At 32.5% G+C, this 57671-nt stretch carries 56 protein-coding genes, 2 tRNA genes and 2 pseudogenes (2 of these 60 cut by a window edge); 57 read left to right on the plus strand and 3 right to left on the minus strand.

The annotated features are described in order from the left end of the window. From KTC94_RS16810 to folK, 10 genes and pseudogenes are all read left to right on the plus strand, one after another. Positions 1-1934, plus strand: the 3' portion of a protein-coding gene (locus KTC94_RS16810) for an ABC transporter permease (RefSeq protein WP_220285990.1). The gene continues 385 nt to the left of window position 1, outside the view; the window shows 1934 of its 2319 coding nt (coding positions 386-2319); the start codon falls outside the window, past its left edge; its stop codon occupies positions 1932-1934. Between the two features lie 40 nt (positions 1935-1974). Further along, a pseudogene (locus tag KTC94_RS16815) lies at positions 1975-2663 on the plus strand (response regulator transcription factor). Next, positions 2647-4002 carry a HAMP domain-containing sensor histidine kinase gene (locus tag KTC94_RS16820; protein ID WP_220285988.1) on the plus strand — a complete coding sequence of 452 codons (1356 nt, stop codon included), beginning with the start codon at positions 2647-2649 and terminating at the stop codon, positions 4000-4002. The pseudogene KTC94_RS16815 and the gene KTC94_RS16820 overlap by 17 nt, the downstream one beginning before the upstream one ends. Positions 4003-4138: 136 nt before the next feature. Further along, positions 4139-4732, plus strand: coding sequence for an aminodeoxychorismate/anthranilate synthase component II (locus tag KTC94_RS16825; RefSeq protein WP_220285987.1), 594 nt, complete (start codon positions 4139-4141; stop codon positions 4730-4732). 9 nt (positions 4733-4741) lie between these two features. Further along, positions 4742-6091 carry an aminodeoxychorismate synthase component I gene (pabB, locus tag KTC94_RS16830; protein ID WP_220320158.1) on the plus strand — a complete coding sequence of 450 codons (1350 nt, stop codon included), beginning with the start codon at positions 4742-4744 and terminating at the stop codon, positions 6089-6091. Between the two features lie 73 nt (positions 6092-6164). Then, positions 6165-6938 carry an aminotransferase class IV gene (locus KTC94_RS16835; protein WP_220320159.1) on the plus strand — a complete coding sequence of 258 codons (774 nt, stop codon included), beginning with the start codon at positions 6165-6167 and terminating at the stop codon, positions 6936-6938. A gap of 12 nt (positions 6939-6950) precedes the next feature. Beyond that, positions 6951-7485 (plus strand): annotated as a pseudogene (locus KTC94_RS16840) (RNA-guided endonuclease InsQ/TnpB family protein); the annotation flags it as partial. A gap of 209 nt (positions 7486-7694) precedes the next feature. Then, entirely contained in the window at positions 7695-8177 is a 483-nt protein-coding gene (locus tag KTC94_RS16845) for an HD domain-containing protein (RefSeq protein WP_220320160.1), read from the plus strand. 41 nt (positions 8178-8218) lie between these two features. Then, positions 8219-9025 carry a dihydropteroate synthase gene (gene folP, locus KTC94_RS16850; protein ID WP_220320161.1) on the plus strand — a complete coding sequence of 269 codons (807 nt, stop codon included), beginning with the start codon at positions 8219-8221 and terminating at the stop codon, positions 9023-9025. Positions 9026-9058: 33 nt separating this feature from the next. Beyond that, on the plus strand, positions 9059-9874 hold the full coding sequence (gene folK, locus KTC94_RS16855) for a 2-amino-4-hydroxy-6-hydroxymethyldihydropteridine diphosphokinase (protein WP_220285984.1): 816 nt from the start codon (positions 9059-9061) through the stop codon (positions 9872-9874). Positions 9875-9895: 21 nt separating this feature from the next. Here the strand turns inward: folK and KTC94_RS16860 are convergent, their stop codons facing one another. Both KTC94_RS16860 and KTC94_RS16865 read right to left on the minus strand, forming a co-directional pair. Next, positions 9896-10381: a DUF4883 family protein gene (locus KTC94_RS16860; protein ID WP_258876434.1), complete on the minus strand. Its 486-nt coding sequence runs from the start codon at positions 10379-10381 to the stop codon at positions 9896-9898. A gap of 616 nt (positions 10382-10997) precedes the next feature. Then, entirely contained in the window at positions 10998-11885 is an 888-nt protein-coding gene (locus KTC94_RS16865) for a LysR family transcriptional regulator (RefSeq protein WP_165412853.1), read from the minus strand. Between the two features lie 453 nt (positions 11886-12338). On the opposite strand from KTC94_RS16865, the gene KTC94_RS16870 reads away from it, so the two are divergent. The 12 genes from KTC94_RS16870 (at position 12339) to KTC94_RS16925 (ending at position 24199) form a co-directional block, all read left to right on the plus strand. Further along, a complete protein-coding gene (locus KTC94_RS16870; RefSeq protein WP_216301751.1) occupies positions 12339-13127 on the plus strand; it encodes a CoB--CoM heterodisulfide reductase iron-sulfur subunit B family protein in 789 nt (262 codons plus the stop codon). A 19-nt stretch (positions 13128-13146) separates the two neighbouring features. Next, positions 13147-13557: a 4Fe-4S dicluster domain-containing protein gene (locus KTC94_RS16875; protein ID WP_216301752.1), complete on the plus strand. Its 411-nt coding sequence runs from the start codon at positions 13147-13149 to the stop codon at positions 13555-13557. A gap of 47 nt (positions 13558-13604) precedes the next feature. Then, on the plus strand, positions 13605-15590 hold the full coding sequence (locus KTC94_RS16880) for a CoB--CoM heterodisulfide reductase iron-sulfur subunit A family protein (protein ID WP_220320162.1): 1986 nt from the start codon (positions 13605-13607) through the stop codon (positions 15588-15590). Continuing rightward, on the plus strand, positions 15581-16045 hold the full coding sequence (locus tag KTC94_RS16885; RefSeq protein WP_165412857.1) for a hydrogenase iron-sulfur subunit: 465 nt from the start codon (positions 15581-15583) through the stop codon (positions 16043-16045). The genes KTC94_RS16880 and KTC94_RS16885 overlap by 10 nt, the downstream gene beginning before the upstream one ends. Further along, entirely contained in the window at positions 16033-17016 is a 984-nt protein-coding gene (locus KTC94_RS16890; RefSeq protein WP_220285981.1) for a 4Fe-4S dicluster domain-containing protein, read from the plus strand. Before KTC94_RS16885 ends, KTC94_RS16890 begins: the two co-directional genes overlap by 13 nt. After that, complete coding sequence (locus tag KTC94_RS16895; protein ID WP_253198054.1) at positions 17013-18065, plus strand: 4Fe-4S dicluster domain-containing protein; 1053 nt, start codon at positions 17013-17015, stop codon at positions 18063-18065. The genes KTC94_RS16890 and KTC94_RS16895 overlap by 4 nt, the downstream gene beginning before the upstream one ends. After that, positions 18049-18906: an FAD/NAD(P)-binding protein gene (locus KTC94_RS16900; protein ID WP_220285980.1), complete on the plus strand. Its 858-nt coding sequence runs from the start codon at positions 18049-18051 to the stop codon at positions 18904-18906. Before KTC94_RS16895 ends, KTC94_RS16900 begins: the two co-directional genes overlap by 17 nt. A gap of 61 nt (positions 18907-18967) precedes the next feature. Further along, the gene (locus KTC94_RS16905; RefSeq protein ID WP_216301756.1) at positions 18968-19648 is read left to right on the plus strand and encodes a 4Fe-4S dicluster domain-containing protein; all 681 of its coding nucleotides are present in this window, start codon (positions 18968-18970) and stop codon (positions 19646-19648) included. Positions 19649-19699: 51 nt separating this feature from the next. After that, positions 19700-21310: an FAD-dependent oxidoreductase gene (locus KTC94_RS16910; RefSeq protein WP_220285979.1), complete on the plus strand. Its 1611-nt coding sequence runs from the start codon at positions 19700-19702 to the stop codon at positions 21308-21310. Between the two features lie 235 nt (positions 21311-21545). Beyond that, positions 21546-22718, plus strand: a complete 1173-nt coding sequence (locus KTC94_RS16915) for an NADP-dependent malic enzyme (protein ID WP_220285978.1) — start codon at positions 21546-21548, stop codon at positions 22716-22718. Positions 22719-22792: 74 nt separating this feature from the next. Further along, the gene (locus KTC94_RS16920; RefSeq protein ID WP_220285977.1) at positions 22793-23635 is read left to right on the plus strand and encodes a fumarate hydratase; all 843 of its coding nucleotides are present in this window, start codon (positions 22793-22795) and stop codon (positions 23633-23635) included. 12 nt (positions 23636-23647) lie between these two features. After that, positions 23648-24199, plus strand: a complete 552-nt coding sequence (locus KTC94_RS16925) for a Fe-S-containing hydro-lyase (protein ID WP_220320163.1) — start codon at positions 23648-23650, stop codon at positions 24197-24199. Positions 24200-24380: 181 nt separating this feature from the next. Here the strand turns inward: KTC94_RS16925 and KTC94_RS16930 are convergent. Beyond that, positions 24381-24467 (minus strand) — tRNA-Leu (locus tag KTC94_RS16930). Between the two features lie 282 nt (positions 24468-24749). Here KTC94_RS16930 and KTC94_RS16935 point away from each other — a divergent pair. The 35 genes from KTC94_RS16935 to KTC94_RS17105 form a co-directional block, all read left to right on the plus strand. Next, positions 24750-28670 (plus strand): 5'-nucleotidase C-terminal domain-containing protein, encoded by a 3921-nt coding sequence (locus KTC94_RS16935; RefSeq protein WP_220320164.1) that lies wholly within the window; start codon positions 24750-24752, stop codon positions 28668-28670. Positions 28671-28797: 127 nt separating this feature from the next. Further along, positions 28798-31413 (plus strand): DNA polymerase I, encoded by a 2616-nt coding sequence (gene polA, locus KTC94_RS16940; protein WP_220320165.1) that lies wholly within the window; start codon positions 28798-28800, stop codon positions 31411-31413. Next, the gene (coaE, locus tag KTC94_RS16945; RefSeq protein WP_220285973.1) at positions 31414-32025 is read left to right on the plus strand and encodes a dephospho-CoA kinase; all 612 of its coding nucleotides are present in this window, start codon (positions 31414-31416) and stop codon (positions 32023-32025) included. It begins immediately after the preceding gene. Continuing rightward, entirely contained in the window at positions 32025-32585 is a 561-nt protein-coding gene (locus KTC94_RS16950) for a lytic transglycosylase domain-containing protein (RefSeq protein ID WP_216301763.1), read from the plus strand. Before coaE ends, KTC94_RS16950 begins: the two co-directional genes overlap by 1 nt. A 119-nt stretch (positions 32586-32704) precedes the next feature. Further along, positions 32705-32786 (plus strand) — tRNA-Leu (locus tag KTC94_RS16955). Positions 32787-32965: 179 nt separating this feature from the next. Then, positions 32966-33088, plus strand: coding sequence for a hypothetical protein (locus tag KTC94_RS16960; RefSeq protein ID WP_258280648.1), 123 nt, complete (start codon positions 32966-32968; stop codon positions 33086-33088). A 145-nt stretch (positions 33089-33233) separates the two neighbouring features. Beyond that, positions 33234-33755 carry a hypothetical protein gene (locus KTC94_RS16965; RefSeq protein WP_165412869.1) on the plus strand — a complete coding sequence of 174 codons (522 nt, stop codon included), beginning with the start codon at positions 33234-33236 and terminating at the stop codon, positions 33753-33755. 213 nt (positions 33756-33968) lie between these two features. Next, positions 33969-34481 carry a GNAT family N-acetyltransferase gene (locus tag KTC94_RS16970; protein ID WP_216301764.1) on the plus strand — a complete coding sequence of 171 codons (513 nt, stop codon included), beginning with the start codon at positions 33969-33971 and terminating at the stop codon, positions 34479-34481. Between the two features lie 138 nt (positions 34482-34619). Further along, positions 34620-35372, plus strand: coding sequence for an SPOR domain-containing protein (locus KTC94_RS16975; RefSeq protein ID WP_216301765.1), 753 nt, complete (start codon positions 34620-34622; stop codon positions 35370-35372). Between the two features lie 201 nt (positions 35373-35573). Next, positions 35574-35834, plus strand: a complete 261-nt coding sequence (locus tag KTC94_RS16980) for a DUF4321 domain-containing protein (protein ID WP_165412872.1) — start codon at positions 35574-35576, stop codon at positions 35832-35834. 10 nt (positions 35835-35844) lie between these two features. Next, on the plus strand, positions 35845-36420 hold the full coding sequence (locus KTC94_RS16985; protein WP_220320166.1) for a Maf-like protein: 576 nt from the start codon (positions 35845-35847) through the stop codon (positions 36418-36420). Positions 36421-36431: 11 nt separating this feature from the next. Beyond that, the gene (gene radC / locus KTC94_RS16990) at positions 36432-37118 is read left to right on the plus strand and encodes a DNA repair protein RadC (protein WP_220285970.1); all 687 of its coding nucleotides are present in this window, start codon (positions 36432-36434) and stop codon (positions 37116-37118) included. 20 nt (positions 37119-37138) lie between these two features. Further along, positions 37139-38146: a rod shape-determining protein gene (locus KTC94_RS16995; RefSeq protein ID WP_216301767.1), complete on the plus strand. Its 1008-nt coding sequence runs from the start codon at positions 37139-37141 to the stop codon at positions 38144-38146. Between the two features lie 2 nt (positions 38147-38148). Then, on the plus strand, positions 38149-39000 hold the full coding sequence (gene mreC, locus KTC94_RS17000) for a rod shape-determining protein MreC (protein WP_216301768.1): 852 nt from the start codon (positions 38149-38151) through the stop codon (positions 38998-39000). Positions 39001-39010: 10 nt separating this feature from the next. After that, positions 39011-39502, plus strand: a complete 492-nt coding sequence (mreD, locus tag KTC94_RS17005) for a rod shape-determining protein MreD (RefSeq protein WP_165412877.1) — start codon at positions 39011-39013, stop codon at positions 39500-39502. A gap of 40 nt (positions 39503-39542) precedes the next feature. Further along, positions 39543-42404 carry a penicillin-binding transpeptidase domain-containing protein gene (locus tag KTC94_RS17010; RefSeq protein ID WP_258280649.1) on the plus strand — a complete coding sequence of 954 codons (2862 nt, stop codon included), beginning with the start codon at positions 39543-39545 and terminating at the stop codon, positions 42402-42404. Between the two features lie 237 nt (positions 42405-42641). Further along, a complete protein-coding gene (gene minC, locus KTC94_RS17015) occupies positions 42642-43274 on the plus strand; it encodes a septum site-determining protein MinC (RefSeq protein WP_216301769.1) in 633 nt (210 codons plus the stop codon). 14 nt (positions 43275-43288) lie between these two features. Further along, positions 43289-44095, plus strand: coding sequence for a septum site-determining protein MinD (minD, locus tag KTC94_RS17020; RefSeq protein WP_165412880.1), 807 nt, complete (start codon positions 43289-43291; stop codon positions 44093-44095). A gap of 14 nt (positions 44096-44109) precedes the next feature. Continuing rightward, complete coding sequence (gene minE, locus KTC94_RS17025) at positions 44110-44373, plus strand: cell division topological specificity factor MinE (RefSeq protein ID WP_165412881.1); 264 nt, start codon at positions 44110-44112, stop codon at positions 44371-44373. Positions 44374-44471: 98 nt separating this feature from the next. Then, positions 44472-45581 (plus strand): rod shape-determining protein RodA, encoded by a 1110-nt coding sequence (gene rodA / locus KTC94_RS17030; RefSeq protein ID WP_369811907.1) that lies wholly within the window; start codon positions 44472-44474, stop codon positions 45579-45581. 32 nt (positions 45582-45613) lie between these two features. After that, positions 45614-45985 carry a methylglyoxal synthase gene (locus tag KTC94_RS17035; protein ID WP_165412883.1) on the plus strand — a complete coding sequence of 124 codons (372 nt, stop codon included), beginning with the start codon at positions 45614-45616 and terminating at the stop codon, positions 45983-45985. A gap of 147 nt (positions 45986-46132) precedes the next feature. Then, positions 46133-46519 carry a hypothetical protein gene (locus tag KTC94_RS17040; RefSeq protein WP_165412884.1) on the plus strand — a complete coding sequence of 129 codons (387 nt, stop codon included), beginning with the start codon at positions 46133-46135 and terminating at the stop codon, positions 46517-46519. Positions 46520-46690: 171 nt separating this feature from the next. Then, entirely contained in the window at positions 46691-47551 is an 861-nt protein-coding gene (locus tag KTC94_RS17045; RefSeq protein WP_220320167.1) for a M50 family metallopeptidase, read from the plus strand. Positions 47552-47724: 173 nt separating this feature from the next. After that, the gene (locus KTC94_RS17050) at positions 47725-49572 is read left to right on the plus strand and encodes a TIGR03960 family B12-binding radical SAM protein (RefSeq protein ID WP_165412886.1); all 1848 of its coding nucleotides are present in this window, start codon (positions 47725-47727) and stop codon (positions 49570-49572) included. After that, positions 49523-50260 (plus strand): TIGR03936 family radical SAM-associated protein, encoded by a 738-nt coding sequence (locus KTC94_RS17055; RefSeq protein ID WP_187351421.1) that lies wholly within the window; start codon positions 49523-49525, stop codon positions 50258-50260. The genes KTC94_RS17050 and KTC94_RS17055 overlap by 50 nt, the downstream gene beginning before the upstream one ends. Positions 50261-50280: 20 nt before the next feature. Next, on the plus strand, positions 50281-51723 hold the full coding sequence (locus KTC94_RS17060; protein WP_216301775.1) for an Rne/Rng family ribonuclease: 1443 nt from the start codon (positions 50281-50283) through the stop codon (positions 51721-51723). Between the two features lie 136 nt (positions 51724-51859). Then, the gene (rplU, locus tag KTC94_RS17065) at positions 51860-52171 is read left to right on the plus strand and encodes a 50S ribosomal protein L21 (RefSeq protein WP_165412889.1); all 312 of its coding nucleotides are present in this window, start codon (positions 51860-51862) and stop codon (positions 52169-52171) included. Positions 52172-52173: 2 nt separating this feature from the next. Then, on the plus strand, positions 52174-52506 hold the full coding sequence (locus KTC94_RS17070; protein WP_220320168.1) for a ribosomal-processing cysteine protease Prp: 333 nt from the start codon (positions 52174-52176) through the stop codon (positions 52504-52506). A gap of 4 nt (positions 52507-52510) precedes the next feature. Then, positions 52511-52813 carry a 50S ribosomal protein L27 gene (rpmA, locus tag KTC94_RS17075; protein WP_165412891.1) on the plus strand — a complete coding sequence of 101 codons (303 nt, stop codon included), beginning with the start codon at positions 52511-52513 and terminating at the stop codon, positions 52811-52813. Between the two features lie 53 nt (positions 52814-52866). Continuing rightward, positions 52867-53448 (plus strand): Spo0B domain-containing protein, encoded by a 582-nt coding sequence (locus KTC94_RS17080; protein WP_220320169.1) that lies wholly within the window; start codon positions 52867-52869, stop codon positions 53446-53448. 42 nt (positions 53449-53490) lie between these two features. Then, positions 53491-54774 (plus strand): GTPase ObgE, encoded by a 1284-nt coding sequence (gene obgE / locus KTC94_RS17085; RefSeq protein ID WP_220320170.1) that lies wholly within the window; start codon positions 53491-53493, stop codon positions 54772-54774. 52 nt (positions 54775-54826) lie between these two features. After that, the gene (locus tag KTC94_RS17090; protein ID WP_165412894.1) at positions 54827-55117 is read left to right on the plus strand and encodes a YhbY family RNA-binding protein; all 291 of its coding nucleotides are present in this window, start codon (positions 54827-54829) and stop codon (positions 55115-55117) included. Positions 55118-55161: 44 nt separating this feature from the next. Next, positions 55162-55815, plus strand: a complete 654-nt coding sequence (gene nadD, locus KTC94_RS17095; RefSeq protein WP_216301778.1) for a nicotinate-nucleotide adenylyltransferase — start codon at positions 55162-55164, stop codon at positions 55813-55815. Between the two features lie 10 nt (positions 55816-55825). Then, positions 55826-56398, plus strand: coding sequence for a bis(5'-nucleosyl)-tetraphosphatase (symmetrical) YqeK (gene yqeK, locus KTC94_RS17100; RefSeq protein ID WP_220320171.1), 573 nt, complete (start codon positions 55826-55828; stop codon positions 56396-56398). Between the two features lie 4 nt (positions 56399-56402). After that, positions 56403-57671: the 5' portion of an LCP family protein gene (locus KTC94_RS17105; protein ID WP_258876435.1), read on the plus strand. It continues 6 nt past the right edge of the window; the window shows 1269 of its 1275 coding nt (coding positions 1-1269); its start codon is at positions 56403-56405; the stop codon falls past the right edge of the window.

The raw sequence follows: 57671 nt of genomic DNA on the forward strand, positions 1-57671 counted from the left end.
AGAATCTTGCTGTTAAAATCGGAGATGAAATTAATATAAAAACTGATGGGGGAACAAAAGCCTATACGGTTAAAGAAATAGAAACAATTCCTAAAGGGGTAACTAATGATGAAACAATAATTGGTTACGGAAAAATAAGTGAAAGTGTCAGTGGAAGTGAGGGTAATTTAATTTATATCGGTGGAAATACTGATGGAGAAGAGTTGAAACAGCGTATAAAGTCTAAGGAAGATGGATATATGTATAGTTCAATAAAGGATAAAGAGCGAACGCTTAAAAGTGAGACAGATGTACAATTTGCTTCTTTTGGAATATTGACCACTATGGGGTATATACTATCTTCAATAGTAATAATAACGACCTCAATAATGCTCATAATAAGACGAAAAAGAGATATATCTATTATGAAGCTTTTATCCCTTAAAAATAAGGATATAAAAAATGCTCTAAGAATGGAATTATCTATTATAGTTTTATTGCCCGTAATCTTATCTGTTTTAACCACTATTTTAATATCCAATTTCATATTAAAAATGAATTATATTCCTCAAAGTATAAGTTTTATAGAAGAATTGCGGATATTTTCAAAAGGAATTATTATAAATACACTATTCTTCGAGATGTTTTCAAATATACCTTTATTAATAATAGATGATTTTAAAGGTTTATGGCTTCTAAGAGAAAATGAAGAAAAGAATGGGATAGTAAAAAAGCGTATATTTATCTACCTCATATTATTAATACCTGTAATGCTATTCGTATACTCGGTTTATATAGGAAGTTCTGTAAATTTTGCAACCTCATTAGGTATAATATGTATCATTTTAATATTTTTGATTGCAAGCGCAGTATTGATGAAGATTTTTTCTTCCATTCATTACAGAAGTCAATTATTAATGTATTCCTTTAAAAATATGAAGAAAAACTTTTTAACATTTATTTTGCTTACTGTAAGTTTTTCTATTACTCTAGTATTTATTATGATCACATTAAATCTAAACAACAATGTTAAAAATAGCATGAATAAATCTTTAGCTACAGCGCTGCCATATAACTATATTTTGCCTTCTAAAGAAAACCTAAATCTGGAAAATGTTCTTACAAAAGAAAATGGGGTTGAAGGGTATATTAAAAATTATAATTCAACAGGTAAAGTCCTAAACAATAATATTAAACTAAAATTAATTGCCTTTATAGAAATAAAAAAGGAAGATTACAAGCTGGAGTTTAAAATGGTGGAAGGTAAAAAACTTTTTGACGGAGAAGACGGGTGCTTGATTACTTCTGAGTACCAAAAGAAAAATAAGTTGAAGGTTGGAGATATACTTCACATATCTTATAAAGATAAAACAGTAAATATAAAAATAAAGGGCGTTTATGATAATTCGATTATAGATAGTATGTGCATTCTACTGCCTTATCGTGGATATAGCAATGATTCTAAATTTTACATTAAGGCTGACGGCACTAAATGGATGGATAAACTAGGGGACAGTCCTGTTATATCAATTGATATTCTAGGTAGCGCTATGTCAACATATATAGGGAAATTTCTTAATATATTTAAAGCACTTTCTTTTATGGTAGTGTTTGCATCATTAATTTTTAATATTAATCTTTTGAACATTACGTTTCTAGAAGAAAGAAAAGAAGAAACGGTAATAAGAGCTTTAGGCCTAGGAAAAGGGTTTATATCAAAAGTTTACATCTTTAAAGGAAGCATACTTATCATAGTGTCATGTGTTCTGTCTTATGGCTTCTATGTTTCGGTTTCAAAGTTGTTTTTTAAGCTACTAGGAATTAATGCAGTATATTCTTTATGGGACTTGATTGTATTATTACTTTGTAGCCTAACTCTCACTGTGGCTACCTTCATCTATCCGTTTATCACTATGATAAAATATAATTCTTATGAGTTTTTAAGAGAGAACTAAAATGGTATAATTAAGAAAAAACTTAAAGATAGGTGGTAAAATGCAGAAAAATATATTAATTGTGGATGATGATTTAGACATAAGAGAAATGTTAGGTATTTATTTTTCTAGAGAAGGTTATGAAATTGATTACGCCTGTGATGGAGAGGAAGGTTTAATAATTAGTAAAAATAAGGCCTTTTCACTGATATTATTAGATATTATGATGCCTAAAATGGATGGTTATAAAATGTTAGCCAAGATGAGGGAGTTTTGTGATACCCCTGTAATTCTGTTAACTGCTAAAGGTGAACAAATGGACAAAATAAAGGGATTACTAAGGGATGCGATGACTATGTAGTTAAGCCCTTTGACTTTACAGAATTATCATTAAGAGTTCTTTCAATATTAAAAAGAACATCAGATAGTAATGTGGCTATAGATAGTATTTTAAAAATAAAGGACTTAGAAATAAATCTTTTAGAACATACAGTACAAAGATTTGGGGAAGAAATCATGTTAACCCCTAAGGAATTTGAGATTTTAAGCACCTTAGCTTCAAATAAGGGACGAGTATATTCAACCAAAGTGCTGTATGAGCAAATATGGAAGGATACATTTTTAGAAAATGATAACAGCGTTATTGTACACATGAGAAACCTTAGGGATAAATTAGGTGATAAGGTTAAAGTGGGTAAGTATATAAAAACTATTTGGGGAATGGGGTATAAAGTTGAAAAGGATTGTTAAGCTTAAGGGTGAGTTAGTTATTATAGCATTAATTGCTTTTGTGATTTCATTTTTGAGTTCCGCAATGATAAAAGATAAAGGAGTGGGAATTTATAATAAAAATCCTACACTTAGAATAAATAATATTTATGATAAGTGTATACCGAACTTAGAGAAGGAATTGAAAAACAGTAATCTTAGTAATAATATAGCGCTAAAGCAACTTATAAATGATAAATATTCATATAATCAAGGGTACAGTTTCTATATAGTAGATCAGAGGGGTAATGTTATAGTTCAAAATAGTAAAGGAGTACAAGTCATAGACAAGAATGAGCTAAAAGATGGCAAAAGAGAATATTCTGTGCCAAGCAAATATAAAAAGGATTTCAGAGTATCTGGCTGTGAATATTTAAAGGATGGATATTTCTTATATTACGTTTACCTTGGATATGGAAATGGTGACAGCATGATGATGCTCTGGGCCTTAATAGGATTTGTAATAATCTTTTTTATATTAGTTTGGGGGAGGGTATCCTATATTTCAAAAATGAAATTCTCAGTGCAAATTATAGCCAAAGGGAACTTATCTCACAGAGTACCCATTCACTATAACAACGAATTAAGAGAGCTTGCAGAAGGTATTAACTTTATGGCATCTGAACTTGAAAAAGAAGATAGAAAAAGAAGCGAATTTCTCACCAATATTTCACATGATTTACGAACTCCTCTGACAACAATACTTGGATATATTGATATTCTTAAGAAGGACAAATACAATTCTAAGGAAGAGCTAAGTAAGTATATAAGCATCATAGAACGTAAGGGTGTATATCTTAGAACTATGCTGGAGGACTTTTTTCAATATTCAAAACTAACATCAAAGGATATAATATTAAATTTTGAAAACTTAGAGCTAAATGAATTGGGAAGACAGATATTCGAGGATGAAGCAAGTGGATTTGATGAGAACTCATTAAAACTAGAAGTGGAGCTATCAAAGGAGCCTGTTTACATAAATGGTGATCCTGATTTGATTGGTAGGGCAGTTAATAATATCATAAGTAATGCTTTAAAATACTCTAAAATAAATACTGTAGTGAAAATTAAAATTTTCAAAGAAGAACTAAATAGCATAAGCTATGGAGTTTTTTGCGTGAGTAATGTTCCTAGAGAGACAGTTTCAGAAGCAGAAGTGGATAGTTTTTTTGAAAGATTATATAAAAAGGACAAGTCTAGGCATGAGGAGGGTAGTGGTTTAGGGTTGTCTATTGTAAAGGATATTGTAAAGCTTCATGAAGGAATTATAAAAGGTTTTAAAGAAAAGGAAGAGGTAGTATTTAAATTATTTATAAAATAATAGCAAGTGAAAGCTTTCAGTTTTAACTGCGAGCTAAAATATAATAACAGAAAATGAAAGTTGATTTTAATCCTAATGATTTTACGCAAACTATTTGATATAATATAAGTAATTATAAGAGAATAGGAGATAGTTTATGTTTTTGATGATAGACAATTATGATTCATTTGTATACAACCTAGTTAGATACTTTGAAGAGCTAGGTGAGGAAATATTAGTATATAGAAACGATAAAATTTCCTTTGCGGATATTGAGAAAATTAAACCCGAAGGAATAATCATTTCACCTGGTCCAAAATCTCCTGAATATGCGGGGATTTGCATGGAAATAGTAGAAAACTTTAAAGGCAGCATACCTATTTTGGGAATATGTTTAGGGCATCAGATTATTGGTAAGGTGTTTGGTGCTAAAATTATTAAGGGAAATGAACCAGTGCATGGGAAAGTATTTGAAATAAAGCATAGTGGAAAATATGTGTTTAAAAATATTGTGAGTCCAATGAAGGTTACGAGATACCATTCCTTAATAATAGAGAGAGAATCCTTGCCAGAGGTATTAGAAATAACTAGTGAAACAGAGGATGGTGTTATAATGGGTATAAGACATAAGCAATATCACATTGAAGGGGTACAATTTCACCCTGAAGCAGAGCTTACGGAATATGGACATGAAATTCTTAAAAATTTTATTAATGAAGTTAGAATTCAAGATAAATTTGTTGAAAACTAAGGAGAAGAAATGAAACTGATAATTGAACAAGTTAATACTAACCTTGATGGGTTTGGTATATATTCACTATTTAAAGAAGATTTAAATACTATATTATTGGATAGTGCTAGAGACGAGAAAACGTTGGGAAGATATTCTTTTATAGGGATTAACTGCTTTTTAACCTTTAAAAGTAAAAATGGTACGTGCTATAAGGGAAAAGAAGTATATGAAGGGGATACATTTGAAGAGTTAAATAAAATTATTGAAGAATACGCTATAGAAAATAATACTGGGCTGCCTTTTGTATCTGGCGGTATAGGATACTTTTCCTACGACCTGGCTAGGGAAGTTGAAGAGCTACCCAATATAGCAAAGGATGATGTAGATATACCTCACTGCTATTATAATTTTTATGATAACATTATAATTTTAGATAATTTTAAGAAAAGTATTTATATATCTGCGCTAGGAATACTTAAATCTCAGAAAGACAGTATTGAAGGTATTAGGCAGCGTATACAAAAGGGCAATAAAATTGTATATGAAAAAGTAGGAGTTATAAAGAATAAATTTACGTCGGACTTTGAAAAGAACAATTATATAAATACTGTATCAAAGGTAAGAGCTTATATAAAAAGTGGAGATATATATATCACGAATTTAACTCAAAGATTTAGTTGTAACACTCGTAAAAGCGCATATGAAATATATAAAGATCTAAGAAATATAAATCCAGCTCCTTTTGCTGCATTTATGAATTTTGAAAATTTTAATATAATATGTTCTTCTCCAGAAAGATTTTTGCGGATTAGAAATAGAATGGTAGAAACTAGACCTATAAAAGGAACTATGCCAAGAGGGATGGATGCAGGGGAAGATCTTAAAAATAAAAACATACTTATAAATAGCGAAAAAGATAAGTCTGAACTTCTAATGGTGGTGGATTTAGAGCGAAATGATTTAAGTAAAGTCTGTAAGCCGAGTTCAGTTAAAGTAACGGAACTTTTTAAATTAGAGGAGTACAGTACAGTATTTCATTTAGTATCTACAGTAGTAGGTGAATTAAAAGAGCCGGTAAGCTCACTAGAATGCATTAAAGCTTGTTTTCCAGGAGGGTCCATAACAGGAGCACCTAAAATACGCTCCATGGAAATTATTGAGGAATTAGAGCCTGTGCGTAGAAACATATATACGGGCGCGCTTGGATATTTAGGGTTTGACGGAAATGTAGATTTGAATATAATTATTAGAACGATCTTAATAAAAGACAATAAAGCCTATTTTGGTGTAGGTGGTGGAATAACGTGGGATTCCAATGAAGAATGTGAATATGATGAGACCTTAGATAAAGCAAAAGCGTTAATGCGAGTGTTATAGGCTGGTGAATAAAGTTGTAAACTAAATTATAGAATTTGCCACGTGTCACATGGGTGGAACCTAAGGGGGTATTATGATATTTGTAAATGGTGAATTAAGTGTGGATAAGATATCCTTAGATAGTGGGTTTTCATTTGGAAGGGGAGCATTTGAGACTATATTAGTTAAAGAAAAACCATTATTTCTAGCTGAGCATATAGAAAGGTTAAATAGAGGGCTTAACACACTAAACGTAAATAAAAAAATTACTGAAACAGAAATTTATGCTGCTACTCAAAAACTCAATTGTAAAAACTGCGTGCTCAAAATTATGGTATCTGAGAAAAACACTATAATTACTAAAAGAGAAATGGCCTATAAACAAAGTGATTATGATGAAGGGTTTGCATTAGGATTAAGTGAGGTTAGGCGAAATGCGCATTCAAATTTAACATATATGAAATCCCTCAACTACATTGAAAACATAATTGAACGAGATAAAATTATAGATAAAGGGTACAATGAAGCACTATTTCTAAACACAGAGGGATTTATAAGTGAGGGAGCTGTAAGCAATATATTTTTCATCAAGAATGGAATTATATTTACACCAAAGATTAAATGTGGGTTATTACCGGGTATAGTACGAGATTTTGTTATTCGAAATTTGTTGCCTATAGGATTTATTGTACAAGAAGGCGAGTTTACATTAGAAGAATTAATGAAAGCTGAGGGTGTTTTTATAACTAATAGTATTATGGGTATAATGAAGGTGAATAAGATCGAAGATAAAGTTGTGAATGAAAGCACAGTTGTATCTGAAATAAAAAGGTATTATGATAGATATGTAGAAAATCATAAGGAATAAGGCTACCCTAAATCAGTTGGAATAGAAAAAGAACAACCAATAGTAGCATTAACAAGTGAGAGCATTGGGATAGATGTCGGAATAAAAGACCTTGCTATATGTTCCAATGGAATGACATTTAAAAATATTAACAAAACAAAAAGTGTAAAAAACATGAAAAAAGGCTACGTAGATTACAACGTAGGGTATCTTGCAAATACCTAAAAATAAAGAATGGAGTAAGTTTGTCAAAACAAGTAATGTTATAAAAATCGAAAAGCAGATTAAATTACTTCATAGAAAAATAACTAATATAAGAAGTAATCATAATCACCAAGCAACGAATATGATAGTGAAAACCAAGCCTTCAAGAGTTGTTATGGAAACACTTAATATAAAAGGAATGATGAAAAATAGACATTTATCAAAAGCCTGTAGTGAGTGTGGTCATATAAAGCCAAAACTTTCATTATCAGTTAGAACATATATCTGCGAGGAATGTGGCTGTGTTATAGATAGAGATTATAATGCAAGTATCAATCTAAGTAGATATGAATTAGTAGTTTAATAGCATCGCAGATGATAATTAATCACTTAAACGATACTACTAATATGTACCATGCGTTGTATGGGAATTTAAGCCCTTGGAGTGTTATATAAACCAAAGTAGCATATCTGAAAAGATTGCAAAATCGGACACGTTGAACAGGGAATTAAACAATATTTATAGATTTATATAGATTTTTGGCAACGGTGGAAATTATAGATAATAATTTAATGAATGATAAAATAAATCTTATTATAGAAAACTATAGCTTTGTGTATAATTTAAGGAAGATAGAAAACTTCGAAGAACATAGAGACTTTTGCCTGCATGATATGCAGCATTTTTTAGACGTGGCACGACTTATGTACATAACGAGTTTAGAAAAGCATTTGAATATACCAAAACACATAATTTATACAACTGCACTTTTGCATGATATAGGTCGGGGAGAAGAATATGAAAATGGAACACCTCATGATATTGCTAGCCAGGAAATTGCTAAAAACATATTAAAGCAGTGCAAATATAGTGCTAAGGAAATAGATGAGATTCTAGAGGCTATAGGAAAACATAGAAGCAATACTGAAAATTTAAATAGTTTAAGTGATGTATTATATAAGTGTGACAAGCTTTCAAGAAATTGTTTTAATTGCGAAGCTATTGATGGCTGTAAATGGCCAGTAGAGAAGAGGAATTTCAAGGTAACATACTAGGAATACAGTTGAGAGTGAATGAGATTATGAGGAGGAAGTTTATGGAAATAGGAAACCGAAATTTTGAAATAGGAAAAAGAACTTACATAATGGGGATTTTAAATGTAACTCCTGATTCCTTTTCTGATGGCGGAAAATTTAGGGATATTAGCTCAGCAATAAATCATGCGAAAAAAATGGTTGCTGACGGGGCAGATATTATTGATATTGGTGGCGAATCCACAAGACCTGGACATGACCCCGTAAGTGAAGAAGAAGAAATTAAAAGGGTAGTACCTATTATAGAGGCTTTAAAGAAGGAAATAAGCGTCCCAATTTCTGTGGACACATATAAAGGCAGAGTTGCAGAGCTTGCAGTAAAGGCAGGGGCAGCAATGATTAATGATGTATGGGGGTTTAAGAAGGACGCATATATTGCAAGCGTTGCTGCTAAGTATAATGTGCCTTGTTGTTTAATGCACAATAGAGATAATAAAAATTATACTAACTTAGTTTGTGATATAATTAATGATTTGGAAGAAAGTATCCAAATTGCACTAAAAGCAGGAGTTAAAAAAGAAAATATTATTTTGGATCCAGGCATTGGTTTTGCAAAAAGTTATGAAGATAATTTAAAAACTATGAATAGCCTGGAAAAGCTAAATAGTTTAGGGTATCCTGTACTTCTAGGAACCTCAAGAAAATCCATGATAGGGTTTGCACTAGACTTACCTGCAAGTGATAGGCTTGAGGGAACACTTGCAACTACAACTATTGGAATAATGAAGGGCTGCGAATTTATAAGGGTACACGATGTATTAGAGAATAAAAGGGTTTGCGTTATGACAGATGCTATATGTAGAAGCTAAGAAAACACCCTTATTTATAAAGGAGACAATACTATGGACAAAATGTATATAAAAGATTTAGAGGTTTACGGACACCATGGTGTCTTTAAGGAAGAAAAAACCTTAGGACAACGTTTTTTAATTTCATTGGAGCTTTTCCTTAGTTTAAGAGAGGCAGGCATCACTGATGATTTAACTAGGACGGTTCATTATGGTGAGCTTTGTCAATTGGTTGAGGAAGAATTTAATAAGGAAAGTTATGATTTAATAGAGAAAGCTACAGAAAAATTAGCTGAATTTATACTCTTAAAATATGATTTAGTTCAAAGAGTAAAGGTTAAAATAAAAAAACCTTGGGCGCCTATTGGAAAACCACTTCAATATGCAGCGGTAGAAATAGATAGAAAATGGCATACAGCGTATATTGGTATAGGTGGAAATATGGGGGACAAAGAGAAAAATGTGAAAGAATCATTAGAGCTTATAAACAATTCTTATCATACCCAAATAACAAAAACATCAAAATTTTATGAAACTAAGCCAGTAGGATATCTAGAGCAAGATGATTTCTTAAATTGTGCTATTGAAATAAAAACACTTTTAAATCCATTAGAGCTTGTAAGATTCCTGCTATCTATAGAAAAAGAATTAAAAAGGGAGAGAGTTATAAGATGGGGTCCTAGAACAGTAGATTTGGATGTACTACTGTATGATGATATTATTAGTTCTTTAGATGAAATAATATTGCCTCATCCAAGAATGCAGGAAAGAATGTTTGTTTTAGAGCCACTGTGTGATATAGCACCTTATGTTATGCATCCAATTTTAAATAAATCTATAATTGAAATCAAGGCATCCTTAAAGGAATAACCGGATAAAAAAACAAATACCTTATTTAGGTATAAGGTATTTGCATAATCCATAAAGATTATAGGCTTTGTACATTTTACTTGTATCAATGTAATCCATTTTGTAGGAGCCATCCCAGGGATATATGGAAATGAATTTTTCGTTATAGACATTTATCATATATTTATTTTTGCTGAAGGTTAAAAATATCTTATATATTGGTTTATCTGGTAAGTTCGCTGGCTTATCTATGAAACTATCATTATTTAATGAATTAAAAAACTTGGTGAATGAAGATAAATCCTCATTGGAAAAATCTTCCTTCTTATAAAAATTCATATATAGAGCATAATGCTCAGTAGGCTTTTCTAGAGATAAATCTTTCATTAATAACTTGGTATAGTAAAAATTGTTTGGTTTACTTTTTATAAAAATGCTTTTATCAAAATTGTATCTACAGCCGAAGAAACTTAAAGAAAAAAACACACAAATTACGAGTAAAACACATTTGCTTTTATTAATACTCAAATAACCACATCCTTTAACGACAGTTCAGAAGGGAAGTCTCCCATTTCTATAAGTGAGAGTTCCATACTATAGTAAAAATAAAACTTCAGTGGGAGTATAAATCGCCTTCTGAAGTCGTAAATGCAGCTCCGCAGGAGATGATTTAACGACAGTTCAGCTCCCTAGGAGATAAGTTAACCTCCTTTAAATAAAATATGTTGATTAATTATCTTTTAGTACACAAAATAGTAATGTTTGGATATTTTAATATTTATATGGTGACGAAAAAAATTAAAAAGGGTTCGTTAAATATATTGATTTCAAAAGAACTCATATATATATAATTATCTAAAGGCTTTAAGAAATCAAAACAAAAATGAAAGAACCACCTGAAGCCAGGTGGTTTTTTCATTTTTGTTCCATATAACATCTTATTATTTCTTGTAGGATCGAGGTTTTATTATACTGTCCAATTTTCCGACAGTTGGTTTAAGGCGATTCCACTTATACTCAATAATATACTCTTCATTTACATTGATCAGAGCATATTCATTTTTAGTGCATCTAAAGGGGGGGTAGTTCACTATCATCTTAAATTATGTAATTAATTTTATTATAAAATTATTCGTAGCTAATATTAACTCTTAAGAGGGGTTATGGGGTTTGTAATTAAGAAATCAATAAATGCCTTTGAAGCGTTGGATAGATAACGATCTTTTTTCCAAACGAGAGCAATTTTTATGGGAATAGCAGTACTAAATGGAACTTTTGTTATATTTTCATTATCTTCAACAATTTCCTTTAGTAAAAAAGAAATGCCAACCCCATTGGTAATAAGGCCCTTGATGGTTTCTAATTGGGTGGATGATAAAATAACATTAGGCTGAATATTGCATTCATTAAAAGATTCTAATATCTTTTGTCTGATGTAGAAGCCTTCTTTTAGTAGGATAATAGGTTCGTTCTTAATATCTTTAAATGTAATGGTTGGTTGTTTGCTTAAAGGGTGTTCCTTTTTTAAGCAAACGAAGAGCTCACTATTTAAAATGGGAAGGGAAGCTAGGGACTTATCGGAGGAATCGATGATAATCAGACCTAAATCAAGGTCTCCATTTTCTACCATTTGTTTTGTTGTAAGGGACCCATATTCCGAAATATTGAGTTTAATATTTGGATGTGATTTTTGGAAGTCAATAAATACTTTTGGAAATATAAAAGTACTGATCAGTGGAGGGATACCTATTGTCAGGATCACATTTTTAAGATCCTGGCAATCCTTCATTTCTGCAACGGCATTGGTTACTTGTCTTAAAATATCATCTACTCTTTTTAAGAAGATTTTGCCTTCGTCTGTGAGGGAAAGCTGTTTTTTAGAGCGGTCAAAGAGCACAATGGACAGTTCCTTTTCTAGATTTTTGATAGAATTGGTAATAGAAGGCTGAGTTACATAAAGTTTTTTGGCAGCTTGTGTAATATTATTTAATTGACATACCATTTGAAAATACTCTAACTGTCTTAATTCCATAACATATCCCCCTAATTATAAGTTTTAACTATTATATCATAGTTAAATGATAGTTTTAATTTATAACAACGTGTGTTATAGTTTTAACAAGGATTTAAATAAAATAACATAAATGTTAAAAAGAGAAAAGCAGTACTTCTTTTTAATAAATGTAAAAATATTAACATGATTAAAGGGATAAAATATTGTAATCGTTTTAAATTCACAACGTATATTCCACTCTTTTATAAGCTTAGACCATTATATCATAGTTTAATGGTTTTTTTAATTTAGAATAACATTTGTTATAGCTTTATCAATAAATTAAATAAACACCACTGTTTTTTTAAAATCATAAATGTTAAAAAGATAAATGCCATATTATTCTATTAATAAGTGTTGAAATATTAACAAAGTCGAAGGGAGGTGTAAATCTAGACTTGTTCGTTTGTTTAAAAGTCTAGATGAATAAATATGAAGTATAGTTATTATCCAGGTTGTACGTTAAAGACGAAAGCTCAGGAATTAGAAAAGTTTGCACTGGATGCTGCAAACGTTTTGGGGTTTGAGTTAGAAGAGCAAAAGGAGTGGCAGTGTTGTGGTGCTGTATATCCCATGGCCACTGATGAAATAGCTACTAAATTATCCTCAGTAAGAAGCCTAGCAGGAGCACGGGACAAAGGTGAAAAACTAGTTACTTTATGTGCAGCATGCCATCACGTGATTAAAAGGGTCAATGAAGATATGAGGACCAAAGATGACATAAGAACAAAGGTTAACAATTACTTGGAGCTAACAGAAGCATACGCGGGAGAGACGGAAGTCCTTCACTATCTTGAGGTGCTCAGGGATGAAATAGGATTTGATGAACTCGCTAAAAAAGTAACAAATCCTCTTACTAACCGTAAAATTGGTGCATATTATGGATGCTTGCTACTTCGTCCCAGTGGAACAATGAATTTTGATGATCCAGAAAACCCTTCTATTATAGAAGATTTTATAAAAGCCATTGGTGCAACTCCTGTAATATATCCTTATAGAACGGAGTGTTGTGGAGGGTATCTTTGTTTAGATCAAAAGGATCTTGTAAATAAGATGACAAATACTATAATTCAATCAGCTGTAAAAAATGATGTAGAAGAAATTGTTACTGCATGCCCACTTTGTAAATATAATCTAGAAATTAGTAATGATGGGGCCAAAAATAAACTATCTATCAGCTATTTCACGGAGCTTTTAGCAGAAGCGTTAGGTGTCAAATAAGATAGGAGGGGATAGTGCAATGAAAAGAGTGAAAATATATTCTGACAAAAAATTAAAAGAGTTAGATCAAATTTCTCAAATTAGTGGGCAGAGGATACAAGATTGCATCCAATGTGGGAAATGTTCAGCAAGTTGTCCTGCAAGTGAAGGTATGGATATCCTGCCTCATCAGGTCATAAGATTACTTCAGACAGGAGAATTAGACAAGGTTACAGAGAGTAAAACCATTTGGTCTTGTGCTTCATGTTTTACATGTTCCCAGCGTTGTCCTAGGAATATAGATATTGCAAACGTTTTAGAGGCAGTTAGGCTTATAATCCTTAGACGTACAGGAGAAAACAGAATAAAAGCTGAAGAGGTCTTTGGAAAAATAGATGATAAAATGCCCCAGCAGGCAATTGTAAGTGCATTTAGAAAGTATAATAAATAATTTTTACAAAAAAATAATGATACTGTTATTTTAAAGGAGGAATCAAATTGCAGAAAATTGGAGTTTTTGTTTGTTGGTGTGGAAGCAATATAGCAGCTACCGTGGACATTGATAAAGTTATAAAAGAAGCTGAAAAAATGCCTGGAGTTGTATATGCTAAAGACTATCAATATATGTGTTCCGAAGTAGGCCAGAATTTGATTAAGAATGCGATAAAAGAGCAAAAATTAGATCGAGTTGTGGTAGCATCATGTTCTCCTAGAATGCATGAGGCAACATTTCGAAAAGCGGCAAAGGCAGCGGGATTAAATCCTTATTTATTAGAAGTTGCAAATATTCGCGAACATTGTTCTTGGATTCATAAAGATAAAGAGATAGCAACCCCGAAGGCCATAGCGCTTGTTAGGGCTGCAGTGGCTAAAGCAACATTAAATAGCGAACTTGTACCAGGTAAAATAGATGTAACGAAAAGGGCACTTATTATTGGTGGAGGAATTGCAGGAATCCAAACGGCTCTTGATATTGCTGAGGCTGGTTATCAAGTGGATATCATTGAGAAGTCACCAAGCATTGGTGGGAAAATGTCTCAGCTAGACAAAACATTTCCTACATTGGATTGTTCTGCCTGTATTTTAACACCGAAAATGGTAGATGCGGCGTCTCATCCAAATATAAACATATACACCTACAGTGAGCTAGAGTCAGTTAAGGGATATGTGGGAAACTTTGAAGCAACCATTAACCAAAAAACACGAAGTGTAGATATGGACAAGTGTACTGGTTGTGGCGTTTGTGCTGAAAAATGTCCTTCAAAAAAAGCTAAAAATGAATTTAATGAAGGCTTAAATAACAGAGGAGCTATTTATATGCCTTTTGCTCAGGCTGTGCCAAACGTACCTGTTATAGATAGAGAACAGTGTATCAAGTTTAAAACAGGGAAATGTGGACTTTGCGAAAAAGTATGTACAGCGGGTGCCATTGATTTTTCTCAGGAAGATACTAAAATGACAAAACAATATGGGGCTATAGTGGTATGCACAGGTTATGATCTTATAGGTTTAGATAAATTTGGAGAATATCAGTATGGTGAGCACCCTGATGTAATTACATCTCTTGAATTTGAGAGATTAACAAATGCTGCAGGGCCAACAGCAGGCCATCTTGTGTGTCCATCGAATCATAGAGTGCCTAAAAAAGTAGTGTTTATACAATGTGTGGGATCAAGGGACAAATCTTCTAGGGGTAAACCTTATTGTTCTAAAATTTGTTGTATGTATACAGCAAAACATGCAATGTTACTCAAGGATCATTATCCCGATATGGAAGCCTATGTTTTTTATATTGATGTTCGTACACCAGGGAAAAACTTTGAAGAGTTCCAGCGAAGAGCTGTTGAAGAATATGGTGTTCATTATATTAAAGGTATGGTTGGTAAAGTTTTTCCAAATGGAGAGAATCTTCAAGTTAATGCTATTGATGCTTCGACTGGAGAAACAGTTCAAATTGATGCAGATTTAGTAGTGCTCGCAGCGGCGACTAAGGCCAAAGACGATGCAACTACAATTAAAAGGATATTAGGTATAAGTACAGATACAAATAATTTCTTTACAGAGGCTCATCCAAAACTTCGTCCAGTGGAAACTCATTCTGCAGGAATATATTTAGCGGGAGCATGCCAAGGACCAAAAGATATCCCAGAAACGGTGGCACAAGCTAGTGCTGCAGCAGCAAAGGTAATTGGGGTATTAAGTAAGGATAAATTGGTTAACAATCCTTGTGTTTCAGAAGTAGATGAATCAATTTGTAGTGGATGCCTTGCGTGTACTAAAATATGTCCATATGATGCAATTTCATCAAGTACAATTGAAGTTAAAGAGAACGGGAAAACAATTACAAAAATAGTTGCAAAGGTAAATGAAGCACTTTGCCAAGGTTGTGGTGGATGCACAGTAGCTTGTCGCCCTGGTGCCATTGATCTTAAAGGATTTACAAATAAACAGATTTTAGCGGAGGTGGATGCCATATGTCGATAGAAGCCGAAAAAATCGAGGGAATAGATGAAAATAAATTTGAACCCTTAATTGTAGCCTTTTGTTGTAACTGGTGTAGTTATGCAGGAGCAGATTTAGCAGGAACAAGCAGATTAGCATATCCTGCCAATGTTAAAATTATTCGGGTTCCATGCTCATGCAGAGTAAGTGAAAACTTCATACTCAGAGCATTCCAACATGGAGCTGACGGCGTAGTAATTGCCGGTTGTCATCCAGGGGATTGTCATTATACAAGTGGAAACTATCATACAAGACGACGTTTTTCAGTTTTGACAAATTTACTTGTATTTATGGGAATAGAAAAAGAACGTTTTAGAGTGGATTGGATTTCAGCAGCAGAGGGACAAAAATTTTCAAGCGTTATGAATGATGTATTAGAGAAAGTTCATAAACTTGGTCCTAATAGAAAGTTGAGGGATGAAAGATGGATAAGATAACTGAAAAAATAAGAGCGACCGCAAAACTTGCCCTAGAAAATGGGGAAGTAGAAAAAATTATAGGATGGGAAAAGGGAGATACCTTTGATGATTCCTATCCCGTATTTATTACAGAAGCGGGTAAAGTAGATTCTTTAATATGGGACTGCTTCTGTGTTAATAACCTAAGTAAATATTTACTTAAGGAATTAAAGGACAATAAAAAAGTAGGTATATTTTTAAAAGGATGCGATTCTCTTGGATTTAACCAACTGATAAATGATAACAGAATAGACCGCGCGAAGGTTGTGGTCTATGGAGTAAGTTGCTCTGGTATGATTGATCCAGAAAAAGTAAAAAAAGGAGGGTTAAATAAAGGCATTCTAAGCGTGAAAAGATCTGGGGATGAAATTATATTTGTGAAAAATGATGGTGAAAAGAAGGTTTCAGCAAGTGAATTTGAATATGACAAATGCATTAAATGTAGACAGCCGAATCCTGTAGTATATGACCAGTTGATGTCGGACTTTGTAGGGAGAGAAGTGGATCCACTAGAACGATTTAAAGATGTGGAAAAACTTGAATCCCTAACAGATAAGCAGCGATCTGATTTTTGGGCTGCTCAATTTTCAAAATGCATAAGATGTAATGCTTGTCGTAATATATGTCCTGCATGTAATTGTGTAAAATGTATTTTTGACAATGATAAGGCAGACGTATCAGGTAAAGCAAAATTAGATAGTGAAGAGCAGTTTTATCATATTATTAGGGCTTATCACGTTGGTGGTCGTTGTGTGGACTGTGGAGAATGTAGCAGAGTATGTCCAGCAAATATCCCACTTCACCTATTAAATAGTAAAATTATGAAAGATATAAATGAACTTTACGGTGAATATGATGCAGGGGTAGATCCATCTAAACAAGCCCCAATCGGAATGTATAAACTGGATGATAGTGATTCCTTTACATCGCATGGAGGTGGGAAAAAATGATGAAGAAAATATTAAAGAATCAGTTTTCGCAGCTTTTTAGTATGATTGATAAATCCTATGAATTGTTTTTGCCTATTGAAGTGGATGGAGATGTAAACTTCAACCTGTGGAAACAAGGAGATACGGTGAATGTAGAAAAACTGAAAACTAATATTTCACCAAAAAGTTTTATTTTTCCCCAAAGTGAAACCTACTTAAAGTTTAAAAGAGATGGAAAGAAACTTGAACTAGAAAATGTAGGAGGAAAGAAAGAGGACTATGTACTATTTGGTGTGAGACATTGTGATGCAGCGAGCTTTAAGCTACTTGACAATGTATTCCTCGTTGATCCTGTAGATGCTTTATACGAGGAAAGACGAGAAAAAGGAACCATCGTTTCTATGGCCTGTTTTGATCCAGAGGAAACTTGCTTTTGTAGTTCATTTGGAATAGAACCACAGACAGCTTCTAAAGAAGTAGATGTTAACACATGGGATATGGGAGATAGCATACTTTGGAATCCACAAACATCAAAAGGTGAAAACTTAACGGAGAAATTAAAGGACATTTTAGAAGATGCAACTGAGCAGGATATAAGTGAATTAAAGGCATTGAAAGAGGCTACAAAAGTGAAAGTTAAAAATCTTCCTTTAGCAAATATAGACCCTAAAAAAATAACGGGAGAGCTTAAGGAGTTATTTGAATCTAAAATTTGGGGAGAACTTAGTGAACGTTGTTTAGGTTGTGGTTCATGTACTTATGTATGTCCTACTTGTCATTGTTACGATATTGGTGACTTTAAGGGTGATACATCTGGAGAAAGATTCCGTTGCTGGGATTCATGTATGTTTTCGGACTTTACCCTGATGGCTCATGGAAATATCAGAAAAACGCAAAAGGAAAGGTTCAGACAGCGGTTTATGCATAAGCTTGTTTATTATCCAAATAAACAAAATGGTGTATACGCTTGCGTTGGATGTGGAAGGTGCATAGAAAAATGTCCAGTTCATTTGGATATTGTTAAAGTAATTAAAAAGTTAGGTGGTGGACAAAATGAGCTGCAATTGTAATGTACATGAACATAAACATGTAAATCCTTTAATGCCAGAACTAGCTGAAATAGTGGACATTAGGGAAGAAACACACGATGTAACTACATTTAGGGTTACAAAACCTGGTGGTGGAAAATCATTTGAACATATGCCAGGTCAATGTGCGATGATTTCGGTTCCTCCACTTGGAGAAGCGATTTTCTCAATCACTTCTTCTCCAACAGAAAAGGGTTATATGGAGTTTAGTGTAAAAAGATGTGGAGTAGTTACAGAATATCTACATGGTTTGGAAGTTGGGAGTGAAATAGGTATTAGAGGACCATATGGAAATAATTTCCCGGTAGAGGATGAGCTAAAAGGAAAAGATCTTCTTTTCATCGGTGGGGGTATAGGACTAGCACCCATTCGTTCCGTTATAAACTATGTAATGGATAATCGAGACGATTATGGAAAGGTAGATATTTTATATGGAGCAAGAACGCCTGGAGATCTTGTCCAGACAAAAGACATCTTTGAAAATTGGCCATCAAGGTCTAATACAGACGTTTATTTGACGGTTGATCGAGAAGTCGAGGGATGGGAAGGACATGTAGGATTTGTTCCCAGTTATATTAAAGAGATTGGATTTAGCACAAATAAAGTGGCTTTGGTATGTGGACCGCCTATTATGATTAAATTTGTTCTTCAAACGCTTGAAGAAATGGGATTTAAGAAGGATCAGGTATACACCACATTGGAATTAAAGATGAAATGTGGCGTAGGGAAATGCGGACGTTGTAACATCGGAGATAAATATGTGTGTAAAGATGGTCCTGTATTTAGATGCGATGAAATAGATCAACTTCCCGATGAATATTAATGTAAACACTAAAACAGTTTAACCCATTAGATATTAGGTATAAACAAAGGAGGCATATAAAATGTCCAATAAAGAAATGGTGGAAATATATATATTAAATAAAAAGTACTCTGTACCTTCAAGCCTTACAATCATGGATTCAATGGAATATGCAGGGTATCAATTAGTTAGAGGATGTGGATGTAGGTCGGGCTTTTGCGGTGCCTGTGCCACGATATATAGAATTAAAGGTAAGAAAGAATTAAAGGTATGTTTAGCATGTCAAACCAAGGTTGAAGATGGTATGTATCTTACTCAATTGCCATTCTTTCCTGGAGACAAAAAATTATATGATATGAATGAATTAGAGCCGACGGCTGATACAATGATGAAGCTTTATCCTGAAATATACAGCTGCATTGGATGTAACTCTTGTACGAAGGGATGCCCCCAGGACCTTAATGTTATGCAGTATATTGCCTATGCCCAAAGAGGAGACATTGAGAAATGTGCCCATGAATCTTTCGACTGTGTTATGTGCGGAATCTGTGCTTCTAGGTGTCCTGCCAATATAACTCATTACCAAGTAGGGGTGATTGCACGCCGGCTTACAGGTAAATACATTGCCCATGAAACAGAACATTTGACAGAGAGGGTACAACATATTAAAGAAGGCATGCATGATGATTCATTGAGAGAACTAATGGCTAAAAATGTTGATGAATTAAAGGGATTATACAATACAAGGGATATTGAAACGTAAAAATTAGCTTAGAATTACATAAAAATATAGTTTTACCAGGGAGGTATTTAAATGTATACAGCAGAAATGAGGGGGCTAATAAAGAAGGTAGAGGCCACCCGTTCCCAAAGATTGGGAGTTCAGTTTCCGAGAATGAGTCCCCAAGAAAAAGAAGATATATTAAAGGAAAATTATCCTGATTATAGAGATAATGAATTCAAAAATCTAAGTTTAGGGCCAAACAAAGGATCAAAGGTTCCCCTAGAGTTGGCGGATATTATTGAAGCTAAAAGTAGACTTCAAGATCTGGACATGGATTTAACTAAAGTAAACTATGACGTGGATGTGTTGATAATAGGTGGGGGAGGAGCTGGAGCATCGGCAGCCCTAGAGGCTCACAAAAAAGGCGCCAATGTATTAATTACCACAAAATTACGTTTCGGTGACGCTAATACGATGATGGCCGAAGGGGGGATCCAGGCTGCTGATAAGCCAGAAGATTCTCCTGCGAAACACTACATGGATGTAATGGGTGGCGGACACTTTACTAACAAAAAAGAACTTGTTAATGCCCTTGTAAAGGATGCTCCGGGAGCAATCAAATGGTTAAATGACCTTGGGGTAATGTTTGATAAAGAAGAGGATGGCACAATGGTTACTACCCACGGAGGTGGAACCTCGAGAAAGAGGATGCACGCCGCTGCCGACTATTCGGGAGCTGAGATCATGCGTGTGCTTAGGGATGAAGTGATTAACAAAGGGATTGAAGTGGTGGAATTTTCACCTGCTGTGGAGATCCTATTAGACAAGGATGGTAAAGCTGCTGGAGCCGTATTATTCAATCTTGAAACAGAGGAATATTTAATCGCAAGGGCTAAAACAGTTATTATAACCACGGGAGGTGCTGGAAGACTTCACTATCAGGGTTTTCCAACATCAAATCATTATGGTGCAACAGCGGATGGACTTGTTTTGGGATACAGAGCCGGAGCAGAACTTGTCTTCGCAGATGCTGTGCAGTATCACCCTACTGGGGTAGCATACCCTTCTCAAATTTTTGGGGCACTTGTTACGGAGAAGGTCCGTAGTTTAGGGGCAACACCTCTAAATATCCATGGTGAGCAATTTACTTATCATCTTGAAACAAGAGATGTGGAAACATCTGCAATCATTAGAGAATGTCATGTAAGAAATAATGGTATTGAGACACCTTTAGGGGTAAAGGGTGTATGGTTGGATACTCCTTTAATCGAAATCATCAATGGGGAAGGAACGATTGAGAAAAGACTTCCTGCCATGCTGAGGATGTATCAAAAATTTGGTATTGATATGAGAAAAGAGCCAATTCTCGTATATCCTACCCTTCATTACCAAAACGGAGGACTTTTAATTGATGAAAACGGTCAAACCAAGGTAGAAAACCTTTATGTGGCAGGAGAAGCTTCAGGAGGGATACACGGTAGAAACAGATTGATGGGTAATTCACTATTAGATATTATTGTTTTCGGACGTAGGACAGGGTTTCATGCAGGTGAAAAGTGCAAAGTGGTTAAAGTAAAAGAACTGAGCCTTGACCATGTTAAAGAATACCACAAAAGCCTTGAGGAAAACGGTGTGAATACAGACAAGATTTCTCCTGTACTACTGCCCCATTATACCCATGGAAGAGAAAATGATAAATAATATTATTTAGTTTGATTTTTACTATGAATAAGAGTATTTATTTTTCGTAACAAAAATAGAGTTAATATTTATAAAATCAATTGACGTAGTAGATTTAAAGGTGGTGATATGAACAGTAAAATTCATAATTAGCATGTTGAATTCTTCATAAAATTATATTGGGTTATGTCGGTAGGAAATATTAAAATAGTTATTGTCATAATAAAGAATAAAACAAAAAAGGAGAATGAAAAATATGAATATTAAAGAAGAAGCAATGAAATTACATAGACAATGGAGAGGTAAAATTGAGGTGATTTCTGCAGTACCAGTAAAAACTAAGGAAGATCTTTCAATAGCTTATACACCGGGGGTTGCAGAACCTTGTCTTGAAATTTCAAAAAATATAGATTTATCATATGAGCTTACAAGAAGATGGAACCTTGTAGGAGTTATAACAGATGGTACTGCCGTTTTAGGTTTAGGTGATATAGGACCAGAGGCTGCAATGCCAGTAATGGAAGGTAAATGTGTACTATTCAAAGCATTTGGAGATGTTGATGCTTTTCCTTTATGTCTAAAAACTAAAGATGTTGATGAAATTGTAAGAACGGTTAGTTTACTTCAAGGTAGTTTTGGTGGTATTAATTTAGAGGATATAAGTGGACCTAGATGTTTTGAAATCGAAAGGAAACTAAAAGAAGTATGTGATATCCCAATTTTCCACGATGATCAACATGGAACAGCTATTGTTGTTGCTTCTGGTGTAATTAATGCTCTAAAATTAGTAAAGAAGAATATGCAGGATGTTAAAGTTGTAGTAAACGGTTCAGGAGCTGCAGGTATTGCTTGTGCAAAATTATTAATGAGTATGGGAGCAAAAAATGTTATTCTTTGTGATAGAAAAGGTGCCATCTATGAAGGAAGAGAAAATTTAGGTGGAGAAAAAACTTTGATGGCAACGATTACAAATAAAGAAAAAGTACGTGGTACATTAAAGGAAGTTATTGTTGGAGCAGACGTGTTCATAGGAGTATCGGATGCTAACCAAGTAAGCCAAGATATGGTAAAGACTATGGCGAAAGATTCTATACTATTTGCTATGGCTAATCCAGTACCTGAAATTTTACCATCTTTAGCAAAAGAAGCCGGTGCAAGAGTTGTTGGTACTGGAAGATCAGATTTTCCAAATCAAATAAACAACCTATTAGCATTCCCAGGAATATTTAGAGGTACATTAGATGTTAGAGCAAGTGATATCAATAATGAGATGAAGATTGCCGCAGCAAATGCTTTAGCGGAGCTTGTGAGTGATGAAGATTTAAATGAAGACTATGTTATTCCACTACCATTTGATCCAAGAGTTGCAAAAGCCGTAGCTGAAGCTGTTATGGAAGCTGCTAGAAAATCTGGAGTAGCTAGAATATAATAATAATAATAAAAGCTGTTCAAAATTTTTGAACAGCTTTTACAAGAAAAATATTTGGAAGGAGTTGTGGATTCATGCGTAAAGTAGATGTAAAAGAAATTGAAAATGCTTTAAAAGATATGAGTATAAAGACTAATTTTTATGTGGGAGAAGACGTATTAGATGCCTTTCATAAATTCCAAAAGGAAGAAACATCTCCGGTAGGAAGAGATATTATAGCCAATTTGTTGAAAAATGCTGAAATTGCAAAAACTGATCAAGTACCAATTTGTCAGGATACAGGTATGGCTGTAGTATTTGTAGAAGTAGGTCAAGAAGTTCAGTTAATCGGCGGAAATATTACAGATGCCATTAACGAAGGTGTACGACGTGGATATAAAGAGGGATTTTTAAGAAAATCTGTTGTAGAAGATCCTTTAAAACGAAAAAATACAGGGGATAATACTCCGGCTGTGATATATTATGATATTGTACCAGGGGATAAAGTCAAAGTAACTATAGCCCCAAAAGGTTTTGGCAGTGAGAATATGAGTAGATTAAAAATGCTTAAACCATCAGATGGTTTAGCAGGTGTACTTGATTTTGTTGTAGAAGCCGTTTCACTTGCAGGTCCAAATCCATGTCCACCTATTGTTGTAGGTGTTGGAATTGGTGGCACATCTGATAAGGCAATGTATCTTGCCAAGAAGGCCTTAACAAGAGATATTGGTAGCCATAATGAAACAGAGCATTTAAAAGAAATTGAATTAACTTTACTAGAACAAATTAATGCACTAGGCATAGGACCTCAAGGACTAGGGGGAAATACCACAGCCCTTGCTGTAAATGTGGAAGCTTTTGCAACACATATTGCTGGATTACCTGTGGCAGTAAATATTAACTGTCATGTGGCAAGACATGCAGTAACAATTATATAGGGAGGGGAAAAGATGGAAATCAAACATATATCTACTCCTTTAACACAGGAGAAGTTGAAGGATTTAAAATCGGGAGATAGTGTTTTAATATCAGGAACCATGTATACAGGTAGAGATGCAGCTCATCAGAGACTAGTAGACGCAATTAATAATGGGGATGAGTTACCTTTTGATCCTAAAGATGCCATTATATACTATGTGGGACCTGCTCCAACTAAACCTGGAAATATAATAGGTTCTGCTGGTCCAACTACTAGTTATAGAATGGATGATTTGACTGTTCCATTGCTTGAACTAGGTCTTACTGGAATGATTGGGAAAGGGCTTAGAAGTCAAACTGTAGTAGATTCAATGCAGAAAAATGGCGCAATTTATTTTGCTGCAATAGGAGGAGCTGGAGCTCTTATTGCTAATACAATAAAAGAATGCGAAATTATTGCTTTTGAAGATTTGGGTCCAGAAGCCGTTCGTAAACTGACGGTAGTGGATTTTCCGGCTGTGGTTATAATAGACACCAAAGGCAATAATCTTTATGAAACAGAAAGAATAAAATATCAGAAATAAAAAATAAAAACTGTATTGGGAAATTCCAATACAGTTTTTATTTCTTTGAAAGAAATTTATTTTAAATATAAAAGACTTAAATATGGGCATAGCAAAGCTAATCCACGAATAAAAATTTTGTGTCACCTTTTTGCCATTTTAGGCATAAAAAAAGACTTTCAAGAAATCCTTGAAAGCCTTATGGTGCCGAAGGCGGGAATCGAACCCGCACGGTATTGCTACCTCTGGATTTTGAGTCCAGCGCGTCTGCCAGTTCCACCACTTCGGCATGTCTGACAATATGAATTCTAACATATATTTATAATTAATGCAATAGTTATAGTATATTTTTATTAATAAATTTTATATCTTAATAGATAAAGGTTTTATGTTAAGTATTAATGTGTTGAAATAAAATTACATAAATAAAACTATTTATAATAGAAGTAATATATTGAATTAATAGCCACATAATGCTAAAATCAAAAGTAAGTTGTATATATTAAACATTAATTTTTAGATTTTATTTAAAAGTCTAAAAGGAGGAATAACAAAATAAGGAGGGATTTCATTGCTTAGAAAGAAACAGAAAAGAATACTTAGCTGGATACTATCGTTAGCATTAATATTATTTAATTTTAACGGTGTTATTGGAACTAAAATTGTAGATGCGGCTGGAATTGATACATCGACAAATGTAACCGTTGCCAGAAAGAGCTTGGAACCAAATGCATTTACTCTAGGAATTGGACAAGTAACATCTCCATCAGTAGCTCCAGTTAATGCTACAAATAAAACATTTGATATAGTAGAAATTACAGATTTTCATGGACAACTTTTGGATTCAACTAATACAAAACCTGTAGGAGCTGCATTAGCAAAAGTAGTTAAAGACGTGAAAACTGCAAATCCTGGAAGAACACTTATCATTGGTGGAGGAGATCTATATCAAGGAACACCCACCTCTAATGTACTAAGAGGAGTTCCAGTTCAAAAGGTGTTATCAAATATGGGAATGGAAGTTACAGCTTTAGGCAATCATGAATTTGATTGGGGACTTGATATAATTAATACTGAAACTATGATTGGTGCAAATTACAACATTGTTTGTGCTAATATGTATAAAAAAGGGACAAGCAATAGACCATATCAGCCTTATAAGATAATTACTAAGGATGGTGTTAAAATAGCAGTAATAGGAGCAATACTTAAGGAAGCTCCAGGTATAATTATGCCAGCTTTAGTAGATCCTTTTGATTTTAGGGACCCAGCTACAGAAATTAATATAGTTGCAAAGGAAATCAGAGATGGAAATCTAGCTGATATAGTACTAGCAGATGTACATGATGGTGGTTCATCGCTTAATACTATGGTTAATAAATTACATGGCGTAGATGCGGTATTTGGTGGACATACACATAGTATTGGTGATGTTGTAAACAAAGATGCAGATGGGTTGGACGTACCTACATTAATAGCAGCGGCTACTGGTAAAGGTTTTATAAATTTAAAGATTACTGTAGACTCTACAAACAAAATAGTAGGTTTCTCACCTAAAGGTTCAAACTGGAAAGGACTTACAGTGACAACTACATCAGCAACAGACCCAGATTGTAAGAAAATTGTTGATGATGCAAGTACGTCATTACTTCCAATATTTAATGAAGTAATTGGAACTAATGACAATGCTTTAACTAAGAGCCAAGTTGACTCACCTTATGGAGAATCTCAACTTGGAAATTGGATGGCAGATGTTGTAAAGAACTATTCAAAATCACCAGCAGAGGTGGGAATGGTGAATAACGGAGGGATTAGATTAAGTCCAATTCCATCAGGCGATATAACTGTTGGAACAATATTTAATATAATGCCATTTGATAATACGATTTGTACTACAATCATGACGGGGGCACAGCTAAAATTCATTTTTGAACAAGCTGTTCAAAATGATGGCAATGGAATACAAATTTCTGGAGTTAAATTTGTATATGATTCTTCAAAACCGTCGTATAAACCAGCTGTAGTAGATGCAAATGGGACAGTCACAACACCAGAAATACCAGGTCAAAGGGTCCTTAGCATGATAAGAGAAAGCAATGGCACAGTTGTTAAGGATACAGACACACTAAAAGTAAATGCACCAGATTTTGTTGCTACTGGAGGGGACACATTTACAGGATTCTTAGCACCTGAGATAGTAGCTAGTTTAGTAGATTCGCATGAAAATGTAAGAGACGCTTTAAATGCTGATGTTAGAGATAAGGGCAAGATGACAGTTGTAATGGAAAATAGAATAGACAATCAAATGAAAGATGTAGATCCTGGAGCAACTATTTCAGTAGTAGCAACTTCAGATGTACACGGAAATGTTCTAAACTTTGATTATGGAACTAATGCAGCGACTTCAAAAGGACAGGGACTCGCAAAGGTTTCAACTTATGTTAAGGGCTTAAGAGCAACTAATCCAAATGTTATGTTAATAGATAATGGAGACACTATTCAAGGAACTCCACTTGCTTATTACTATAATATGATAGATAAAACCACAACTTATCCAATGTCAGCAGTTATGGGAGCAATGGGATATGACAGCTGGACTCTAGGGAATCACGAATTTAACTATGGACTTGAAGTATTAAATAGAATTAAGGATGATGCGAAGGATCAAGGTATCGACGTGTTATCTGCTAATACTTACAAAGCTGATAATAAAAATTTTGTTAAACCATATACTATGAAGTCTTTTGTAGTTAATGGCAAAACAATTAGCGTAGCGGTACTTGGACTTACAACAAAAACTATATCTAGTTGGGAGGATCCAGCTCATTATGATGGATTACATTTTAATGATTTAGTAGACGAAGCTAAAAAATGGGTTCCAGTAGTAAAGGCAGATGGAGCAGATGTAATAATAGTAGCTGCACATACTGGAGAAGAAGGAGTAGCAGATATTATTCCGGAAAATCAAGCTAAGGCATTGGCTACTCAAGTAAGTGGGATAGATGCTATAGTTGCAGGACATGCGCATAGTATTTTAAATGACATCAATTTAAAAAATCCAGAAGGCAAAGTGGTTCCAATATTAGAACCAGGTAAATGGGCACAAAACGTTTCACAAATTGATATAGCGGTTAATGCTGCAGGAATTGTTACAGGATTAACTACTAAAAATGTAGCTATGGACACTATCGCTGAAGATCATGATATAACAGCTTTAATTGCACCATATCAAGCTAAAACTTTAGAATATACTTCAACAATACTTGGACAATCTAAGGGAGAATATAAAGGCAATAAGCAAATTACTGAACCAACTGAAATAATGGAGTTAATAAACAAAGTTCAAGCTGGTGCAGCTGGAACACAACTCTCAATAGCAGCTCCACTAAGTTTATCATCATATATTCCAAAGGGTGATATTACTATTAAAGATATTATGGGCGTATATGTATACGAGAATTTTCTTTATGGAGTGAAGATGAATGGAAAACAAATAAAAGATTGGATGGAATATACAGTAAGATACTACAAACGAACATCAGGTTCAACAGATCCAATAGTTAAGGACGCAGATCTTAATATTGCAGATTATAACTTGGATCAATTGTACGGAGCAAGTTATGACATCGACTTAACAGAGCCAGCAGGAGCAATTGATTCAGTTACTAAAAAAATGATATCTGGAAACAGAATTAAGAACTTAAAGTTTAATGGAAGAGTGATTAAGGATTCAGATGTATTTACAGTTGCAATAAACAACTATAGATACAACGGCGGCGGAGGATTCATGGCTGCTGCTGGAATAAGTAGCGTTGATACATCTTTAGTTACTTATAATTCAGCTAAGGCTCTAGGTGATGATGGTCAGGTTAGAAGTTTAATGATGAAATATGTTAAAGATAATAAGACTATAACACCATCTTCAGCAAGAAATTGGAAGATATTATCATCATCAATAAAGCAAGAGGTTCCGGTGACTGGAATATCACTTGAAAAAGCTTATTTTAGCATTGGCCCTAAGATGAGTGAAACTTTAGAGGCAACATTACTACCTGGCAATGCAACAAATAAAAAAGTATCGTGGAAATCAAGTGATACTTTAGTGGCGTCAGTTGATGATAATGGAAAGGTTACAGGACATAAAATTGGGTTAGCTAAAATAAGTGCTACAACCGATGACGGGAATTACAAGGACGAATGTACTGTTGCTGTTGTAAGTAAGCCGGTTAATAAAGTTAGAATAAATAAAAAGGATATAATTATAAAAGTAGGCAAAAATGAAAAATTAACAGCTTTAGTTGGACCGGGAAATTCAGATATTAAGGATGTAATTTGGAAATGTGACAGTTCGATAATAAAAATTATTGAGAAAAATGGAAAGAGTATTTCAGTAATTGGAATATCTACCGGAAAGGCTAAAGTGACGGTTACTTCACTAGATGGAGGGTATAAGGCGACCTGCGACGTAACTGTTATCGATAAGAAAAAATAATTTTGGCGGCAGGTACATTTGTATCTGCCTTCATTTTATTTAAATCGTTGATGTTTTTATTGACGAAGTATATTATAATGTAGAATATAGCACAATATATAAACATACTAGAAAGAAGGGATTTACAATGTCTAAGGAAAGACTATTAATTTTAGATGGCCATAGTCTTATGTATAGAGCTTTTTATGCATTACCAGCCCTAACAAATTCGGATGGCATATACACTAATGCAGTTTATGGTTTTACAAATATGCTTTTAAAGATGAAGGAAGAGTTTGAGCCAGATTATATTGTTACAACATTTGATAGGAAGGCGCCTACTTTTCGTCATGAAGAATATAAAGATTATAAGGCAGGTAGAAAAAAAATGCCTGATGAGCTCCGCGATCAGTTTTCTCTAGTTAGGGAACTTTTAGAGAAAATGGCTATAGATATTTTTGAATTAGATGGCTTTGAAGCAGATGATTTAATAGGAACATTATCTGTATTTGCAGAAAAACAAGGACTTGAAGTTTTTATAATAACAGGAGACAGAGATGCACTCCAGCTTGCCACAGATAATGTTAAAGTTGTAATAAACAAAAAGGGAATGTCACAAAAGGAAATATATGATAGAAATCGAATAATAGAAGAGTTTGGAGTAACTCCTACAGAATTTATAGATGTAAAAGGGCTAATGGGGGACGCTTCTGATAATATTCCAGGTGTACCAGGAATTGGTGAAAAAACTGCTTATAAGCTAATTAAAGAGTATAAGAGTATAGAAAACCTTCTTATGAATATTGATAAGATTAGTGGTAAAAAACTTGTGGAAAATTTAACTGCTTATAGTGAACAGGCTATTTTCAGTAAAAAATTAGCTACTATTATTACATGTGTGCCTATGGAAATGGAATTAAGTTCAATTAAATCAAAAGAAAAATATGATGTACGGGCTGTAAAAGATTTATTCTACAAATTACAATTTAAATCTTTAATAGGGAAAATACCAGATGATGAGGATTCAATCGAAGAAACATTTTCTGCGGATTTTACGGTAATAGATAAATTGTCGAAGCTTCTGGAAGTTATTAGTGAAATTAAAGAGACTATTTATATAACTTTTGATATTGCAGATTCTAGTGTGTTTTCTAAAATTAGCGTAAATAACATATATTTTAATTATAAGGGAAAAAACTATTTGATTATGGTTACTGATTTATTTAATGAAGATGAAGAAAAAACTATAAGTTATTTGAAAACTATACTTGAGAGTAATGATATTAAAAAGGTAAGTCACGGCGTAAAGAATGCTTACACTGCACTTAATAAAAAAGGCATTAAGTTACAAGGGGTAAAATTTGATACAGAACTTGGGGCTTATTTGCTCGATTCAGCTAAAAAGGAGTATAGCCTGGAAACTCTTATAGATAAAATTCTTAGAATCTGTATTATAGGCGAGGGTCATGAAAGAGAGATTAATAAAGTAGCATTACTAAAAGAGCTTTATGAAATCTTAGAAAAGAAGATTGAAGAGTACAAAATGGAAGAACTGCTATATGATGTGGAGCAACCATTAACAGAAGCTATATCATATATGGAGGCAGAAGGATTTACAATAGACAAGGATAGATTAGAGGAACTTGGCATAAAATTCGCTCAAGATATAAAAGAAATGGAAAGCACTATTTTTGTTTTATCTGGAGAAGAATTTAATATTAAATCTCCAAAGCAACTAGGCAAGATATTATTTGAAAAGTTAGATTTACCTGTTATAAAGAAAACAAAAACAGGATATTCAACTAATGCTGAGGTTTTAGAGGCGCTAGCAGATAAGCATCCCATTATCACAGAAATTACAAGGTATAGACAGTTAACAAAGATTTTTTCTACTTATATAGAGGGGCTACAAGCAGTAATTGATACAGATTGTAGAATACATTCAAACTTTACACAAACAGTTACAACAACAGGAAGACTATCAAGTACTGAACCTAATTTGCAAAATATCCCTATAAGACATGAAATGGGTAGAGCTATAAGAAAAGTATTCATACCACACAATGATCAGTGTGTTATTTTATCTGCGGATTATTCACAGATAGAGCTTAGAGTATTAGCTCATATAGCAGGGGATGAAAATTTAATTGAGGCTTTCATTAAACATTGTGATATTCATACTAAAACTGCTTCAGAGGTATTTAATGTACCGATAGGAGAAGTTACGGCGCTTATGAGAAGTAATGCAAAAGCTGTAAACTTTGGAATAGTATATGGCATTGGAGAATTTAGCTTAGCAAAAGACTTAAATATATCTAGAAAAGAAGCTAAAGCATACATAGAAACATATTTTGAAAGATATCCAAATGTTAAAAAATACATGGAGGATATAGTGGTTGAAGCTGAGAAAAATAATAGTGTTACTACAATAATGAATAGAAGAAGATTTATCTATGAAATAAATTCAACAAACAAAATTGTGAAGTCCTTTGGTAAAAGGCTTGCTATGAATACACCGATACAAGGAAGTGCAGCAGATATTATTAAACTTGCTATGATAAATGTGTTTGATAAATTAAAGCAGGAGGGATTAAAGAGCACTTTAATTCTCCAAGTACACGATGAATTAATACTAAATGTATATAAGGATGAGCTTAAGCAAGTTGAGTATTTGGTTAAGGAACAGATGGAAAATGTAGTTAAACTTTCAGTTCCACTAGAAGTAGAAATAAGCATTGGAGAAACTTGGTATGAGGCAAAATAGTTGAAAACGCTAAGGGTTGGGATAACAGGTGGAATCGGTAGTGGAAAGAGCACAATAACTAATATGCTAATAGAGAAGGGTCTTCCGGTTGTTGATGCAGACATTGTAGCTAGAGAGGTTTTTATAATATATCCTGAGATGATAAGTAGAATTAAAGGGGAATTCGGGTATGAGTTTTTTGACAGTGAAGGTAATCTTAATAGGAAAGAGTTTGGAAACTATATATTTAAGGGTGATAATCGCAGAAAAAAGCTTGAAAGTATAATGATGCCGTTTATAAAAAAAGAAATACAAGACAGAATAAAAATGTACGAAGAAGGCAATTTGCAATTTTGCTTTTTAGATGCACCTACTTTAATAGAAAACAATTTTCATACTAGTATGGATGTAACTATTTTAGTGTGGGTGAGTAGTGACATTCAAGTACAAAGGGTTATGAATCGAGATGCTTTAAAAATAGACGAAACATGGGATAGAATAAGAGCTCAAATGCCAATAGATGAAAAGAAAAAATTTGCAGATTTTGTTATTGATAATGGCGGGAGTATTGAAAATACAAAGTTACAACTAGATTTGATTATTAGGAAGTTAGAAAGGTTAGGAGTGAAGTGATGAAATTTAAAAAAATTATAAAAATCTTAATCTTAATTTTTTTGGTTATTATAGTGATTAACATTAAAAGCATTTTTAAAAGCTTTTACCCTATAAAATATGGAAATCAAATAGTTAAGTATTCGCAAAGGTATAATGTGGATCCTTGTTTGGTTGCAGCTGTAATTAGGGCAGAAAGTAATTTTGATGGAAACGCTGTTTCTCCAAAAGGTGCCTATGGGCTTATGCAGATAATGCCTGATACTGCATTGTGGATTGCAGAAAATATGAAATTAAAAGATTTTGATGTGGAAAAATTATATGAAAGTGAAATTAATATTGCTATGGGATGTTGGTATATTAATAATTTAAACACTGAATTTAATGGAAATATAGACTTGGTGTTGGCAGCTTACAATGGTGGACGTGGAAATGTACAAAAATGGCTTAATGATAAAGAATACTCTAGCGATGGAAAAACATTAAATGTAATACCTTTCGGGGAAACAGATAAATATGTTAAAAAGGTAAAAACAAATTATAATATTTATTTGAAATTATATGGTGATGAAATCAAATAAAAACAGAAAAAACTATTGACAATTTATACTAGAATAATATATAATCAATCTTGTAGTTACAAGTTTTAAAATACATATGACTATAAGATTTGACCCTTTATATTAAATAAACAATATTTGCGATAGTGGCGGAATGGCAGACGCGCACGTTTAAGGGACGTGTGGGAGACCATACGGGTTCAAGTCCCGTCTGTCGCACCAAAAAATTATATTACTTTAAAAAAGAGGTAGAAATACCTCTTTTTTTTAACGACTTTCCTTCAGAAGTTGTTAATATTGCAGTACCGCGGGTGATGATTTAATTGGTAAGATAAAAACCTATGAAAAGTGAATTTTTTTAAGAAATATGGAAAAACTAACATCTGAAAGAGGTGTTATTTATGAAAAACAAAAACAATAATTCTAATGAAAAACAGGAGAAACCACTCAAAAATAAAGAAAATAATCCAGTTACTATAAATGGTGATAGTAACATGAGAAAGCCTGTAAGAGGATTAAAGTAGAGGCGCTATAAAAAGTGAGCGCTATAAAGAGGGTGTAATTACATCCTCTTTATTTTTTTTTTGCATATTGTCATAAAATTAGTATCAAAACACGGCCTCTAGCATAAATTGTTAATGTATTAAGTTATAAATAGGGAGGGCGGTTATGAAACTAGAGGACAGAAATATTGAAGATATAGACATGAAGGAAGAATATGAAATGGTTCCACTAGAACCTATGATGTATGGATATGGGCAAATGAATATGATGCCGAATATGGGCATGAACCCAAATGTGGGTATGAACCCAAACATGGGAATGCAAATGGGAGATATGCAGGATGTAAATCCAAATATGGGGATTAATTCGATTATGGGAATGAACCAATTTAATGAAGACATGTTCATGAATGGGTCCAATCCAATGGGTATGACGTATGGAGATGTATCTATGAAAGGTTTTGAGCAGGGGGATGAAGATTTAAGACAATTGGATAATTATCAAGATAGATCCCCATTTGATAGACCTAATCCCCAATACAATGATGTTGAGTCCATTGTAAGAAGAATTGAGAGGTATAACCCTGCCATATTTAGGAGGTTAAATAGGTGTGGGATACCATATTTAGAAGCAAAAGAAATAGTTAGAAGAATCGTTAGAGTAACACTTATGTACAGAGATGAATAAAAAATAGTAATCATTTAACATAAAGAAAAACAAAATTCATCTAGAACCCTATAAAAACTTATAGGGTTATTTGATTTGTAATGATTTGACAAAAAAATAAAAATATAGAAGTGCTAATATAATTTTTTTTGAAGGGGATTTAAAAGTAACGTAGAATTTAATTATTAAAGAGGCATAAAATGTTAAAGAGGAGTAAATTGAAGAGGTGTAATTATGTTTAATATAGATATTAAATTTGATGATGTTAGCATTATGAATGTAGAAAAAGGGGATATTTTAAAAATTAAAAATTGGACTAATAAACAGCAAGATTTTAATATAGAGGCAAGGTTAAATTATGATATTAAGGAATTTTATGAAAGATATTTAGAGTGTTATGTGAGTGAAGGGGAATACTTTCTTAAAGTGTTACATGGTAGTGAACTTATAGGTATTATAAAAGGTAGAATAGAATTTAAAAATCCAAATGAAGTATGGATTATGTGTTATTTAATAGAAATTAGACTATATGATGCTGATATATCAAACATAATTATTAATGAGTTTTCAAAGCATTTACATGAAAATTATGGAATGTGTGATTTCTATACTTTTGTTTCATCTAATAATAATGCAATGGTGGAATTTTGGAAACGCAATAACTTTGAAGAAAGTAGGGTAACAAGCAATTTTTTTAAGATAAATAGCGAAGACAAGGATATAATAATTCTAAAAAAAACAATTTAATATATATATATTTTTTTTATTCTAAAATCAATTTTAAAATAATAGTATTTTAAATAAGGCATCTAAAAAAATAGACTACAAGTTACTAGTTATTTTTTAAAAGATGTTTAAAGATTTATTAAATTAGGGGATGATAAAGTGAGATATACTAGATATAATTATAAGACGCCTAGGAAAAATAATAATTTTATGATTGTAATTACATTAACTTTGATAGCAGCCATTGCCTTGGGCACAATGTTATCCAAGCTAATACCTAATAATAACGTAAAAACGGGTACAGGTGATAAAACTACTAAAACGGATGTAGTAAAAGACAGTAAAGTAAATCAAGATAGTAAAGTGAACAAAGAGAGCGTAGATGTTTCTAAAGAGATTCCTCAAACTAATATTAAAGATTATGTAGCAATACAATGTGGCGTTTTTAGCGCGAAGGAAAATGCTTTAATTTTGAAAAAAAGTTTAATGGAGTTTAGTACACCATTTATTCTTGAAGAAGATAAATTATATAAAGTCTTGGTTGGTGTTTATCCTAAAGATGGGATTGGTAATATTATTAAACAACTTGATGCAAAAAAAATAATGTATACTAAAATTAATTTTCAATTGAGCGGAAAGGATTCAACAAGTGCACAAACCAATGAAATGATAAGTGCTGATCTTAAAATATTAAATAAACTTTCAGAAAAAGATACTAAATCAATTAAAACTGTAGAATTAAAAAAGTGGATAGGTTCTTTAAAGGGTGCGGAAGAAAAAAGTAAAAATTATAGTACCATGACTGAAATGAAATCATATTTAACTGCAATGCCAGCGGAATTAAAAAAGGAAAAAACAGAGGAGGGGTATATCTACATCTATAAATATATAAAGAAAATATTAAAGAAGTAGAATGATGTGGAATTAAATCATTAAAAATACAAATAGATTATTTGAATCTATTTGTATTTTTTTATCTAAATGCTAGTGGATATTTTTGCAACTTAATAAATTACAATTATAAACTTTTTTTGAATATTAAATTTATACACTTGTGTATGAATTTATTAAATGTTAAAATGTATAGGATATAAGTAAAGTGGGGGGTACGATTTGAAAAGTGCAGAAGGAAGAAATCCGTATTTTATTTTTTTTATACTGATTGGAGCTATTTCTGGAAGTTTTATAGGTGAACTATTAGGAGATAACGTAAGCGCACTCAAATTTTTAAAGAGTACATACACCATAGGAATGAATACTCCTATGCTTATAGATTTTAAAGTATTAGCAGTAACTTTCGGTATAAATTTTAATATTAATATAATGTCTATTATAGGCATTGTTTTGGCAATAATATTATATAGAAAATATTAGGAGTGATGTAGTGGATATTATTCTAGCTTCTGCATCTTTGCGTAGGGTGGAACTTTTAAAAAAAATAACTAGCAATTTCAAGGTAATAGTAAGTGACTTTGAAGAGAGTGACGTATTATTTTCTGCGAATTGTGGAGACTACGTTATGGCCTTAGCAAAAGGAAAGGCTGTAGCTGTTTGTAGTAGCGTTAAAAAACCAGCTGTTATAATAGGGTGTGATACTATTGTTTATTTCAAAGGCAAAGTGCTTGGTAAACCTAAAAATAACAAGCAAGCTTTTCAAATGATTAGTGATTTAAGTGATAATACACATGAGGTATATACAGGGATTGCAGTAATAAACACCGAAACTCAAGAGATTAGTACTGAGTATGTTTGTACGGAAGTAAAATTTTCAAAATTGTCTTCAATAGAAATAAACAATTACATAGAAAAGGGCGAGTCACTTGATAAGGCTGGAGCTTATGGAATACAAGGAGCAGCATCTCTATTTGTTGAAGAAATAAAGGGCTGTTACTATAGTGTGGTGGGGCTACCGGTAAATAAATTATATTTTATGTTAAGGGAGATGGGGGTCAATCTATAAAGGAGTTGTTTATGGGTATGACGTGCAAAATCATGGATTTGCCTCAAAATGAAAGGCCAAGGGAAAAATTGTTAAGATACGGTGCTGAAACTTTATCCAACAATGAGCTATTAGCTATAATACTTAGAATAGGATCAAAAAATGAAAATATTATAAGTCTTTGTGATAGAATAATTTCTGAGTGTGGCGGACTAAATGGACTTCTAAGTTCAAGTGCAGAAGAATTTATGAATTTAAAGGGTGTTGGAAATGCTAAAGCAACACAACTTTTAGCACTTACAGAAATTTCAAAAAGATTTAGAAGTTTTAAATCAGGAGAAGAGTACAAAATTACTTCCCCAAAAGATGTTGCAGAATATCTTATGGAGGAAATGAGATATTTAAAAAAAGAATATCTTAAATTAGTTATGCTAAACACAAAGAATGTCATTATAAGTATAAAGGATATCTCAATTGGTAATTTAAACACTTCGATAGTTCATCCAAGAGAAGTTTTTTACGAAGCTATTAAAAAATGTAGTGCTTCCGTGGTTATTTGTCACAATCATCCGTCTGGAGATCCAACTCCTAGCAAGGAAGATGTAAACATTACTATAAGACTTCAAGAATGTGGTAAATTACTAGGGATAGAAGTGCTTGATCATATAATTATTGGGAATGGAACTTATACGAGTTTAAAAGAAAAAGGAATACTTTAGATACGAAGGGAGAAATTATAATGGGAATATTTGGAACAACTCGAGATATGGGAATAGATTTAGGAACAGCAAATACATTAATTTACTTGAAGGGGAAAGGAATTGTACTAAGAGAACCTTCTGTTGTAGCTATAAATGTAAATACTAATAAGGTATTAGCCGTTGGTGAAGAAGCTAAACAGATGATAGGTAGAACACCCGGTAACATTGTTGCCATTAGACCTATGCAGGATGGAGTAATTGCAGATTTTGAGATTACTGAAAAAATGCTTAGACACTTTATAAATAAAATTAGTTCAAAAGGTCTTACAAGTCCAAGAATTGTAGTCGGATTTCCGTCTGGTGTAACTGAGGTTGAAAAGAGAGCAATTGAGGAAGCAACTAAAAGAGCAGGTGCAAGAGAAGCATATTTAATGGAAGAACCGATGGCTGCAGCAATTGGAGCTGGACTTCCTGTAAATGAACCAACCGGAAGTATGATAGTGGATATTGGGGGCGGAACTACGGAAGTGGCAATAATTTCATTAGGTGGAATTGTAACAAGCAAGTCGCTAAGAGTGGCAGGGGACAAGTTAGATCAATCAATAATAGCCTTTGTTAAAAAACAGTACAGCCTTATGATAGGTGAGAGAACTGCGGAAAATATTAAAACAGAGCTTGGATCAGTATACGAGCTAGAAGATGATGATATGAGTATGGAAATAACAGGAAGAGATTTGATAACTGGATTACCCAAAGTGATCGAAGTAACGCAAAAGGAAGTAAGAGAAGCACTTAGTGAGCCAGTTCAAGCAATAATTGAGGCAATAATAACAACCCTTGAAAAAACCCCACCAGAGCTTGCGTCAGATATTATGGAAAAAGGAATTATGTTAACTGGAGGCGGAGCGTTATTAAAAGGAATAGATACACTTATAAATCACGAAACGCATATGCCTGTACACATAGCTGAAAATCCACTTGATTGTGTTGCCATAGGAGCAGGAAAAGCTCTCGTTAATATAGACGTCATGAGTAAAAGAAGATAAATATGGGATTTTTAAAAAATAAACTGGCAGTAGTTATTATAATACTGTCAGTTACATTTTTATCTTTAATAGGATATAGTGCAAATCGAGAAAAAATATCTTTCGTGGAGAATGGTGTGGGTGTAACGATAAATTCAGTGCAGGGTATATTTTATGGTGGGTTTCATAAAATAAAGGGTTCTTTTAAATTTATAACAAACTTGTCAAATATTAAAGCGCAAAATGAAAAACTTCTAAAAACTAATAGCGAGTTACAAGTTAAAGCATTAGAATATGATACTGCAATAAAAGAGAATGAGAGGTTAAGAAAAATGCTTAATTTTTCAACGCAAAGAGATGAATACAACTATGTAGGTGCTGAAATAAGAGGATTAAGTGGAAATAGTTTTTCAGATGGCTTTATAATAAATAAAGGCACAAATAAAGGCATAAAAAAAAATATGATAGCCATGACTGGAGACGGGCTCGTAGGTCAGGTTACATCTGTTGCTGATGATTGGGCCACCGTTCAATGTTTATCTAATGAAAATATTGCAGTGGCAGGTCTTGTTCAAAGGACAAGAGATAATAATGGTATGGTTAAAGGATATAAAGATGAAAACAATAAATTACTAGCCGAAATACAGCATCTATCTGTAGATTCAAGTATAAAAAAAGACGATATAATAGTAACATCTGGTCTCGCTGGCAAATATCCAGCTAAAATTAGAATTGGAAAAGTGCTAAGTGTTCATGAGGATAAAGGTGAAGTAATGAAAAGTGCTATAATCGAGCCATATGTTGACTTTTCAAAAATTGAAGAAGTTTTTATTGTGGTACCAAAACATATAAAAGATGGTGAAATAATATATTAGGAGTTGTAGTATGAAGAGAATATTAACAGTAGTATGGTTATGTATTCTATTCCTAATATTAGATAATACGTTGATGCCTTTACTCAAAATAAACGGTACATATCCAAGTTTAATATTTACTTTTGCACTGTGTTATTCGATTGTTAGTTCGCCAAAAGACGCAGTAATAATTGGAGTTTTTACCGGCGCACTGCAGGACATCTATTTCTTAAATGGATTTGGAATCAATATGCTAAGTAATATGCTTATGTGTGCTATAGCTGCAAACATAGGTAAAAATATATTTGTTGAAAAACCGTTTTTGCCAATAGTTTCAACTTTTGTATTAAGTTTAGTAAAAGGGTTAATAGTATTTTCTATATTGTTTTTGATAAAGCAATATACACATATGGGGGTAGTATTATATCATGGAATATATAATCTAATAGTTTCTATTTTTATGTATAAATTTGTATATAAACTTTCACAAAAAGAATATATGAAGAAAGAGTGGAAATTTTGATGCAGTACATTTATATGATTTTTAAAAGGTTGGTGCAAAAGTGAGAAAGAAAAATAAAAATAACAATAAATTTTCTAGATTTAATGCTTTAATTGTAATTATGATTTCGATTTTCTCAGTTATTATTTTCAAATTAGTGAATATACAGGTAATCAATGGCCGGGTGTATATGGAAACAGCAAATCAACAAAATCATAAGATAATATCTAAAGTAGCACCAAGAGGTGAGATAATAGATAGAAATGGTGCGAAACTCGCTACAAGCAAGCAAAGTTATATAGTGACATTTACTAAAACAAAAGAGAGTGAAGAAAAATTCTTGCCAACTATTGATAAGGTATTTAAAATTCTTGATGATAACAAGCAAACTCAGGTAGATGAGTTTGCACTTAAAGTAAAGACTAGTGAGGATAAAAAAGATGTAGAGTATAGTTTTGAATTTAAAACCTCAGATAAAACATCACAAGATTGGATGGAACTTAGATTTAAAAAAGATAGAGGGTTTGATGAGACAGTTATTAAAAAACTCTATAAGGGTAAAAAGAAAGATGATTTAACCGCTGATCAACTTAAAAAAGTTGATGAAGAACTTTTAAAGATTACGCCAGAAGAAGTGTATAATCAACTAATAGTGGATTATAAGCTGGACGAAATCAAGGATTCTAAAAGCAAAGAAGAGCTCAGACGGTATATGGTAGTTAAGGACAATATAAAAATTCAGAGCCTTTCTGGATATAAGCCAGTAGTTATCGCTAACGATTTATCTAAGGACGTTGCATTTATTTTTGAACAAATGCAACCTGAAATTCCTGGTATTAGTGTTATGACTCAGCCTGTTAGAGTCTATCCTAATAAGGATCTAGGTTCAGCTTTCCTAGGTTATATTTCTAAGATAAATCCTTGGGATTCATCTAAGTATGAAGAAAAAGGTTATGATATAAGTACGGATTCTATAGGTACGTCAGGAATTGAATCAGCTTTTGAAGATGTTTTAAAGGGAACTAAAGGACAAGAAAGTATAACAGTTAATAAACAAGGGCGTAAAGTTAATACTTTAGGTGAGATTGCAACTTATCCTGGACAAACAGTGCAGCTTAATATAGATAAAAATATGCAATATGCTGCAGAGAAATCTTTAGATGCTGTGATGCTCCATCTACAAAAAAAAGGGAAGGACATATCTCAAGCTGTTGATACAACAAATGCAACCAGAGGCGCGGCGGTGGTAATTGAAGTTAAGACGGGCAAGATATTAGCACTTGCAAGTAGACCTGGGTATGATCCTAATATGTTTAGGCAAGGGTTAACTAGTGCTCAATATGATGAGTTGTTAGGCCCAGTCACAGAGAAAATTGGACTAGATTATATTAAAAAAAGAGGGCTTGCAGATATTAAAGGGGTACTAACCGATAGTGATATGTCAAAATCCAAAGAAGAAAGAGAGAAAATAGTACTTGATTATATGTTCCCGATAGATAAAAGTGTAAAAGGGAATACTACAATTAGGAAGGATAATAATGATATTTTCCCCAAAGCAACTTTCAATTATGCAACTAAATCTCTAATACCACCTGGTTCCACATTTAAACCAGTGACAGCTATTGCTGGGCTAGATGAAGGCGTTATAACCAAGGATAGTCAAGTAAATGATAATGGACCATACAATCACCGTTATGAAAGCGTTACAGCTGCATGTTGGATATATAACGAGCATGGTTATGGGCATGGAATGGTAAATATTCAAAAGGCAATGAGAGAATCTTGTAATTTTTACTTTTATGATGTGGCTGATAAACTTTTTGAAAAGGCTGGTGAAAACAAAGCTGGATTAGACTTACTAGCAAAATATGCATGGAAATTTGGTCTTGGAATAGATCCGAACAGTAATAAAAAACCTGCTACAGGTATAGAGATTCCAGAAAACTTTGGACAGGTATATAATTATGAATCTAGTAAAGAAATATTAGCTAATATTCATATAAGTAATCTAGTGAAACTTTTACAAAGCGGAATAAATAATGGAGGAGTAAAATTTAAACCTCTTGATATTGAACCAAAAGCTGAAAGTGGCACTACTAAAGAAATAGATGAAATAAAAAAAGAAAATGAAAACAAACGTAAGTATCTTGCTATAATTAAGGAAAAAATGAAAAAAGACAAGGTAGATTCTATTAATTCAAATATGATAAAGGAGCTCATTGAAGGTTCCTCAGCATTAAAAGGTAATAATTATACAGATAAAGATATCAAAGCAATGTCTGAAACTATAAATTCAGAAATAAGTGATTGTAATACTGAAATTAATACTGCAGCTAATGCATACTATGCAGCTATAGGTCAGGGGTTTGATTCTTTTACCCCACTGCAGTTAGCAAATTATGTATCTACCCTGGTAAATGGAGGAAATAGATATGAACTGCATTTGGTTGATAAAACTTTAGATGCGGATGGAAATGTAATTAAGCAAACTAAGCCTGTAGTTTTAGAAAAAACTGGTATAAGTGAGAATACAACTAATATAATTAAAGAGGGTATGTTAGAAGTTACTAGTGATCCTCAAGGTACAGCATATGGGGTATTTAAAGATTTTCCTATACAAAATGGAGGGAAGACAGGTTCCGCTACTTTTAATGAGGTTACTCAAACAGCTCTCGGAAGGACTTCCTTCGGATATTATATTGGGTTTGCTCCCTATGACAAACCTGAAATAGCTGTTTGCGCAGTGGTTTTTGATGGAGGTCATGGTGGTTATGTTACTCCAGTTGCAAAAGCAGTTTATGAGCAATATTTTAAAGCAGAATTACTTAAAAAAGATCCTAAATATAAATTTATGGTTGATCCAGATAAGGGAACTAGTAATATAGATTTAAATAATACTACTAATGGAAATGGTCACGATTAGTAAAAAAATCTAAATTATAAATAAATTAGAACTTTAAATAAACTCTGACAAATTTGTTTGTTAGAGTTTATTTAATTGTAAAAGCATGGTGAAAAAATAAAAAAATATATTTATATTGAAATTAAGCAGGAATTTACTGTTAATATGTTGAAATAATAGCTTAAGTTCAATTATGGAGCAAAACGATTATTTATTTAAAAGTTACGTACACCAGATGAGAACTAGGAGGTTAAAATTATGGTTACAGATAAAATAATCATTAAGGGAAATAAAGAGGGATTAAATGTAGTTATAAATATGAATCATTTCAGTGATTTTGATGACATGCTAGAGTCTTTAATTGATAAGCTATCACAAGGGAGGAAATTTTACAAAGGTAGCACTTTGAAAATTACTACTGAACTTAAATACATAAATGAAAGGGAAAGTATAAAATTAAAGGAAATATTATTTGATGAATTTTTAATTAGTGATTGTATTTTTCAGGAGCAAGAAGATTCCGTAGGAAAAGTGTTTACTGGAATTTATGAGGGGAAAACTAAGTTTTTGAGGAAAACTATAAGAAGCGGACAAAGTATAAATTATCCTGGTAATGTAGTTATAGTTGGTGATGTTAACCCAGGAGCTGAAATATATGCAGCAGGAAATATAATTGTTATTGGTACTTTAAGAGGGGTTGTACATGCGGGTACTAATGGTAATGAAAAAGCTATAATTGCGGCAGTTAAGTTGCAACCTCAAATACTTCAGATAGGAAGCATAGTAACGAGGTCCCCTGAGGATGAAGTAAAGCCTCTATATCCGGAGGTGGCAAAAATTAAAAATGGCAATATCATTGTGGAACCGTATTTAGCAAATAAATATATATAATGGAGGTAATGCACATGGGAGAATCTATAGTTATAACTTCGGGTAAGGGTGGGGTAGGTAAGACAACTACCACAGCAAATATTGGAACAGCTATCGCATCTATGGACAAAAAAGTAGTAGTTATTGATGGAGATACAGGACTTCGAAACCTAGATGTTTTAATGGGACTTGAGAATAGAGTAGTATTTACATTAGTAGATGTTATTGAAAAAAAATGCAGGTTAAAGCAAGCCCTAATAAAAGATAAAAGGTTTAACAATTTATATTTGTTACCAACAGCTCAAACAAGAGACAAGAATGACATTGATATAAAGGATATGCTTTTAGTAGTAAAGGAATTAAAAGAAAACTTTGATTACGTTATTATAGACTGTCCTGCAGGTATTGAGCAAGGCTTTGAAAATGCTATAGTAGGAGCTGATAGAGCTATTATAGTGGTTAATCCTGAACTTACTTCAGTTAGAGATGCAGATAGGGTAATAGGAAAATTAGATTCTAAGGGTATAGATAGACATGAGGTTATAATAAACAGAATGAACTATGAAATGACAAAAAATGGGGATATGTTATCTGTAGATGATATTATAGAATGTTTGGCCATTAAATTAATAGGCGTGGTTCCAGATGATAGGAAGGTTACTATTTCAACAAACAAAGGGGAACCAATCGTTCTTGATGAAAAGTCTTTGGCGGGTCTAGCTTTTAAAAACATAGCAAGGCGAATAATGGGAGAGGAAGTATCATATGCTTCACTAGATGGATCATCATGTAGTGGGACAGGATTCTTTGCTTCTCTAAAAAGAATATTTAAAGGGATATAGGGGGTAGGGCATTAATGAATTTATTTAAAATGTTTTCTAATAAAATTTTTTCAAAGGATATTGCAAGTGATAGATTAAAGCTGATTTTAATACATGATAGAGCGGACTTTTCACCTAATTTTCTAGAAATGATTAAGGCCGACATACTAAAGGTAATTTCAAAATACGCCGAAATAGAAACGGGGGAAATTGAGGTTAGATTAACAACAACGGAAGAATATGAAGGAAATTCACCAGCACTAATTGCAAATATACCTATTAAAAAAATAAAGAGATAAGTTAGCAAAGGCTTTGTATAATTAACAACTTATGCATAGCTTTTTTTTATTAATATGATATAATCATATTTGAGATGGAGGTAGGTTAAACCATGAAAATTTTACAAAACCTAAGACTTAATAAAAAACTGTTAAGAGAATTGGATTATAGTGTGATTATAGTAGCAATTTCTATTGTGATTTTTGGATGCATAAATATTTATAGTGCTACAGTGAAGAATTATGGAACTAAGTTAGTTAAAATGCAAATTATATGGTTGATAGTAAGTATTGCTGTGATGTATGTTCTTTTGGTCTTTGATTATATGTTAATAGAAAATTATGCCGTTATAATATATTGGGCAGGCGTTGCATTGTTAATATATGGTGATGTTTTTGGAACTGTTGTAAATGGTGCAAGATCTTGGATAAATATAGGCATAGGCACCCTGCAACCTTCAGAATTTGCTAAGATTGGCATGATAATAATGCTGGCTAAGAAATTAGATGAAATGGAAGGGCGAATTAATGATCCTAAAAATTTGTTGGAGTTAGCATTTTATGTGGCAGTGCCAATGTTATTAATTATTATTCAACCGGATATGGGAATGACTATGGTAAGCTTTTTTATAGTACTAGGGATATTTTATTGTATTGGACTAAATTACAAAGTGATAATTGGAGGAATGACTTCAATATTGCTTATAGTTGTAGGTGTATGGAATTCTCCAATTATGAAAACTTATTGGAAAGGAAGACTCACTTCATTCTTGCATCCTGAGCAATTTGCACAAGGGTATGGTCATCAGCTTATTCAAGCAAGACTCGCTATAGGCTCGGGAGGAATACTAGGAAGAGGGTTTGGAAAAGGAGTGCAGTTTAGCTCTGTTCCAGAAAATCAGACGGATTTTATTTTTGCCGTCTTAGCAGAAGAATGGGGACTTATTGGTGCATTAGTATTATTATTATTATATGGACTACTTATATGCAGGTTAGTAAAAATTGCAAAAGAATCGAAAGATATTTTTGGCACTGTGTTGTGTGTGGGATTTATTTCGAATTTATTATTTTCAATAATGCAAAATATGGGAATGACAATGGGACTTATGCCTATTACAGGAATAACTCTACCATTTATGAGTTATGGTGGGAGCTCACTTTTAACAACTTTTATATCATTAGGATTAGTGCTTAATGTAGGTATGAGAAGGAAAAAAATAAATTTTTAATAATATTCAATAAATCATGAGGGGGAATAGATATGAGAATAGCACTAGTAGCCCATGATAAAAAAAAGGCTGATATGATTGACTTTGCAACAAGGTACAAGGATGTTTTAGAAAAACATGATTTATACGGAACAGGGACAACAGGAAAATTAATAAGTGAACAAGTGGGACTTGATGTTACTAGGTTTTTATCAGGACCACTTGGCGGTGACCAGCAAATAGGTGCAAAGCTTGCACAAGAAGAATTGGATATGATAATTTTTTTAAGGGATCCACTAACCCCTCAACCTCATGAACCAGATATTTCAGCACTTCTTAGATTATGTGATGTACATTGTGTTCCACTTGCCACAAATTTAGGTACAGCTGAAGTTTTAATGAGAAGTTTAAAAAATCGTAAATAGAACAACATAATCGAGTAAGCACTGCATAGTTTGCAGTGCTTATTTTGTTTAAGATGATATAATATATACTTTTTTCTTATAATATGTAATATAAATGGTAGAAATTAAATATATATAAATAGTAAAAGATTGTTAGAGGGGGATAAAATGGGTAATTATAATACGCAGTATCAAAGCTATTATAATAATTTGGCAAAAAGGCATAGAAGCGCAAATAGTTTTCATAGTGAAAACAACAAACAAAGTGGAATGCCTAATTTTTATATAAAAAGATTAACCAGGGAATTGATTGGTGTACTAGTATTGTTTATTTTTGTATTATGCTTAAAAGTAGTAGTTACACCTAAAACTCAATATGTTTATAATTATTCTAAGCAAGCAATAAACAAAGAGTATGATTATGGTACATTAATAGATAAAGCGAAGGGCGTTAAATTTAAAGATGTAGAAGCTGTTACAGTGAATTTCATAGAGAAGGTTAAAAGCAAAATTTCAAGTGGGGATGGAATAAATAGTAAAGATATTAATTTTTGATGATTTAATGACAGTTCAGAAGGGAAGCCGGCCGCTTCTATAAGTAGGAGGTCCATACTATAGCAAAAAAGAAACTTTAGCGGGAATATAGATCTCCTTCTGAAGTCGTTAATATTGCAGCTCCGCAGGAGATGATTTAATGACAGTTCAGCAATTGCTTTGGGGGATTAATTGATAAGAATAAGTAAGTTATTTATACCGTATATTATTTTGTTAATAATATTAGGATTTAAAGGAGAATTAGTAATAGCTTTTGCTTTTGTATTCATCCATGAGATGATGCATTATTTAACTGCTAGAATTTTAGGGTTTTCAGGCTTTGATATCGAAATTCTTCCTATAGGAGCCGTACTTAAGGTGAAAGATTTAGATGAAGCAAGTGCTAAAGAGGATTTAATAATTTCTTTATCGGGTCCCTTATTAAACTTATTATTAGCAGTTATTTTTTATATTTTATTTATATTATTCAATAGACCTTATTTGCATTTAATTTATAAAAGCAATTTAGCTTTAGGCATTTTTAATCTTATACCAGCCTTTCCACTGGACGGAGGAAGGGTGCTTAGGGATATACTTAATATTAAGACTATATATAGAAGGGCAAATGAAATTTCTATTAGGGTTAGTATGATTCTTGGAAGTGTTTTCATGTTTATATATTTTGTAAGTGTAGCAGCAAATAAAAGCAACTTTAATTTAGGCTTAATTTCTATATTTATTTTAATATCTTCGATTAAAGAAAAGGAAAGGATAGTATATTTGATTATGGGTTATATTATTAGGAAGAAACATAGATTTATAAAGAGAGGATATGTAGAGAATAAAAGTATATCTGTTTTTTGTGAAAAAAATTTATTATCGGTACTAGGAATAATTGATAAGAATAAGTACAATTTGTTTACAATACTAGATGAAAATATGACATTGCTAGATACGTTGTATGAAGAAGAAATAATTGAGGCAATAAAAGCCTATGGTAATATAAGCCTAAGTGAGTACATTGACATTAAAAAATTAAAAAATAATGTATAATAAGATATCTTAAAGTAAAACAAAGCCTATTAAAGGTTGGGTGTTTTACTTTAAGATATTTTTCATTTTGAGATTTAACGCTCATGTGTTAGAATAAAATAATGTAATGTGTCTATGGCAGATACAAAGGATAACTATTATCTAGCCTAGAGAAAAAACGAGGAGTGATTTCTATGAATAAAATTTCAGATGATATCTTATTTAAGGTCGAAAAGCCTGCTAGATACATAGGTGGAGAACTTAATTGTTGTTATAAAGATTTAGAAAAAATTGATATAAGATTTGCTTTTTGCTTTCCTGATGTGTATGAAGTGGGAATGTCACATTTAGGTAGTAGAATACTTTATCATGTATTAAACGAAAGAAGCGACACTTATTGCGAAAGAGCGTTTGCTCCTTGGCCAGATATGGAAAAACAAATGAGAGAAAATAATATTTCTTTGTATGCTCTTGAGAGCAAAGATTCTTTAAAGGAATTTGATATTTTAGGGTTTACTCTGCAATATGAGATGAGCTACACTAATATACTCAACATGTTAGATATGTCGGGTATTACTATAAGAGCTTCAGAGAGAGGTGAAGATGAACCCATAGTTATGGCTGGGGGACCATGTGCTTATAATCCTGAACCTCTTCACGATATAGTGGATTTCTTTGAGATTGGCGAAGGCGAAGAAATAATGAATGATGTGTTAGATATTTACAAAAAGTACAAAGGTCGTAAAAAAGAATTCCTAAGAGAAATATCTAAGATAAGAGGAATATATGTGCCTTCCTTATATGAGGTGTCCTATAATGAAGATAACACTATCAAGGAATTTAAGCCTAAATATGATGATGTTCCTAAAATCGTTAAGAAAAGATTCGTAACAGATCTTAATGAAGTTGCTTTTCCAGATAAAATCGTAGTTCCGTATACTGAAATAGTACATGATAGGGTAATACTAGAGACATTTAGGGGATGCACTAATGGATGTAGATTTTGCCAAGCGGGCATGATATATAGACCAGTTAGAGAAAAGAGTACAGCTAACATTATCGATGCTGCAGATAAATTATTAAAGAGCACAGGGTATAGAGAAATATCTTTAAGTTCTTTAAGCATATGTGATTATTCAGATATACGAAACCTTATAACGACGCTAATTGAAAAACATAAGGAAGACCACGTGAGTGTATCTCTGCCTTCAATTAGGATAAATTCTTTCTCTGTAGATTTAATTAAGGAAATACAAAAGGTTAAAAAAACTGGTATAACTTTTGCACCGGAAGCTGGAACCCAAAGAATGCGCGACATTATAAATAAGGGAGTTACAGAGGAACAAATATTAGAAGCTGCCAGCAGCGTTTTTGCTTCAGGGTGGTCAACTATAAAGCTTTATTTCATGGTTGGGCTTCCTTATGAAACTATGGATGATGTACGAGGCATTGCAGAGCTTTCGGATAAAGTTGTAGCAGAATACTTTAAAATCCCTAAGGAAACACGAAAAAGAGGATTAAGGGTTACTTCAAGTTCCGCTATATTTGTACCAAAACCATTTACACCATTCCAATGGGCGCCGCAAGCAACAATGGATGCGGTAGTTGAAAAAATAAAAGCAGTTAAGTATGCTATAACAAGTAAGGCGGTTATTTATAATTATCATGAATCTGTAGTTTCGTTTCTAGAAGCGGTAATTGCTAGAGGAGACAGAAGAATTTGTGATGTTATAATTAAGGCATTTGAAAAGGGTGCGAAATTTGATGGTTGGTCTGAGTATTTTAATTTTGAAATATGGAAAGAAGCAATGGATGAATGTGGCGTTTTAGGAGAATTTTATGCTTATCGCGAAAGAAGTTATGATGAAATACTTCCTTGGGATTTTATAGATATTGGTGTTAATAAAGAGTATCTAATACTCGAAAATGAAAAAGCAAAAAAAGTAGAATTAACTCAAAATTGCATGTTAGGCTGCACGGAATGCGGCGTTAATGTTAATTTTAAAGAAGGGACGTGTTTCAACGGTGCGTTATTTAATTAAGTATACTAAAGGCAGTGAAATTAAATTTGTTGCTCATTTAGATTTAATGAGAACCCTCCAAAAAATTATTAAAAGGTCAGTTCTTCCAATAGAATATTCAAAAGGCTTTAATCCTCACATGGCGGTATCTATTGCACAACCATTGTCTGTAGGGGTACATTCTGAGGGGGAATACATGGATGTAGTGTTAAACAGTGAGTTAGAAGAAAAATATATTATGGATAAAATGAATGAAAATACGCCACGTGGAATTGAAATTTTAGATGTGGTAAAAGTTATTCCAGTTGAGGGAAAAAAGAAAGCTCAAGCTATGGCGATTATTGATGCTGCTAAATATACAATTAAACTAAAATGCACGGGTGGAGAGGATGCACTAAAAACATTGCAGAGTATTTGTAGTGCAGGCGAATGGAACATCGTTAAGATGAGTAAAAGCGGAGAAAAAATGATTAATATAAAACCATTAGTGCATAAATTTGAATATGAAGTAGATAGCTCAGTAATTTGTATTTCAGCACTTATTGCTTGTGGAAGTCGTGCTAATTTATCAGCTCGGTTATTAGCAGACTATTTGAAGGAAAATATAGAGTCTATTAATAAAGAAGCTTTTGTTGATATAGAGCGGGAAGAAATGTATGCATATAAAGATGATAAATTAGTCACTCTTAGCGAGCTTTTCAAAAATTAGTAAAATAGGAGTGGATTAAAGTGAAAGAAATATATATTGAAAGGCAAGAAGAATTTTTAAGAATAGCTATAAAGGAAAATAACAAATTAAAGGAATGCTTCATAGAAGAAGAGGATAGTGGCCCTATTCCAGGAGAAATATATCAGGGAGTCGTAAAAAATATTGTTCCAGCAATTAAATGTGCTTTTATAGATATTGGGAAGGGCAAAGACTGCTATATGTATCTTGATGAAAAGTTTAAGAATACCAAGATAAAAAAAGGCGATGAGATTATAGTTGAAGTCTTAAAAGAAGAGATCGATAAAAAGGGAGCTAAAGTTACTAGTGCTTTCGGCATTGCAGGTATTTACTGCGTGCTTGTAAATATGAATAAAGACATAAGCTTTTCTAAAAAAATAAATAATAGAACTTTTGAAACTATGGTGGCAAATCAACTTAACAAGCCAGAGGATATAGGGGTAATGATTAGGACTAATGCCTTTGATGTAGACATTGATACCCTAAACGATGAAGTTCGTGAATTATATGAAATATATAAGGCCGTTATAAACAGAGCGAAGTATTCAAGAAATCCTATTTTGCTATTTAGTGATGCTGGAGCTTTAAACAGAACTCTACGTGATATTTTAGATAAAAACACTTTTAAAATAGTATTGAATAATGAAAGTGATTTTCAGTATACGAAGAAATTTACAGAAAAACGATCGGACATCAATGTAAAAGTTGAATTTCATAGTGAAAGCAGAATGTTACTGGATTATTACGGAATAGAAAAAGAAATACTCAGTCTTCGCAATCATAGGATTCCACTAAAATGTGGAGGAAATATTGTAATTGATAAAACTGAGGCAATGTATGTAATTGATATTAATTCTGGGAAGAATACAAAGAGTCGATCACTTCGAAAAACTGCACAAAGCACCAATATTGAGGCGGCGACAGAAATTGCAAGACAAATTAGACTTCGAAATCTAAGCGGAATCATTATAATAGATTTTATTGATATTGAGGATTTAGAAGTAAGAAAAATTATATTAGACGTTTTAGAAGCAGGATTTGCGGATGATAAAAACAAGACTGTAATTTATCCATTTACTGAGCTAAATTTGGTTCAAATTGCAAGACGGAGGCGCGGAAAGTCTATATACGAGTTTATTGAGGAACCTTGCAAGCATTGCGGTGGGAAGAGTAGCAGGGTTAAGCTAGCCTATATTCAATTTTTAATTAAAAATGAAATTTTTAAGATACATAAGGAACAGGGCATTAAAGATATATATATTGAAATTGACGAAATTTACAAAAAGGATATTATGGAGGATGTTTTAGAATTTGCACGTCAAATAGGAGCGTTAGATAATAAAATTTATGTGAATTTTATTCCCCATTTAGAAAAATTCAAAGTAGAATCGCTAATTTTCGCAAATCAAATAAGAAATTTGCAAACACAGAAGATATATGGGTAAATACACTTTACAAACATTTGGATATATGTTAGAATGTCATTTGTAGACCGCACACGTAAGGTTATAAACATACTTGCTTATTTTACATAAAGGTATGTACCTGGGATGGCGAGACTGGATCAAGGAGGTGTATTTTATGTACGCAGTTTTAGTTACTGGTGGAAAGCAATATAGAGTTCAAGAAGGAGACGTTTTATTCGTTGAAAAATTGGATGCTGAAGTTGAAACAACCATTGAATTAAATGAAATTCTTGCAGTAGGCAAGGAAGAAGGCTTAATAGTTGGAAAACCTGTAGTAGAAGGAGCTAAAGTTGTTGCTAAAGTATTAGCACAAGGAAAAGCTAAGAAAATTATAGTTTTCAAATTTAAGAGAAAGTTAGATTACAGAAAGAAACAAGGACACAGACAAGCATATACTAAAATTCAAATCGAGAAGATAGAAGCTTAGTTATGGTTAAAGTTGAATTTGTTCGAAGAAAAGGTAAAATAGTTTCTTTTAAAATAAAAGGTCATGCTCAGCCTAGAGAAGCAGAATTAGATGTAGATTTAATTTGTGCTGCTATTTCAGCAATTTCTCAAACTACAATTATTGGGATTGAGAAAGTTCTAAAAATTAAGGTGAAGTATGATATAGAGGATGGATTTTTGAATTTAGATTTAAAAGATCAAACCCTAAAAGATATCGAAAGATGTCAAGTTTTACTTGAAACAATGATACTTGGACTTAAAAGTATAGAAATTACTTATGGTGAATATATAAAAGTAGAAACAGAGGAGGTGTAGTACAATGTTAGTTATGAACCTTCAGTTATTTGCTCATAAAAAAGGAGTAGGTAGCTCAAGAAACGGTAGAGATAGTGAATCTAAGAGACTTGGGACTAAACGTGCAGATGGACAATTTGTTCTTTCAGGCAATATTTTAGTAAGACAAAGAGGAACAAAAATCCATCCAGGAAACAATGTTGGAATAGGTGGAGATGACACTCTTTTTGCTAAAATTGATGGAGTTGTAAAATTCGAAAGAATGGGCAAAATGAAGAAAAAAGCAAGTGTTTATCCTGTTGATGTAGAAACGTGTATTGCTGAATAATTTAAGGCACCCTTAAAGGGTGCTTTTTTAAAATTCTCTTTTGGAGGATAGTAATGAGTGATTTAGAAAGTTTTATAAACTTAATTAGAAAACAAAGACATGATTTTATGAATGATCTGCAAGTTATATCTGGATATTTGCAAACGAGGCGACCGAAAGATGCTTTGAAATACATAGATAGGTTATCCAAGGAAAATGAAATTATCAGTGAAATTTATAGATTACAAGATAATGGATTTTCACTATGCCTTGAGAATAATATTAAAAAACTATGGCAAAATGAAGTAAAAGTAGAAATAAACATCGAAATTAGCAATTTTAAAAGTAAAATTTTTGAAATTGGATATAATAAAAAAGGCGATTTACTTAACGCTATATTTATGGAACTAGAAGTTACTAATCAGAAATTTGTATATATTTATATATTCGAAGATGAATTAGGTGAAAGTTTACTGATTACTAATAATGAAGCTATGTCTGACGAAATGAGTTGGATGGATGAATGGCAACAAATAGAAACAGAAATAGATGATTTAAGAATTTATAAATGTGTTTTTGATAATAATATAGCTTATAGATTAATATTCAGTACCATAAGTGATGTTATCACCTGCGGCGCTGGGCTAATAAATTAAAATTAAACAAAATAGAAAATGAGCTAAGGTAAGGTGAAATATATGTTTATTGATACAGCCAGGATTTTTGTTAAATCAGGAAATGGTGGCAGTGGAGCCGTTTCGTTTAGAACAGAGAAATATATACCACTGGGTGGACCAGATGGTGGAGACGGTGGAGACGGTGGAGACGTAATATTAGTAGTTGATCCTAGTATGACTACCCTATTAGATTTTTCATATGCAAGAAAATTCGTAGCAAAAAATGGAGTAAACGGTTCTGGTTCTAAGTGTTATGGAAAAGCTGGAGAGGATCTGTATGTTAAAGTTCCAATGGGGACTATTGTGCGTGACATGGAAACAGAAAAAATAATGTATGATTTAGCTCATGATGGTGATAGTTATAGAGTTTGCAAAGCTGGACAAGGCGGAAAAGGTAATGTTAAATTTTGTACACCTACAAGGCAAGCGCCAAACTTTGCTGAACCAGGAATGCCAGGAGAAGAAAGATGGATTAAGCTTGAACTTAAGAGCTTAGCTGATGTTGGATTATTAGGTTTTCCAAATGTAGGCAAGTCAACATTGCTTTCAGTAGTATCAAAAGCAAGACCTAAAATTGCTAATTATCACTTTACAACTTTAAAACCGAATTTAGGAGTAGTAAGTGTTAAGGGTGCACAGAATTTTGTTATTGCTGATATACCAGGAATAATTGAAGGTGCAGCTGAAGGAGTAGGTCTTGGAATAGGTTTTTTAAGACATATTGAAAGAACTAGAATGCTTATTCATGTGGTTGACATTTCAGGAATTGAAGGTAGAGATGCTGTAGAAGACTTTGTAAAAATAAATGAAGAACTTAGAAAATACAGCGTTAAGTTATGGGATAGACCTCAGATAATAGCCGCTAATAAGAGTGATTTGCTGTTTGATGATGAAGTATTTGAAAACTTTAAGAAGAAATTAAATGAACTGGGATATGATGATAGTAAGATATTTAAAATATCTGCAGCTACAAATCAAGGTGTGGATGCACTTATGAAAGAAGCGGCTAGAATGTTAACTACTATCCCAGTTACGGAACTAATAATAAATGATGAAGATAAATTCATAATAGAAGAAAAGAGATTCACCTACACTGTTGAGGTTGATGAAGAAGGAACTTTTGTTGTTGAAGGAAGTTTTGTTGAAAGATTGTTAAGTGCTGTTAATATAAATGAACCGGATTCTCTTAAATATTTCCACAAAGTGTTAAAGAATAAGGGAGTATTTGAAGCATTAGTTGCAAAAGGAATTCAAGACGGTGATTTAGTAAGACTACAAAAGTTTGAATTTGAATTCTTATTATAAAAGATAATGAGCGATAATTCTTATCTTATAAGAATGTAACTAGGAGGATATTATGATTACAAGTAAACAAAGAAGTTATTTGAGAACTCTTGCAAATCCATTACAACCTGTATTTCAGGTTGGAAAAGCTGGAATAGAAGAAAATTTTTTAAAACAGATAGAAGACATATTAGAATCTAGAGAGCTTGTTAAAATTAAAATTTTAAACAATAGTGGAATAACTGCTAGAGAAGCATCAGATATAATTTGCACGGCTATAAATGCTGAAGGAATACAAAGTATTGGTAGTAAATGCGTATTGTACAAAAGGTCATTAAAAAAGCCTAAAATTGAATTACCATAAAAGCATGTAATTTTACATGCTTTTTCCTTTATATAAATTAGAAAATGTGTTATTATTTTACAGAAGGTACCTTATTATACTATAAAGAAGGTGTTACAGTGAAAAAGGCTATTTTTGGAGGAACCTTTGATCCAATTCACATAGGGCATGTTCATATTGCCTATGAAGCATTATACAATTTACATTTAGACAAGATTTTATTTATGCCAGCAGGGAATCCACCGAATAAAATTAATAAAAAAATAACAGATGCTCAAATTAGATATGATTTAGTTAAAAAGGCAATAGAGCACGAAAGCCACTTTGAAATAAGCGATTATGAAATTAATAAAAAAGAGAATAGCTATACTTATGAAACACTTGAACTTTTTAGTGAATCGCAAACTAATATAGAGTGGTATTTTTTAATTGGTGGAGACAGCCTAATGGATTTAGATAATTGGAAAAATGTAGATAGAATACTCAAAAGTTGTAAGTTGGTGGTTTATGGTAGAGCAGGATTTACAGTGGAAGAATTGTTAAAGCAGAAAAATCATGTAGAACAAAAGTTCAATGGTAAAGTGATTTTTCTTAATATGCCAATTATAGACATATCTTCAACGAACATTAGAGGTGGTATAAAAAAAGGTAGAAATGTTGATTATCTTCTTCCTAAGGGTGTAGAGGTAATAATTGATAATCTTCAGTTATATAAATAGGGGGATTTAAATGTGGAATGAGAAAGAAATGCTCCATTATTTGAAATTAAGTTTAAAAGAAAGTAGATTAAGACATAGTTTAAACGTTAGTGAAACTGCAGTAACGCTAGCAGTTATTTATGGAGAAAATGTAGAAAAAGCACGAATTGCAGGCTTAATACATGATTGTGTTAAGAATAAGACTGATGAGGAGCTTATAAAACTGGCTATAGAACATGAAATACAATTAGATGAAATATACCTAAAGAACCCACCAATTTTGCACGGATTAGTTGGAAGTATACTAGCTAGAGAAGTAATGGGGATTTACGACGAGGATATTTTAAATGCTATTCGTTATCACTCTACTGGTAGAAAAAGCATGAGCCTTTTAGAGAAAATAATTTATATTGCAGATTATATTGAGCCATTAAGAAAATTTGATGGGGTAGAAGAACTAAGAAGCTTAAGTAATATTGATTTAGATGCAGCAGTCATAAAATCTTTTGACAATACTATAAAATATGTTATAGGTCAAAAGGGATTATTGCATACGGATACAATAGAAGCAAGAAATTATTTATTAAGTAAATATAGTAGGTGAGAGTATGAGTGATAATAAAAAAAAGAGAAAAATAGTAAATTATAAAAGATTTGCAATTGTTATCAGTACTTTAGTGGTGACAGTGCTTGTGTTAATTTTTGGTTATCTTTATTTCTACTTAAATAGCTTTAATAATAGTGCATTAGATTTAACCCAAAAAGGATTAGCATCGGAATTAAATAATGATGATATAGAAAAGATTAAGAAAGATGGGAAATCTTGCAATATACTGGTTATGGGCGTAGATGTGGGTACTCCAGGTGCTACAAATGCTGACGATCCAAAGAGGACAGACACAATGATATTAGCACATTATAATGCAAATGATAAAAAAGTTAATTTGGTTTCTATCCCCAGAGATACTTTAGTTACGATAAATGGTAAAAATCAAAAAATTAATGCTGCCCATGCTATTGGTGGCGTGGATTATGCAGTTGCTGCTGTACAAAAGTTATTAGGTGTTCAAATTGACTACTATGGCAAAATTGACTATAAAGGATTTAATAAACTAATTGATGCTATTGGTGGAGTAAATATTGACATAACAAGGAAAATGGATTATAAAGATCCTGATCAAGATTTAAGGATTCATTTTGAAAAGGGGACGAATGTTCATTTGGATGGTAAACAAGCTGAGGAATTTTTTAGGTGGAGAAAAAATTCCGATGGTAGTGGTTTTGAAAATGGTGACTTAGGAAGAATAGAAAATCAGCATATGTTTATTTCTAAAGTTATGAAGAAAGTAAAAAGTCCTATTACAGTAATTAAGATTCCAAGCATTTTATCAGCAATAAAAAGTTCTGTAGAAACTAATATGGATGCTAATGATATACTTAAATATGGATACATATTTGCAACCATTGGTAGTGATAAGCTCTCCATGGATACCATTAAGGGCGATTTAAAGAGCGTACATGGTGTATCATATGTAGTATATAATAAAGCTCAAAATAAAGAAATTATTTCAAAATTAGAGGGCAGCCAGGTACAGAATATTGATAAGTCAAAACTTAAAATAAAGGTGATTAATGGGACTAAAACACCAGGACTCGCTAGTGACTTTTCAACATATCTTGTAGAAAACGGCTATAATAAAGCGGTAACAGGAAATGGTAAAGCTACTAGTAAAACTAAAATTTTAGTATATAATGGTAATAAAGACATGAAAAATGATTTAGAAAAAGATTTTAAAATAGACAATATTGAATTTTTATCCTCCAGTGATGAAAAATTCGATATAATAGTTTTCTTAGGTAAAGATCATAAATTAATG

Source organism: Clostridium sp. CM028, assembly GCF_030585565.1.
Taxonomy (GTDB): domain Bacteria; phylum Bacillota; class Clostridia; order Clostridiales; family Clostridiaceae; genus Clostridium_AD; species Clostridium_AD estertheticum_B.

Coding starts and splice junctions, on each gene's coding strand:
- KTC94_RS16910 (WP_220285979.1), top strand. CDS start 19,700: ATGTATACAGCAGAAATGAGGGGGCTAATAAAGAAGGTAGAGGCCACC.
- KTC94_RS16890 (WP_220285981.1), top strand. CDS start 16,033: ATGGATAAGATAACTGAAAAAATAAGAGCGACCGCAAAACTTGCCCTA.
- KTC94_RS17050 (WP_165412886.1), top strand. CDS start 47,725: ATGAATAAAATTTCAGATGATATCTTATTTAAGGTCGAAAAGCCTGCT.
- minD (WP_165412880.1), top strand. CDS start 43,289: ATGGGAGAATCTATAGTTATAACTTCGGGTAAGGGTGGGGTAGGTAAG.
- pabB (WP_220320158.1), top strand. CDS start 4,742: ATGAAACTGATAATTGAACAAGTTAATACTAACCTTGATGGGTTTGGT.
- KTC94_RS16950 (WP_216301763.1), top strand. CDS start 32,025: ATGAAATTTAAAAAAATTATAAAAATCTTAATCTTAATTTTTTTGGTT.
- folP (WP_220320161.1), top strand. CDS start 8,219: ATGGAAATAGGAAACCGAAATTTTGAAATAGGAAAAAGAACTTACATA.
- folK (WP_220285984.1), top strand. CDS start 9,059: ATGGACAAAATGTATATAAAAGATTTAGAGGTTTACGGACACCATGGT.
- KTC94_RS16995 (WP_216301767.1), top strand. CDS start 37,139: ATGGGAATATTTGGAACAACTCGAGATATGGGAATAGATTTAGGAACA.
- KTC94_RS17070 (WP_220320168.1), top strand. CDS start 52,174: ATGGTTAAAGTTGAATTTGTTCGAAGAAAAGGTAAAATAGTTTCTTTT.
- mreD (WP_165412877.1), top strand. CDS start 39,011: ATGAAGAGAATATTAACAGTAGTATGGTTATGTATTCTATTCCTAATA.
- KTC94_RS16915 (WP_220285978.1), top strand. CDS start 21,546: ATGAATATTAAAGAAGAAGCAATGAAATTACATAGACAATGGAGAGGT.
- KTC94_RS17090 (WP_165412894.1), top strand. CDS start 54,827: ATGATTACAAGTAAACAAAGAAGTTATTTGAGAACTCTTGCAAATCCA.
- radC (WP_220285970.1), top strand. CDS start 36,432: ATGGGTATGACGTGCAAAATCATGGATTTGCCTCAAAATGAAAGGCCA.
- polA (WP_220320165.1), top strand. CDS start 28,798: ATGTCTAAGGAAAGACTATTAATTTTAGATGGCCATAGTCTTATGTAT.
- KTC94_RS16875 (WP_216301752.1), top strand. CDS start 13,147: ATGAAAAGAGTGAAAATATATTCTGACAAAAAATTAAAAGAGTTAGAT.
- KTC94_RS16960 (WP_258280648.1), top strand. CDS start 32,966: ATGAAAAACAAAAACAATAATTCTAATGAAAAACAGGAGAAACCACTC.
- KTC94_RS16825 (WP_220285987.1), top strand. CDS start 4,139: ATGTTTTTGATGATAGACAATTATGATTCATTTGTATACAACCTAGTT.
- KTC94_RS16895 (WP_253198054.1), top strand. CDS start 17,013: ATGATGAAGAAAATATTAAAGAATCAGTTTTCGCAGCTTTTTAGTATG.
- KTC94_RS17035 (WP_165412883.1), top strand. CDS start 45,614: ATGAGAATAGCACTAGTAGCCCATGATAAAAAAAAGGCTGATATGATT.
- obgE (WP_220320170.1), top strand. CDS start 53,491: ATGTTTATTGATACAGCCAGGATTTTTGTTAAATCAGGAAATGGTGGC.
- KTC94_RS16965 (WP_165412869.1), top strand. CDS start 33,234: ATGAAACTAGAGGACAGAAATATTGAAGATATAGACATGAAGGAAGAA.
- KTC94_RS16835 (WP_220320159.1), top strand. CDS start 6,165: ATGATATTTGTAAATGGTGAATTAAGTGTGGATAAGATATCCTTAGAT.
- minE (WP_165412881.1), top strand. CDS start 44,110: ATGAATTTATTTAAAATGTTTTCTAATAAAATTTTTTCAAAGGATATT.
- minC (WP_216301769.1), top strand. CDS start 42,642: ATGGTTACAGATAAAATAATCATTAAGGGAAATAAAGAGGGATTAAAT.
- KTC94_RS17080 (WP_220320169.1), top strand. CDS start 52,867: ATGAGTGATTTAGAAAGTTTTATAAACTTAATTAGAAAACAAAGACAT.
- rplU (WP_165412889.1), top strand. CDS start 51,860: ATGTACGCAGTTTTAGTTACTGGTGGAAAGCAATATAGAGTTCAAGAA.
- yqeK (WP_220320171.1), top strand. CDS start 55,826: ATGTGGAATGAGAAAGAAATGCTCCATTATTTGAAATTAAGTTTAAAA.
- KTC94_RS16905 (WP_216301756.1), top strand. CDS start 18,968: ATGTCCAATAAAGAAATGGTGGAAATATATATATTAAATAAAAAGTAC.
- KTC94_RS16865 (WP_165412853.1), bottom strand. CDS start 11,885: ATGGAATTAAGACAGTTAGAGTATTTTCAAATGGTATGTCAATTAAAT.
- KTC94_RS16970 (WP_216301764.1), top strand. CDS start 33,969: ATGTTTAATATAGATATTAAATTTGATGATGTTAGCATTATGAATGTA.
- KTC94_RS16920 (WP_220285977.1), top strand. CDS start 22,793: ATGCGTAAAGTAGATGTAAAAGAAATTGAAAATGCTTTAAAAGATATG.
- KTC94_RS16845 (WP_220320160.1), top strand. CDS start 7,695: ATGAATGATAAAATAAATCTTATTATAGAAAACTATAGCTTTGTGTAT.
- KTC94_RS16925 (WP_220320163.1), top strand. CDS start 23,648: ATGGAAATCAAACATATATCTACTCCTTTAACACAGGAGAAGTTGAAG.
- KTC94_RS17040 (WP_165412884.1), top strand. CDS start 46,133: ATGGGTAATTATAATACGCAGTATCAAAGCTATTATAATAATTTGGCA.
- KTC94_RS16870 (WP_216301751.1), top strand. CDS start 12,339: ATGAAGTATAGTTATTATCCAGGTTGTACGTTAAAGACGAAAGCTCAG.
- nadD (WP_216301778.1), top strand. CDS start 55,162: ATGTGTTATTATTTTACAGAAGGTACCTTATTATACTATAAAGAAGGT.
- KTC94_RS16885 (WP_165412857.1), top strand. CDS start 15,581: ATGTCGATAGAAGCCGAAAAAATCGAGGGAATAGATGAAAATAAATTT.
- KTC94_RS16900 (WP_220285980.1), top strand. CDS start 18,049: ATGAGCTGCAATTGTAATGTACATGAACATAAACATGTAAATCCTTTA.
- KTC94_RS17055 (WP_187351421.1), top strand. CDS start 49,523: ATGTTAATTTTAAAGAAGGGACGTGTTTCAACGGTGCGTTATTTAATT.
- mreC (WP_216301768.1), top strand. CDS start 38,149: ATGGGATTTTTAAAAAATAAACTGGCAGTAGTTATTATAATACTGTCA.
- rpmA (WP_165412891.1), top strand. CDS start 52,511: ATGTTAGTTATGAACCTTCAGTTATTTGCTCATAAAAAAGGAGTAGGT.